Source organism: Acidithiobacillus marinus, assembly GCF_002847505.1.
Lineage (GTDB): Bacteria > Pseudomonadota > Gammaproteobacteria > Acidithiobacillales > Acidithiobacillaceae > Acidithiobacillus > Acidithiobacillus marinus.
Genome location: NZ_MXAV01000056.1, coordinates 57,672 through 103,620, shown reverse-complemented (window position 1 = coordinate 103,620; position 45,949 = coordinate 57,672). Strand labels below are relative to the sequence as shown.

Annotated in this window: 50 protein-coding genes (1 of these 50 running past the window's edge); 8 read left to right on the top strand and 42 right to left on the bottom strand. The window is 57.5% G+C overall.

Annotation, left to right across the window (positions count from 1 at the left end):
• Positions 1 to 53: 53 nt before the first annotated feature.
• Positions 54 to 1,268: an ISL3 family transposase gene (locus B1757_RS14685; protein WP_101536405.1), complete on the top strand. Its 1,215-nt coding sequence runs from the start codon at positions 54 to 56 to the stop codon at positions 1,266 to 1,268.
• 36 nt (positions 1,269 to 1,304) lie between these two features.
• On the opposite strand, the gene B1757_RS14680 is transcribed toward B1757_RS14685, so the two are convergent.
• Positions 1,305 to 1,649 (bottom strand): type II toxin-antitoxin system Phd/YefM family antitoxin, encoded by a 345-nt coding sequence (locus tag B1757_RS14680; RefSeq protein WP_101539029.1) that lies wholly within the window; start codon positions 1,647 to 1,649, stop codon positions 1,305 to 1,307.
• A gap of 163 nt (positions 1,650 to 1,812) precedes the next feature.
• On the opposite strand from B1757_RS14680, the gene B1757_RS14675 reads away from it, so the two are divergent.
• Positions 1,813 to 2,337 carry a methylated-DNA--[protein]-cysteine S-methyltransferase gene (locus B1757_RS14675; protein WP_101539028.1) on the top strand — a complete coding sequence of 175 codons (525 nt, stop codon included), beginning with the start codon at positions 1,813 to 1,815 and terminating at the stop codon, positions 2,335 to 2,337.
• A gap of 61 nt (positions 2,338 to 2,398) precedes the next feature.
• Here the strand turns inward: B1757_RS14675 and B1757_RS14670 are convergent, their stop codons facing one another.
• The 3 genes from B1757_RS14670 to B1757_RS14660 form a co-directional block, all read right to left on the bottom strand.
• Positions 2,399 to 3,787, bottom strand: a complete 1,389-nt coding sequence (locus B1757_RS14670; RefSeq protein WP_101539027.1) for an MBL fold metallo-hydrolase RNA specificity domain-containing protein — start codon at positions 3,785 to 3,787, stop codon at positions 2,399 to 2,401.
• A gap of 153 nt (positions 3,788 to 3,940) precedes the next feature.
• The gene (locus B1757_RS14665) at positions 3,941 to 4,414 is read right to left on the bottom strand and encodes a GNAT family N-acetyltransferase (RefSeq protein ID WP_101539026.1); all 474 of its coding nucleotides are present in this window, start codon (positions 4,412 to 4,414) and stop codon (positions 3,941 to 3,943) included.
• The gene (locus B1757_RS14660; protein ID WP_101539025.1) at positions 4,411 to 4,890 is read right to left on the bottom strand and encodes a carboxymuconolactone decarboxylase family protein; all 480 of its coding nucleotides are present in this window, start codon (positions 4,888 to 4,890) and stop codon (positions 4,411 to 4,413) included. The genes B1757_RS14665 and B1757_RS14660 overlap by 4 nt, the downstream gene beginning before the upstream one ends.
• Before the next feature lie 66 nt (positions 4,891 to 4,956).
• Between B1757_RS14660 and B1757_RS14655 the strand changes: the two genes are divergently transcribed.
• The gene (locus B1757_RS14655) at positions 4,957 to 5,424 is read left to right on the top strand and encodes a MarR family winged helix-turn-helix transcriptional regulator (protein ID WP_101539024.1); all 468 of its coding nucleotides are present in this window, start codon (positions 4,957 to 4,959) and stop codon (positions 5,422 to 5,424) included.
• Between the two features lie 15 nt (positions 5,425 to 5,439).
• Here the strand turns inward: B1757_RS14655 and B1757_RS14650 are convergent, their stop codons facing one another.
• On the bottom strand, positions 5,440 to 5,907 hold the full coding sequence (locus B1757_RS14650; RefSeq protein WP_101539023.1) for a nuclear transport factor 2 family protein: 468 nt from the start codon (positions 5,905 to 5,907) through the stop codon (positions 5,440 to 5,442).
• 96 nt (positions 5,908 to 6,003) lie between these two features.
• On the opposite strand from B1757_RS14650, the gene B1757_RS14645 reads away from it, so the two are divergent.
• The gene (locus B1757_RS14645; RefSeq protein ID WP_253253891.1) at positions 6,004 to 6,588 is read left to right on the top strand and encodes a TetR/AcrR family transcriptional regulator; all 585 of its coding nucleotides are present in this window, start codon (positions 6,004 to 6,006) and stop codon (positions 6,586 to 6,588) included.
• 45 nt (positions 6,589 to 6,633) lie between these two features.
• Here B1757_RS14645 and B1757_RS14640 read toward each other — a convergent pair whose 3' ends face one another.
• From B1757_RS14640 to moaB, 26 genes are all read right to left on the bottom strand, one after another.
• Entirely contained in the window at positions 6,634 to 7,077 is a 444-nt protein-coding gene (locus B1757_RS14640; RefSeq protein ID WP_253253890.1) for a GNAT family N-acetyltransferase, read from the bottom strand.
• Between the two features lie 99 nt (positions 7,078 to 7,176).
• The gene (locus B1757_RS14635; protein WP_253253889.1) at positions 7,177 to 7,554 is read right to left on the bottom strand and encodes a GNAT family N-acetyltransferase; all 378 of its coding nucleotides are present in this window, start codon (positions 7,552 to 7,554) and stop codon (positions 7,177 to 7,179) included.
• Between the two features lie 79 nt (positions 7,555 to 7,633).
• Complete coding sequence (locus B1757_RS14630) at positions 7,634 to 7,945, bottom strand: type II toxin-antitoxin system TacA family antitoxin (protein WP_101539020.1); 312 nt, start codon at positions 7,943 to 7,945, stop codon at positions 7,634 to 7,636.
• Between the two features lie 242 nt (positions 7,946 to 8,187).
• Entirely contained in the window at positions 8,188 to 8,400 is a 213-nt protein-coding gene (locus tag B1757_RS16155) for a chorismate mutase (RefSeq protein ID WP_216360888.1), read from the bottom strand.
• Entirely contained in the window at positions 8,358 to 8,882 is a 525-nt protein-coding gene (locus B1757_RS14620) for a DJ-1/PfpI family protein (protein ID WP_172437742.1), read from the bottom strand. The genes B1757_RS16155 and B1757_RS14620 overlap by 43 nt, the downstream gene beginning before the upstream one ends.
• Before the next feature lie 96 nt (positions 8,883 to 8,978).
• On the bottom strand, positions 8,979 to 9,722 hold the full coding sequence (locus B1757_RS14615) for an SDR family NAD(P)-dependent oxidoreductase (RefSeq protein ID WP_101539018.1): 744 nt from the start codon (positions 9,720 to 9,722) through the stop codon (positions 8,979 to 8,981).
• On the bottom strand, positions 9,719 to 10,114 hold the full coding sequence (locus tag B1757_RS14610) for a VOC family protein (protein ID WP_101539017.1): 396 nt from the start codon (positions 10,112 to 10,114) through the stop codon (positions 9,719 to 9,721). Before B1757_RS14610 ends, B1757_RS14615 begins: the two co-directional genes overlap by 4 nt.
• Positions 10,115 to 10,123: 9 nt before the next feature.
• Entirely contained in the window at positions 10,124 to 10,342 is a 219-nt protein-coding gene (locus B1757_RS14605) for a hypothetical protein (RefSeq protein WP_101539016.1), read from the bottom strand.
• Positions 10,343 to 10,468: 126 nt separating this feature from the next.
• On the bottom strand, positions 10,469 to 11,590 hold the full coding sequence (gene dinB / locus B1757_RS14600; RefSeq protein WP_438263631.1) for a DNA polymerase IV: 1,122 nt from the start codon (positions 11,588 to 11,590) through the stop codon (positions 10,469 to 10,471).
• A 309-nt stretch (positions 11,591 to 11,899) separates the two neighbouring features.
• Positions 11,900 to 13,747 carry a glutamine--fructose-6-phosphate transaminase (isomerizing) gene (gene glmS, locus B1757_RS14595; RefSeq protein ID WP_101539014.1) on the bottom strand — a complete coding sequence of 616 codons (1,848 nt, stop codon included), beginning with the start codon at positions 13,745 to 13,747 and terminating at the stop codon, positions 11,900 to 11,902.
• Between the two features lie 42 nt (positions 13,748 to 13,789).
• Positions 13,790 to 15,157 carry a bifunctional UDP-N-acetylglucosamine diphosphorylase/glucosamine-1-phosphate N-acetyltransferase GlmU gene (gene glmU / locus B1757_RS14590; protein ID WP_172437743.1) on the bottom strand — a complete coding sequence of 456 codons (1,368 nt, stop codon included), beginning with the start codon at positions 15,155 to 15,157 and terminating at the stop codon, positions 13,790 to 13,792.
• A gap of 102 nt (positions 15,158 to 15,259) precedes the next feature.
• The gene (locus tag B1757_RS14585; RefSeq protein ID WP_101539012.1) at positions 15,260 to 15,685 is read right to left on the bottom strand and encodes a F0F1 ATP synthase subunit epsilon; all 426 of its coding nucleotides are present in this window, start codon (positions 15,683 to 15,685) and stop codon (positions 15,260 to 15,262) included.
• 3 nt (positions 15,686 to 15,688) lie between these two features.
• A complete protein-coding gene (gene atpD, locus B1757_RS14580; RefSeq protein WP_101539011.1) occupies positions 15,689 to 17,098 on the bottom strand; it encodes a F0F1 ATP synthase subunit beta in 1,410 nt (469 codons plus the stop codon).
• Between the two features lie 41 nt (positions 17,099 to 17,139).
• Positions 17,140 to 18,006 (bottom strand): F0F1 ATP synthase subunit gamma, encoded by an 867-nt coding sequence (gene atpG, locus B1757_RS14575; RefSeq protein ID WP_101539010.1) that lies wholly within the window; start codon positions 18,004 to 18,006, stop codon positions 17,140 to 17,142.
• A gap of 9 nt (positions 18,007 to 18,015) precedes the next feature.
• Entirely contained in the window at positions 18,016 to 19,560 is a 1,545-nt protein-coding gene (gene atpA, locus B1757_RS14570; protein ID WP_101539009.1) for a F0F1 ATP synthase subunit alpha, read from the bottom strand.
• Between the two features lie 18 nt (positions 19,561 to 19,578).
• Entirely contained in the window at positions 19,579 to 20,118 is a 540-nt protein-coding gene (locus tag B1757_RS14565; RefSeq protein ID WP_101539008.1) for a F0F1 ATP synthase subunit delta, read from the bottom strand.
• A 9-nt stretch (positions 20,119 to 20,127) separates the two neighbouring features.
• Positions 20,128 to 20,607, bottom strand: coding sequence for a F0F1 ATP synthase subunit B (gene atpF / locus B1757_RS14560; RefSeq protein WP_101539007.1), 480 nt, complete (start codon positions 20,605 to 20,607; stop codon positions 20,128 to 20,130).
• 42 nt (positions 20,608 to 20,649) lie between these two features.
• Positions 20,650 to 20,904: a F0F1 ATP synthase subunit C gene (atpE, locus tag B1757_RS14555; protein WP_009561114.1), complete on the bottom strand. Its 255-nt coding sequence runs from the start codon at positions 20,902 to 20,904 to the stop codon at positions 20,650 to 20,652.
• A 44-nt stretch (positions 20,905 to 20,948) separates the two neighbouring features.
• Positions 20,949 to 21,698, bottom strand: a complete 750-nt coding sequence (gene atpB, locus B1757_RS14550) for a F0F1 ATP synthase subunit A (RefSeq protein ID WP_101539006.1) — start codon at positions 21,696 to 21,698, stop codon at positions 20,949 to 20,951.
• Positions 21,699 to 21,700: 2 nt separating this feature from the next.
• Entirely contained in the window at positions 21,701 to 22,099 is a 399-nt protein-coding gene (locus B1757_RS14545; RefSeq protein WP_253253888.1) for a hypothetical protein, read from the bottom strand.
• A 74-nt stretch (positions 22,100 to 22,173) separates the two neighbouring features.
• A complete protein-coding gene (locus B1757_RS14540) occupies positions 22,174 to 23,022 on the bottom strand; it encodes a ParB/RepB/Spo0J family partition protein (RefSeq protein ID WP_101539005.1) in 849 nt (282 codons plus the stop codon).
• On the bottom strand, positions 23,019 to 23,780 hold the full coding sequence (locus B1757_RS14535) for a ParA family protein (protein WP_101539004.1): 762 nt from the start codon (positions 23,778 to 23,780) through the stop codon (positions 23,019 to 23,021). The genes B1757_RS14540 and B1757_RS14535 overlap by 4 nt, the downstream gene beginning before the upstream one ends.
• Positions 23,781 to 23,845: 65 nt before the next feature.
• Complete coding sequence (gene rsmG / locus B1757_RS14530; protein WP_101539003.1) at positions 23,846 to 24,502, bottom strand: 16S rRNA (guanine(527)-N(7))-methyltransferase RsmG; 657 nt, start codon at positions 24,500 to 24,502, stop codon at positions 23,846 to 23,848.
• On the bottom strand, positions 24,502 to 26,376 hold the full coding sequence (gene mnmG / locus B1757_RS14525; protein WP_101539002.1) for a tRNA uridine-5-carboxymethylaminomethyl(34) synthesis enzyme MnmG: 1,875 nt from the start codon (positions 26,374 to 26,376) through the stop codon (positions 24,502 to 24,504). The genes rsmG and mnmG overlap by 1 nt, the downstream gene beginning before the upstream one ends.
• A gap of 50 nt (positions 26,377 to 26,426) precedes the next feature.
• Positions 26,427 to 26,987: a class I SAM-dependent methyltransferase gene (locus B1757_RS14520; protein ID WP_253253887.1), complete on the bottom strand. Its 561-nt coding sequence runs from the start codon at positions 26,985 to 26,987 to the stop codon at positions 26,427 to 26,429.
• A complete protein-coding gene (gene moaB / locus B1757_RS14515) occupies positions 26,987 to 27,529 on the bottom strand; it encodes a molybdenum cofactor biosynthesis protein B (RefSeq protein ID WP_101539001.1) in 543 nt (180 codons plus the stop codon). Before moaB ends, B1757_RS14520 begins: the two co-directional genes overlap by 1 nt.
• A 145-nt stretch (positions 27,530 to 27,674) precedes the next feature.
• On the opposite strand from moaB, the gene B1757_RS14510 reads away from it, so the two are divergent.
• From B1757_RS14510 to B1757_RS14495, 4 genes are read left to right on the top strand one after another with little or no spacing between them, the layout of a single operon-like run.
• On the top strand, positions 27,675 to 28,610 hold the full coding sequence (locus tag B1757_RS14510) for a magnesium transporter CorA family protein (protein ID WP_101539000.1): 936 nt from the start codon (positions 27,675 to 27,677) through the stop codon (positions 28,608 to 28,610).
• Positions 28,611 to 28,640: 30 nt separating this feature from the next.
• Positions 28,641 to 29,582 carry a magnesium transporter CorA family protein gene (locus tag B1757_RS14505; RefSeq protein ID WP_101538999.1) on the top strand — a complete coding sequence of 314 codons (942 nt, stop codon included), beginning with the start codon at positions 28,641 to 28,643 and terminating at the stop codon, positions 29,580 to 29,582.
• A 7-nt stretch (positions 29,583 to 29,589) separates the two neighbouring features.
• Complete coding sequence (locus B1757_RS14500) at positions 29,590 to 30,492, top strand: CorA family divalent cation transporter (RefSeq protein ID WP_101538998.1); 903 nt, start codon at positions 29,590 to 29,592, stop codon at positions 30,490 to 30,492.
• A gap of 13 nt (positions 30,493 to 30,505) precedes the next feature.
• Positions 30,506 to 31,420, top strand: a complete 915-nt coding sequence (locus B1757_RS14495; protein ID WP_101538997.1) for a CorA family divalent cation transporter — start codon at positions 30,506 to 30,508, stop codon at positions 31,418 to 31,420.
• 4 nt (positions 31,421 to 31,424) lie between these two features.
• On the opposite strand, the gene B1757_RS14490 is transcribed toward B1757_RS14495, so the two are convergent.
• The 11 genes from B1757_RS14490 to B1757_RS14445 all read right to left on the bottom strand — a co-directional run.
• The gene (locus B1757_RS14490; RefSeq protein WP_101538996.1) at positions 31,425 to 34,154 is read right to left on the bottom strand and encodes a DEAD/DEAH box helicase family protein; all 2,730 of its coding nucleotides are present in this window, start codon (positions 34,152 to 34,154) and stop codon (positions 31,425 to 31,427) included.
• On the bottom strand, positions 34,151 to 35,230 hold the full coding sequence (locus B1757_RS14485) for a PDDEXK nuclease domain-containing protein (RefSeq protein ID WP_101538995.1): 1,080 nt from the start codon (positions 35,228 to 35,230) through the stop codon (positions 34,151 to 34,153). The genes B1757_RS14490 and B1757_RS14485 overlap by 4 nt, the downstream gene beginning before the upstream one ends.
• Complete coding sequence (locus B1757_RS14480) at positions 35,223 to 36,920, bottom strand: site-specific DNA-methyltransferase (protein WP_101538994.1); 1,698 nt, start codon at positions 36,918 to 36,920, stop codon at positions 35,223 to 35,225. The genes B1757_RS14485 and B1757_RS14480 overlap by 8 nt, the downstream gene beginning before the upstream one ends.
• Entirely contained in the window at positions 36,917 to 39,004 is a 2,088-nt protein-coding gene (locus tag B1757_RS14475) for an ATP-binding protein (RefSeq protein WP_101538993.1), read from the bottom strand. Before B1757_RS14475 ends, B1757_RS14480 begins: the two co-directional genes overlap by 4 nt.
• Positions 39,001 to 40,380: an SIR2 family protein gene (locus B1757_RS14470; protein ID WP_253253886.1), complete on the bottom strand. Its 1,380-nt coding sequence runs from the start codon at positions 40,378 to 40,380 to the stop codon at positions 39,001 to 39,003. Before B1757_RS14470 ends, B1757_RS14475 begins: the two co-directional genes overlap by 4 nt.
• 11 nt (positions 40,381 to 40,391) lie before the next feature.
• Positions 40,392 to 40,487: a DUF1016 domain-containing protein gene (locus B1757_RS15875; protein ID WP_253253885.1), complete on the bottom strand. Its 96-nt coding sequence runs from the start codon at positions 40,485 to 40,487 to the stop codon at positions 40,392 to 40,394.
• A gap of 187 nt (positions 40,488 to 40,674) precedes the next feature.
• Positions 40,675 to 41,973 carry a glycolate oxidase subunit GlcF gene (gene glcF, locus B1757_RS14465; RefSeq protein WP_101538992.1) on the bottom strand — a complete coding sequence of 433 codons (1,299 nt, stop codon included), beginning with the start codon at positions 41,971 to 41,973 and terminating at the stop codon, positions 40,675 to 40,677.
• 8 nt (positions 41,974 to 41,981) lie between these two features.
• Positions 41,982 to 43,088, bottom strand: a complete 1,107-nt coding sequence (gene glcE / locus B1757_RS14460; RefSeq protein ID WP_101538991.1) for a glycolate oxidase subunit GlcE — start codon at positions 43,086 to 43,088, stop codon at positions 41,982 to 41,984.
• The gene (locus B1757_RS14455) at positions 43,042 to 44,514 is read right to left on the bottom strand and encodes an FAD-linked oxidase C-terminal domain-containing protein (RefSeq protein ID WP_101538990.1); all 1,473 of its coding nucleotides are present in this window, start codon (positions 44,512 to 44,514) and stop codon (positions 43,042 to 43,044) included. The genes glcE and B1757_RS14455 overlap by 47 nt, the downstream gene beginning before the upstream one ends.
• An 11-nt stretch (positions 44,515 to 44,525) precedes the next feature.
• Positions 44,526 to 45,866: a four-carbon acid sugar kinase family protein gene (locus tag B1757_RS14450; RefSeq protein ID WP_253253884.1), complete on the bottom strand. Its 1,341-nt coding sequence runs from the start codon at positions 45,864 to 45,866 to the stop codon at positions 44,526 to 44,528.
• Positions 45,856 to 45,949: the end of a phosphoketolase family protein gene (locus B1757_RS14445; RefSeq protein WP_101538988.1), read on the bottom strand. 2,126 nt of this gene lie beyond the right edge of the window; 94 of the gene's 2,220 nt are visible here — the last part of the coding sequence; its start codon lies off the right edge, out of view; the stop codon is at positions 45,856 to 45,858. The genes B1757_RS14450 and B1757_RS14445 overlap by 11 nt, the downstream gene beginning before the upstream one ends.

Below are 45,949 nucleotides of genomic sequence, written 5' to 3'. Positions count from 1 at the left end.
GGGTAGGGGGTAGAATGCTGTGGAGCGGTCGTGCCCTGAATTGGAGTTAGCTGATGGTCCCTGAAGAGCTGTTTTCTCTCGCGTTAGGATTGGTTCCGCCGTGGTTGGTGGATCATGTGACTTTCACGGTGGAGGAGAAACGCCTGGATCTGCACATCAACTTTCCCAAGGGTAGTCGCTTTGCTTGCTCCGTCTGTGGTGAGGAGTGTCCGGTACATGATACCCGTGACCATACTTGGCGGCACATGGATTTCTTCCAGCATGAAGCCTATCTCCATGCCCGCGTACCTCGTGTGAAGTGCCAGGAGCATGGAGTGCATCAGATATCTGTTCCCTGGGCACGGGAAGGCTCGCATTTCACCCTGCTCTTCGAAGCGCTGATCATGACCCTGGTGCGGGAGATGCCGGTATTGACCGTAGCCCGCCTAGTCGGCGAGACCGACACGCTCCTGTGGCGGGTGATTGACCACTATGTGCCAGAAGCCCGTACCAGAGTGGATATGGCCCATGTCCATGCCGTCGGCGTCGATGAAACCAGCAGTCGGCGCGGCCACGACTACATCACGCTCTTCGTGGATCTGGATGCCCGGCGACTCTTGTTCGCTACTCCCGGCAAGGATGCCAAGACCTTTGAGAGATTCTCCGCAGATCTACAGGCCCATGGTGGTAGCGCGGAAGCGATCACCGATGTGAGCATGGACCTCTCGCCGGCCTTCCAGAAAGGGGCTGCCGAGCACCTGCCCAATGCGGAGATCACTTTCGATCGTTTTCACCTCATGAAGCTCGTCAACGAGGCCGTGGACGACGTGCGCAAGGGGGAAGTCCTCACTCAGCCAAATCTCAAAAAGACCCGCTGGCTCTGGCTCAAGAACGATTGCAACCTCAAGGTGAAGCAGAAAGAAAAGCTGCAGGCATTACTCAAAGACCAGAACCTCAAGACGGCGCAGGCCTACCAGTTCCGCCTGACCTTTCAGGACATCTTCACGATCAAGAATCGCCATCAGGGGGCTACCCTCTTGAAAGCCTGGTTGGAAAACGCCAGAACCAGCGATCTGCCGCCTATCGTCAAGGTCGCCTACACCATCATGAATCACTGGGATGGCGTGCTCCGATGGTTCGAGAGCCAGATCACCAATGGAATTCTGGAAGGTTTCAACAGCCTCATTCAATCCGCCAAGGCCAAGGCTCGGGGTTACCGCACGCACAAGAACTTTATCAACATGGCCTACCTGATCCTGGGCAAGCTGGATCTCAGGCTACCCACTTGAAATGACGAGGAACCATCTAGTTATTGAAGGCAGAGATCATTTTCCGGGTAACATATTCTGAAAATCATATCCTGATATATCTATAAATTGATAATATACGCAGGGCTTTGCAAAGGGATTGGTAAGAGCCGGGCCATAGAGATCGTCTTCTTCCCCAGTTTCCGCCGCCCAGGGTTCGTGCGGCACATTGACAATGTCCCCTACGATTTTCCCTGTGCCTTTCATGTAACCGAACAGTCCGTGTGCTTCCTCCTCTTCGATGGGCACGACGCGCGCGACCGGCTTGCCGCGCTTGGTGATGACCAGCGATTCGCGGGTAGCAGCAACTTCATCCAGCATTTTTAGGCACTTGGCCTTGAACTCGGCGGCATTAACCTGCATGGCGAACTCCTCCTGACCTCTTGATATGGTCATATTAGGTCTCTACGGTTCGGGCGGCAAGCTACGGGTTCAACCGCTTAGCCGGACAGCGGATCCCTCCCGTATTTGCCGTTGGACGATGTCCTGAGTATGGTGAATCATCCAGCAAATCAGGAGCACAAACATGCCCCATCCTTGGCTCTGGCACATTGATCAGCTTCCCTCACCATTGGGAGAAATGCTGCTGGTGACCGATCAACAGGGCGTGTTGCGGGCGCTGGACTGGGAGGAGGGTCGGGGCAGCCTGCTTGCCGATCTCCGAAAACTGTACGGCAACGAGCAGATCAAGCTGACCCCCGGAGCCATCCCCAAACCCATGCGCGACAGCCTGGAGGCTTACTGGGCGGGAGACTTGCAGGCGCTGTCTGCCATTATTGTGGATACGACGGCGGGCACTCCCTTTCAGCGGGCAGCCTGGGACTGGTTACGCAGCATCCCCGCCGGGGAAACCCGCAGCTACAAGGAACAAGCCCTGGGCATGAACAGACCCTCAGCGGTACGCGCCGTGGGTCATGCCAACAGCCGAAACCCCATCGGCATTGTCGTTCCCTGCCATCGGGTCATTGGCGCCAACGGCACGCTTACCGGCTATGCCGGGGGGGTGGAACGCAAACGCTGGCTATTGGCGCATGAAGGCGTGGACCTCTGAGAAATGCCTTTCAGAAATGCCTTCATGGTCCGGCGGTAGCGGGCTTGTGCAGCCTTGACCATCAGAGCGTATAGTGATCGCCGATAACCGGGCAATCCACCTGTAATCCTCTGGCCCGCAGCACCTTGGCGATGCCCTCCCGACCATTGTCCTCACCATGGACAAGAATTGCCCGGGCTGGCTTCTGTTGGCCGAACCAGGCGAGAAGCTCGTCATGATCGGCATGAGCCGAGAACCCGCCGATGGTATAAATACGGGCAGCCACCCGGATTTCTTCGCCGAAGATACGTACTGTTTTGGCGCCGTCAATAATGCGCCGGGCCAGGGTGCCCTGGGCCGCATAGCCCACAAATATCACACTGCTGTCTTCCCGCCAGATATTATGGCGGAGATGGTGCACGACCCGCCCGCCGGTGGCCATTCCCGAACCCGCCATGATCAGGGCACCCCCCTTGATCAGATTGATGCCCATGGACTCGCTGCTTTCGCGGGTAAAATGCAGGTTGCGCAGGGCGAAAGGGTCGGTGCCATGCTGCAGGTTTTCGCGGGTATCAGGATTGAAGCATTCCGGATGCCGACGAAAAATCTCCGTCGCCGAAATGGCCATGGGCGAATCCAGAAAAACGGGCAGCGTGGCGGGAATCTGGTTGTCGCTCATCATCTCCCGCAGGTAGTACAACAAATCCTGGGCCCGCTCCAGAGCAAAGGTGGGGATGATGGCGTTGCCGCCGCGTTTGAGGGTGTCGAGAATGGCATCGCGCAACTCTTCTACAGATGGCCCGATCGCCTTATGCAAACGATCACCATAGGTGGTTTCCATGACGATGACATCCGCCTCGGGGGCGGGAGTCGGCGGGTTGATGATGGGCTTGCCCCGATTGCCCAAATCGCCGGAATAGACAATACGCTGCTGTTTCCCGGCCTCGCTGGCTTCGACCAGAATCCAGGCCGATCCGAGAATATGTCCGGCATCGCCGAAGGTCGCACTGACGCCCGGACAGACTTCCAGTTTCTGACCATATTCCGCCGTGCGGCCAAAGCGTTCCATGGTGTTGAGGACATCGGCAATATCATAAAGCGGGGCGGACTCCGTTTCGCCGTGGCGCTGGTGCCTGCGACTGGCGCGCCGCGCCTCTTCTTCCGCCAGCCCCGCCGAATCCACCATCACCAGCCGCGCCAGCTCGCGGGTGGCCGAGGTGGTAATAATCTCACCCCGAAAACCGCGTTTGACCAGCAAGGGAATCCGCCCGCAGTGATCGAGATGGGCATGGGTCAACAGCAGGTAGTCGATGTCTTTGGCAGCAAATCCAAATTCTTGGCGATTTTCTTCTTCCAGATCATGTCCACCCTGAAAAAGTCCACAATCTATGAGTAATTGTTTGTCGCCTACCCGCAGATAATGACAGGACCCGGTAACCCCTCCCGCAGCACCATAAAATTGCATTTCCATGATTATTCTCCCTTTTATTTGAAATAATGTTTTTAGTGGCAGGCTGTGCGCTTTTATTGGTTATAGCACAAATAGAGGATCTGATGTTTAAGGATAGATGTTATCCGTGGGGTAGGTACCGGTCTAAATGAACTGTCTATGAAATCTCCTTGCTCAGGGCAGCATCATACTGAAGTGCAAAGCTGTCGCCAGAAGTCCTTGGCGGTAATAGAAACGGTGTCCAAGTGCATTACCCATGGCGGCATCCAATAACAATTTGGAACAGCCCAAAGCTTTGGCTTCTGCTTTTAATGCATCCATCAGCATCCTTCCAAAACCCTGACTGCGGCAGGACGCATCAATCACCAGATCATCCACATAGACAAATCGGCCATGCACCAGATTGTCTTGCACGCGAAATCCGGCCAACCCCAGCGGCTGGGTGCCTTTCCACAGAGCCAACAGGCGGTAACCCTGGGTGCGCTGATGTTGCCAGCGCTGCACAAACGCCTGCGCAGAATCGAGCTGTGGTCGTAATTGCCGCATCAGCGTATAGGAGGCCAGAACATCATCTTCGTGATCGAGATAGCGTAAAGCCACAGTAGAAACCTGCCCACTGCAATGCTGTTCTCTTTCGGGGGGTATCATGGCTGACTCCTCGTGATGGCAGGAGGTGGGGCAAATCGCAGACCGACGCCCAACCGGTTCCAGGTGTTGATCAGGCCAATGGATACCGTAAGATACAGCACTTCCTTTTCCGAAAACTGGGCCTGCAGTGCTTCATAGAGAGCATCCGACGCTCCCTGGGTCGCCAGCGCCGTCAGGCTTTCCGCCCACGCCAAAGCGGCCTGCTCCCGGGCAGAAAACACGCCGGCATCCTTCCAGCCAGCCAATAAATCCAGCTTGAGCGCTTCCACACCCAGTTGGCGGGCGATATTCAGGTGATACTGGATGCAAAATGCACAGCCATTGATCTGCGATACGCGCACCTTCACCAGTTCGGTGAGTTTGGGGTCGAGACCGGCATCCTTGACCGCAGTCCCTATGGCCACAAGTCCGGCATATACGGAGGGTGCCATTTGGGTGAAGGCGGAGTAATCGATGCGGGTATGCGGCATGGACATGACTTGTTCCTCATGGAGTGATTGGATAATATCAGGACTCTAACAATATATAAGGGTTCTTACAATATGGACGGTGCCAAACCGAATCCGGCTATTCCCCCAATGGGGGAGGGCAAACGCGGAGAAAAAGGCTACTTGGGCTACCTGCTGCGCCAGGCCGCCGGCGCTTACAGGCTCCAGATGGAACGCGCACTGGTCGATCTGCATGTCACGCCGCCACAATTTTCCATACTGACCATGCTGAAAGCCTATCCGGGTATTTCCAATGCCGACCTGGCCCGATTGACACTGCTCACGCCCCAAACCGTCAGCACCATTATCAAGAACCTGGAGCGCGCGGAGGCCATCGTGCGCCGCCCACATCATTATCATGGTCGGGTTCAACAGATTGAGATCAGCGAAACCGGCAAGGCACTATTGGCGCGCTGCCGGGAGCGGGTGCAGGTCATCGAGAAAAAACTGGCCGAGGGGCTCTCGCAAGAAGAGGAATCCATTATTCGCAAATGGCTGGTGCGCGTTGCCACGGTTTCCTGAAGTAATTTTAATTATCTATAAACCCATATCGCTCAACCCTGGGTGATCATCAGGTCTTCGCCCCAATGGCCAATGATAAAGACGCTGTTGTTCCTGAATAGGGAGGTCATTGATACTTGCAAAACGCCGCTGCATCAATCCTTGACTATTAAACTCCCACAGTTCATTACCATAGCTGCGAAACCAATGGTCAGCATCGTCATGCCACTCATAGGCGAACCGCACGGCCATGCGGTTATTTCGGAATCCCCAGAGTTCTTTAATCAAGCGATAATCCAACTCTCTCGCCCACTTACGTACCAGAAAGGCGTGGATAGCTTCACGACCTACGGGGAATTCTGCTCGATTGCGCCAGACCGTATCTAACGTATAGGCATTGACGACCTGATCCGGGTCACGGGTATTCCAGAGATCTTCAGCCATGCGTACTTTTTTGACCGCAGATTCTTCTGTAAAAGGCGGGGCCAAAGCTACTTCTGACATGGTGTATGTCCTCCAGTAAGCACAGAGTTAACTAGGTAGACAGGCCTGTCTACAACAGCCATTCTAGACAATGTAGAATGGTCTGTCTACCATAGTATGATGAATGTCACCGCCGAATCTTCACTTTTATCCCCGCTGAAACCCTCAGCCCGAGTACGCATTCTCAGCACGGCGCACTTATTGTTTTATCGTGAGGGCATCCGTGCGACCGGCATCGACCGCATCATCGCCGAGGCAGGCGTGACCAAGGTGACTTTTTATCGACATTTTCCGAGCAAAAACGATCTGATTCTGGCTTTTCTGGATTACCGTCATCTCCTTTGGATGACATGGTTTCAGAATGCTCTGCAAAAGTACGGCAATAATGTTCAATCTATCGCACCGGCTTTGCAGGAATGGTTTGCTGACCCGGCGTTTAGAGGATGCGCTTTTATCAATACACTCGGCGAAATGGGTGATTCTCTGCCTTTCGTTGCACAAAAAACCTGGCATCATAAATCTGAGCTAGGCAAAGTCATTGCGAATTTATTACCGGAAAATAGTGATAGGGAAAATGTTGCGCGTGCCATCGTTATAGCCATGGACGGCGCTATCATTCGAGCTGCCTGGGGAGAACCGAGGGAAGCCTTACAGGGATTCAATTTTTTGATTCAAGGGATTTTTCCTTATAGGCCGGAATAACACATGATCCATATATGCCCATTCCAGATTCTCTAACGCTCAGAATTACAATTTTTTTACAAAGTGATGCCCCACAATCTGGTAAGCATTTCGTTCATAAAACCGGCGCGCCGCCTGATTGGTGACGTAGGCATCCAGCACCATAATTTCACAGCGCTGCTGGCGGGCGTAATTTTCCACCCAGTTCATCAGCTGTTGTCCGATACCATGGTCCCGATACGCAGGGTCCACGACCACATTATCCACATCAAGATAGCGGCCACACCAAAATCGTGTTCCCAGCCAAATGCCCGCCACACCCACACAGTTATCTGCCATAAAAGCAGCGGCGCATTCATAACCTTGCCCCATCATCTCCTGAAGTCTTTGCGCAAGCTGTGCTGGTGACACGGTAGGATTGAGTAGCTGTACCAATGGCAGAATGATGGGCAGGTCCTGTTGCTCCAGTAACCGGATCAGCACGTCGGCAGGTAATTTTCCGCTTTCCAATATGTACTCCTCGCTTGGGGGCGCATCATGGCCTTGGAAAACCCCTTTTTGATTAGGCCAATAGCTTCTCTCCGGTCAGGTAAGACGATTCGGTCAGCATCAGAGCATTGAGAATCCCATAATCGGCAGAAACAGCAGCAGTGGATTGCCGGGTGCGGCCTCGAAACCGAAATGTCGATAGTACCCAGCCGCCTCCTCATCCAGTGCATCGACAAACAACCCGACCCCTCCGGCATCGGCATGGATGCGTTGCGCTCGCGTCATGGCATCAACCAATAACAAATCGCCCAGCCCTTTTCCCTGGTATTGTCGATCTACAGCCAACCGACCCAGCCGAACACCGGGAATCCGGCGCGGTAGCTGCTTTCGCCAGGGTTCGGGCAGATGTCGATTATCGAGTTCGGCCAAGGTCAATGCGTAGTACCCGCAAATCCGGGTCGGTTCGCTCCCGTGGATGGCAACAAAGGTTCTCGACAATCCCTTTTCCTGATGCTGACGTGCGACCTGTTGTAACCAAACGTTCAGTGACTCACGTCCACAATCGAAGATCTGCCGATCAAGGCTCCCAGCGAAAGGTGTTATCTTCATCCGCATTTTTGACTTTTTGGTAGTGTTCCATGGCGGCCAGCAATCGGGCATTGGGTTTGAATGGTTTTTCCATCAACTCCAGGAGCCACTGCCAGTCACGCGGGCTCAAGCGGATCACTTCCTCGCGCTCAATGACCTGTTGCGCCTCTTTGAGCGCGGCTTGCACCAAAAACTGATTGACCGTCGCACCGCTCAGTTGGGCGGCACGGCACAGCGTTTCGTAAACATCATGCGGCACTCTCGCGCCAATGCGATCCTGCTTGGTAACGGCTGTATTCACCACAAAGCCTCCCAGCGACTGAAAGCATTATTATAGTGTAGTCGCCATTTTGGCGCCATGATTCTGGCCGCATCCATAACTACTTCCACCCGGAGGAGCATGTAGGCAACAATATTTGCTGGCGTTTACTGATAATACTATTACCCTGGTGTCTCGCGGGTGATCTGTCGCTCAATGCTCAGAACCAGACTCATCCAACAAAACGATTCGGATCGTGGCTTCGAACGATCTCCCCTTATTCGTTAGGGCTTGGCATTAGCGTGGCTGATTGCTGCGTGTTCGGCCAATTCCTCATTAATAAAACCCGAAATCATTGCACGGTAAACCTGTTCTGTAACGGACGGGTTTGCACCTAATTCTCGCGATAGCGACATGACTTTGGCAATGACTTGCTCGACGCGCTGAGGCGCCTTCACGTCGTCCGTAGTTTTCTTGAAACGAGCCGCTTGCTGCACATAGCTTCCGCGTTCCGCCAGAAGGCCAGGGCAAGCTGAATTTCTTCTGCTGCAGCTTGGCCGCGCAGTGCGGCAACCAGCGTGAGGCCAAAATCTATCCCGGCAGTAACCCCGCCGCCGGTGATCAGATTCTCGTCCCGAACCACGCGCTCCTTGACGGGTATGGCGCCCAATTCGGGGAGGAGATCATGATAACGCCAATGCGTCGTCGCGCGCCGTCCCGTGAGTAACCCTGCTGTGCCGAGCAGCAAGGCGCCTGTGCAGACAGAGGAAACAAACTGCGCCGATGCTGCCTGGCGCTGCACCCAGGTTTGTACCTCCTGATCCAGAAGCAGGGCGTTGATGCCCGCTCCACCGGGTATGCACAGCACATCTACCTGCGGCCCGTCCGCGAGAGTAGCCGTTGGCTCCAGACGCAGCCCCGCAGAACAGGCCACCGGCTCGCGGGTTTTCCAGAATAGATGGACCTTGCAATCCGGCAAGGCGGAAAAATCTCATAAGGTCCCGCCAGATCCAGTAATTGTAATCCAGGGAATACCAGAAAGCCGATAGATATTTGCATTGATTGCACTCCCGACTCATAGCAAGTTCATCCCACCATCCACCATGATTACCTCTCCGGTCAGATAAGTCGACTCGGTCAGCATCAGCGCAACATCGGCAATATCCTGCGGGCTGGCGCTGCGGCTCATGGGCGCTTCACGCACCCACTGCTGACGAATCTCGACCCAGTCCTCCGTCAACGGCGTATCTACCAGGCCCGGAGCAATGGCATTGACGCGGATAGCGGGACCCAGGCTTTTGGCCAGCAACCGGGTGACATGAATCAATGCGGCCTTGCTGGCCGCGTAAGGTATGGAAGCCCCTTTGGGGCGGACCCCGGCATGGGAGCTGATATTCAGCACCGACGCCGGTTTTTCTGCACTTGAGGCCGCGCGCAGATAGGGTTCACTCAGGGCAATGAGCTGCCAGGGTGCGACTACATGGAGCTCGTAGAAGCGATGCCAGATCTCTGGCGTCGCTGCCCGAAGATCCTGATGAGGAATGACGCTGGACGCCCCCGCATTGTTGACCAGCACATCCAACCGACCGTAGTGGGCGATCACCTCGTCGATGAGCACTTGCCGCGCTGCTTCATCCAGCAGATCGGCCTGAAAATACCGGGCGCCAGACAGAGTGGCTGCTGCTTGCAGACCGGCCGCAGCGGAAGCGCGGGAATGCAGGGCCACCCGATAGCCGACCTGCGTCAATCGTTGCGCAATGGCCAGACCAATGCCGGAGGTGGCACCAGTCACCAGTGCGACGCGGGCGTTATCGGTCATGGCATTTCCTGGGAATCATAGGTAGATACCTCCAGAAGATTCCCGTCGGGATCTCGGAAGTAGACGGAAGTGATTGGCCCTGTAGCTCCGGTGCGGGACACGGGTCCCGCTTCGAGGGCTACCCCGCAGTTTTGCAGATGAACGAGCACTTCCTGAATCTCATCCGTAACGATAAAGCACAAATCCGCCGATCCGCAAACAGGATGGGCGGCATGGGGTGCGATGGGCCGCGCTGCGGGGTGCAGGTTGATTTTTTGCTGTCCGAAAACCAGGGCCTTGCGGCCCTCAGCAAAGGTGATTTCCTGCATGCCCAATACCTGTGAATAAAAGGCAGTGCTGACAGATATATCCTGTACCGTCAGCACCAGATGATCCAGTCGGTCGATATGCATGCCTTGTCCTCAATTCCTTGTGCATTGCCGATTTACCATGCCCAGCACATCCTCCATGGTAATGACTGGCAAGTCGTGCAGGGCGGCAAAACGCGCGATATCCGCGCCACGCGCCATGCTGCCATCGGGGTTCATGGGGAATTTCACCCCGCCCTGAAGATGAGTGAAAAACCTAACACAAAATCCGCTGCGAACCCACCAGACAAAAACCAGAAGATCAATGGCCATGACTGGACTTGAGTTCTACGTAGAATCCTGCTGCAACGTCATCTACCTAAAAAACGCGACACAAGATGCAGTCCACGTGACTTTTCGACCGGTCAGATTTCGGATAAGCATGCGCCAAGAATCTGCCTAAGCCTCAGAGGCCAGCAAGTTCATCTGCCCCGCATTGCTGAGTGATTCCTCCCCCTTATTCAAGCTGCTCACGGTCACTCCCAGCAAACGGATGGAAGGAGGGGATCCAGAGGACAGAGCTTTGTCCAGCAACCCGGGTAAGCAGGCATGGATGGTCTCCGGGCGCCAGATTGACTGTGAGTAGCTATATGCGCGGGTGACCGTTGTAAAATCAGCAAAACGGACCTTGATGCCTACCGTCCGCCCGGCCAACCCCTGCGCCTGCAGATGGGCCGAAACCTGTCCCGCCATTTCCTGCAAAATGCTCAACATGCGGTGTCGGTCTTCCAGATTCTGAGGAAATGTCCGTTCGACGCCCACCGATTTCCTGGCTCGACTCGGTTGCACCGGGCGATGGTCCCTGCCCCGGGCAATCTCGGCAAACCAGGCACCGGCCTTGCCGAATTGGGCAATCAAGGTTTCCCGTGGGGTATTGCGTAGGTCCAACACCGTATGGATCCCCATGGCGGAGAGTTTTTTCACGGTGGCCGGCCCAACCCCATGGAGTTTGCCCACGGAAAGCGGAGACAGAAAGGCCAGACCCTTTTCGGGGGGAATCACAAAGAGCCCGTCCGGCTTGCGCCAATCGGACGCCAGCTTGGCCAGCAATTTGTTGTAAGACACACCCGCCGAAATGGTCAGGCCCGTTTCCTGGCGTACCGAGGCCCTGATCTCCCGGGCAATCTGGACGGCCAGAATGCCATTGGCGGTGGCCGCCGTGACATCCAGAAACGCTTCGTCCAGCGACAGGGGTTCTATAAGGGAGGTATACCGGTGCAGGATGGTCATGATCTGACGGGAACTGTCCCGGTAAGCCTCCATGCGGGGCCGCAGAAAAATGGCCTGGGGGCAGAGCGAGCGGGCACGGGCTGCGGTCATGGCCGAGTGGATACCATAGTGGCGGGCTTCATAACTGCAGGTCGCCACGACCCCCCGCCCCGCAGGATCGCCACCGACGATGACGGGTTTGCCTCGAAGTTCGGGATAGTCGCGCTGCTCCACGGCAGCAAAGAATGCATCCAAGTCTACATGGATGATCTTGCGCAGATCGGCCATGACGCTGTCAGCAGACTCGACCAAAAGCGGTCTTTTCCATGCCAGATAGTGTATCAAAGTCCGACCGGAAGGGGCATCGAGGTCGACGATGCCCTGGAGAGGAAACAGGCAGGATTACCAACCCGTGAGGACTTCATCCAGTGGATAGAGACATCATCATCTAGGGATGCTCCACCACGCTCAGATGTAACGGCACAAGCTTTGCCACTGAAACGGGGCCGCAGACCAGTGCCAGATCAACTTACTTCAGAGCCGAAAACTCAGGATGAAACTATTTTGTCGCGGATGATACTTTTTTGTCCGTTAACAACTCACGATAATCCTTGCTTATCCTTATTCAACCGTCACCGCTTTGGCTAAATTCCGAGGACGATCCACATCCGTGCCTTTGACCAGGGCAGCGTGGTAGGCCAGCAGTTGTACCGGAATAACATGCACCACCGGGGAGAGCAGACCGGTATGGCGGGGCAGGCGCAGCACATGGATGCCTTCGCTGGCGCTGAAATGGCTGTCGGCGTCGGTGAACACGTATAACTCCCCGCCTCGGGCGTGCACTTCCTGCATGTTCGCGGCAACTTTTTCCAGCAGGCGGTCGTTGGGCGCAATGACCACCACCGGCATGTTGCTGTCCACCAGAGCCAGTGGGCCATGCTTGAGCTCTCCGGCGGGGTAGGCTTCAGCGTGAATGTAAGAGATTTCCTTGAGCTTGAGGGCGCCTTCCAGAGCGATGGGATAATGCAGGCCACGCCCCAGAAAAAGGGCATGCTCCTTGCCCGCGAAACGCGCCGCCCAGCCCTGGATTTGCGGCTCCAGATTCAGGGCATGCTGGACGCTACCCGGAAGTTGACGGAGCGCGTCCAGGTGTCCGGCCTGGGCGTCGGCATCCAGTCGTCCCTGCGCCTTGGCGAGTGAAATAGCCAATAAATACAAGGCGGCCAGTTGGGTGGTGAAGGCCTTGGTAGAAGCCACCCCGATTTCGGGTCCGGCCCGGGTCAGAAAACGCAGGGCCGAGGCTCGGGGGATGGCACTTTCGGCCACGTTGCAAATGGACAGGGTGTACTCATGACCCAGTTCCTTGGCGCGCTTCAGGGCCTCAAAAGTATCCAGCGTTTCCCCCGACTGGGACAGGGTCACAATGAGCTGGCGCGGGTTGGGAATGGAATCCCGGTAACGATACTCATGGCCCAACTCTGTCTGCGCCGGGATTCCTGCAATACTTTCCAGCCATTGCCGGCCTACCAGGGTCGCATAATGGCTGGTGCCTGATGCCAGAAAAAGCACGCTGTCCACATCCTTGAAAATTTCTGGGGCCTGCGTACCCCACAAATCCGTCAGATTCAGTTGGCTATTCAGTGCTCCTTCCAGAGTATCTGCCAGAGCACGGGGCTGCTCGTGGATTTCCTTCTGCATGAAATGCCGATATGGACCCAGATCGACTGCAGCCGCGCTGAGCTCACTCCAATGTTCAGCACGGTGTTGCGGTAGTCCGGCCTGATCGGTGATGACGAGGCTATCCCGCTCCAACAAGGCCACATCGCCATCTTCCAGATACAGCACACGCCGGGTCACTGGCAGCAGGGCCGCCACATCCGAGGCGAAATAATGCCCATCGTCGGCAATGCCCAGCAACAAGGGACAACCCATCCGCGCCACACAAAGCTGCTCCGGGTCAGTGCGGGACAAAACCGCAATCGCATAGGCACCCTGCAATTCCGCCACTGTCTGACGCACGGCCGTCAACAAATCGGGGGCACTCTGCCGGTAGAAATGGACCAGATGGGCGATGACTTCCGTATCGGTTTCGGAGGTGAACACATAACCCGCCTGCTCCAGACGCTGACGCAAGGCATGGAAGTTTTCGATAATACCGTTATGCACCACGGCAATGTGTTCCTGGGAAATCATGGGATGGGCATTACATTCCGCCACCCCGCCATGGGTCGCCCAGCGAGTGTGACCGATACCCAGCAAACCCTGAATGGCCCGCGCTTCTGCGGCTGCCGTCAATTCCGCCACCCGGCCAACGCTGCGCACCCGTTCCAAAGTAGGGAGCTGTCCCGGCAGCGCCTGCAGCATGGCCAAGCCTGCCGAATCGTAGCCGCGATATTCCAGGCGCCGCAATCCCTCCAGAATCATGGGAACCAGATCAGTCTGACTGACACCACCGACAATACCGCACATAATTTTTCCCCCCTGAAACAGGAACAGCCACAAGTCTCGATTTTATTTAGGTTGCCGCTTGGGGCGCTGCCAATCGGGAACGGAACGCTGGGGGCTGCGGCTTAGCGTCAAACCACCGGCCGCCACATCCTTGGTGATGGTACTGCCCGCACCAATGGTGGCGCCATCCCCCACCTTTACCGGAGCGACCAGCTGCGTCGCCGAGCCCACAAATACATCATTGCCGATCAGGGTCTTGTGTTTGTTGACCCCATCATAATTACAGGTGATGGTTCCCGCACCCACATTCACCCCGGTGCCGATTTCCGAATCACCAATGTAGGTCAGGTGATTGGCCTTGGAACCAGCACCAATGCGCGATGCTTTGACCTCGACATAATTGCCGATATGCGCTGCGACGCCAATATCACTGCCGGGACGAATCCTCGCGAACGGCCCAATACGTGCCCCCGCACCAATATGCGCGCCTTCGAGCACGCTGTAGGGCAGGACTTCCACATCATCGGCAATGTCCACATCCTGAAGAACAACGCCCATACCGATACGCACCCGATCCCCCAGGCGTACCTTGCCGATACAAAGAACATTGGGATCCAGCCAGCAATCCTGGCCACAGTGCAGGGAGCCACGAATATCCAATCGCTCCGGATCTGCCAGACGCAGCCCCTGCCGCTGCAACTGCATGACCTGACGGCGCTGATAAATTCTTTCCAGTGCCGCCAGCTGGATCGGATCATTGACGCCCAGTGCCTCACTGGCATCCTGGAAGGTAAAAGGCCAGACGGAGTGCTGACGGTCATGGGCAGTGGCCACCACATCGGTCAGGTAAAACTCACCTTGGGCATTATTGGCAGACAAGTCTGCCAACCAGTCGTGCAAGGGGGCCACCGGCAATACCATCATGCCCAGATTGACCTCAGCAATAGTCTGTTCTTGCGCATTGCAGTCTTTCTGCTCACGGATGGCCAGCACCTGGCCCTGCGCATTACGGACAATACGTCCGTAACCCTGGGGTTGTTCGAGCATCGCGGTACTAAGCCCTACTGCGTCTTTGGGCGTTTCTGCCAGAAAGGCCTGCAAGGTGTCTGAAGTCAGCAACGGGACATCTCCGTAGAGGACCAACACCCGGTCTGCGCCATTCAGGCCCGGCAATGCTGCCCTGAGCGCATCTCCCGTCCCTTGTTGCTTGTGCTGATGCCACCACTGCACGGACCAATCAGAACCCTGTTTTTTCACCAGCTCCGCGCCATTGCCGATGACCACATGCAACTGGCGTGGCTGCAAGTTCTGCGCCGTTTCCAGAACATGCTCCAGCAGGGGTTTGCCACCCAGGGGATGCAACACCTTGGGTTGCGCAGAGCGCATACGGGTACCCTGTCCGGCGGCAAGAATCACAATATCGGTGGTTATCGACTCCATGGCTCTATCCTCAAAATGCACAAACCCCAGTCACCAAAAGCGACCGGGGTCCGTGAAACCTGTCCAGAGACAGGACGCCTCCATAGCTGGCAATTAACGCAGCAGGCCTTGTTCGCGCAAGCGCTGCACCGCTTTCAGGCGGGCGATTTGCGCCAGCAGTTCACCCTGGGCTGCCGCATAATCCATCTGATCCAGATTGCCAGCCAAGCGGGCTTCGGCAGCCTGCTTGGCGGCCAGCGCCTTGGCTTCGTCTATATCCGTGGCCCTTTCTGCCGAATCGGCCAGAACCGTCACCACATCTGGCTGGATTTCCAGCATCCCGCCGTTGACGAACAGATACTCGGTATTTTCACCGTGAATAATCCGCAGCTCGCCGGGACGTAATCCGGTCAACAAAGGCGCGTGGCGGGGCAAAATTCCCAGCTCACCCATCTCACCGGGAGCAACCACCATGGTCGCTACCCCTTCGTAGATGCTGCCTTCTGCACTGACGACCCGCACATCAATGGTCATGGTCATCCCTTATCCCTGCTGCAGCTTTTGCGCCTTGGCAATCGCTTCGTCAATAGTACCCACCATGTAAAAAGCCTGTTCCGGCAGATGATCATATTCACCGGCGACAATGGCCTTGAACCCGCGAATGGTGTCTTTCAGTGATGCATAAGTACCGGGACTACCCGTAAATACTTCGGCGACGAAGAAAGGCTGGGACAAAAAGCGCTGAATTTTACGCGCCCGGGAAACTAGCAGCTTGTCATCTTCCGAAAGTTCATCCATGCCCAGAATGGCGATGATGTCCTGCAATTCCTTGTAGCGCTGCAGGGTCTTCTGACAGGCACGGGCCACATCATAGTGCTCCTGACCGACAATGGCAGGATCCAGCTGACGACTGAAGGAATCCAGAGGATCCAGAGCGGGGTAAATACCCAGTTCAGCAATCTGCCGGGACAACACCACCGTGGCATCCAAGTGGGCGAAGGTCGTGGCCGGGGAAGGATCGGTGAGGTCATCGGCAGGTACATAAACCGCCTGCACAGAGGTGATGGAACCCACTTTGGTAGAGGTAATCCGTTCCTGGAGCTTACCCATTTCTTCGGCCAGAGTCGGCTGATAACCCACTGCGGAAGGCATACGCCCGAGCAGTGCGGACACTTCAGTTCCGGCCAGGGTGTAACGGAAGATGTTATCAATAAACATCAGAATATCGCGGCCTTCATCGCGGAAATGCTCCGCCATGGTCAGGCCGGTCAACCCGACGCGCAGACGGTTGCCGGGGGGCTCATTCATCTGGCCGTAGCACAATGCTACTTTGTCGATCACTCCAGAGTCGGTCATTTCGTGGTAGAAGTCATTGCCCTCACGGGTTCTTTCACCGACACCGGCAAACACGGAATAACCGGTGTGCTCAATGGCAATATTACGAATCAGTTCCATCATCAACACGGTCTTGCCCACGCCGGCGCCGCCGAAGAGGCCGACCTTGCCACCCTTGGCGAAAGGACAGACCAGATCAATGACCTTGATGCCGGTTTCCAGCACTTCGGTGCTGGCGGCCAGTTCGTCGAAATTGGGAGCAGGACGGTGGATGGCCTTGCGCTCTTCAGTCTGCACCGGACCCTTGCCATCCACGGGATCCCCGAGGACGTCCATGATGCGGCCCAAGGTACCGTTGCCCACTGGAACGCTGATGGGCGCACCGGTGCGGGCAACGGCCAGACCGCGCTTCAAGCCTTCGCTGGGCCCCATGGCAATGCCCCGGGCCACGCCGTCACCCAACTGTGCCTGTATTTCGATGGTGAGATTTTTTTCCGTGATGACCACGGCTTCCATGATCTCCGGGACCTCTCCGCGAGGAAAGGCGACATCGATCACTGGCCCGATCACCTGGACAATGTGGCCGACGGCATGTTCTTTAGCTACCGCTTCGCTCATGATTTAACCCTCAAAAATTCCAAAAATGCTGTACATGATCCTTAAACCGCCGCTGCACCTGCGCTGATTTCGGCGATTTCCTGAGTAATGGCTGCCTGACGCGCCTTGTTGTAGGCCAACTGCAGATCGCCCACCATCCGCTTAGCGTTATCCGAGGCATTTTTCATGGCCACCATACGCGCGCTCTGTTCGCAGGCCAGATGTTCGATCACCGCCTGATACACGACCGATTCCACATAACGATGCATCAGCTTGTCGAGTACCGGACGCGCCTCCGGTTCGTAAATATAATCCCACATCTCCGCCGGTTTTTCGGCGGGCACTTCGGGTTTTTCCACAGGCAACAACTGCTCCAGAGTGGCGCGTTGCAGCATGGTATTCACAAAACGGGACGAAACCAGATAAACCACATCCACTTCGCCCTTGGCATAAGCATCCGCCATGGCCCGGATCGGTCCGATCATGTCGGCCAGATTGGGTTTGTCACCCAGCCCGTTCAGCTCGGCCACCAGATGCGCGCCATGCCGCCGCAAAAATCCCAGCCCCTTGTTACCCATGACCGCGAGATCCGAACTGACTCCCTGATCATGCAGATCATGCATTTTATGCACGACCTGACGCAGCACGTTGACGTTCAACGCACCGCAGAGGCCACGGTCCGTGGTGATCACCAGAAACCCGGCCTTTTTGACGGGTCGGACCTGCATCAATGGATGTTCGTACTCCGGGTGCGCCAGCGCCAGATGACCCAGGACCTCACGGATTTTCTCCGCATAAGGCCGGGCGGCACGCATCCGTTCCTGCGCGCGCCGCATCTTGCTTGCAGCCACCATTTCCATGGCGCGGGTGATCTTGCGCGTGTTTTTTACGCTCTTGATCTGACCGCGAATTTCCTTGGCATTGGCCATGCTGCTCTCCTAGTACGTCGAACTGGACTTGAACTGCTTGACTGCTGCGTCGAGCTGCTTTTTGAAGTCGTCGGTGAGCTCTTTTTTCTCTTCGAGCCCGGCCATCAAGTCCTTGTTGTTGCTGTGCAGGTAAGCCAGCAGAGCTTTCTCGAAAGGCCGCACCTTGGCCACTTCCACATCATCCAGGGCACCGCTGCTGGCTGCAAACAGGGATACCGCCTGTTCGGCTACCGACATGGGCGCAAACTGGTCCTGCTTCAGCAATTCGGTGACCCGCTTGCCGCGTTCAATCTGCTTACGGGTGATTTCATCCAGATCCGAAGCAAACTGGGCGAAAGCCGCCAGTTCACGATACTGCGCCAGATCCAGACGAATACCACCACCCAGCTTCTTGATGATTTTGGTCTGGGCGGCACCACCCACACGGGATACCGAGAGACCGGCGTTGATGGCAGGCCGAATACCCGAGTTGAACAAATCGGTTTCCAGATAAATCTGGCCGTCGGTGATGGAAATCACGTTGGTGGGCACGAAGGCGGAAACGTCACCCGCCTGGGTTTCAATGATCGGCAGAGCGGTCAAGGAACCGGTCTTGCCTTTCACTGCGCCGTTAGTGAATTTTTCGACGAAATCAGCGTTGACCCGCGCGGCGCGCTCCAGCAAACGGGAGTGCAGGTAGAACACGTCGCCCGGATAGGCTTCGCGGCCTGGAGGACGGCGCAGCAACAGGGAAATCTGCCGGTAGGCCCAGGCCTGCTTGGTCAGATCGTCATACACAATCAGGGCGTCCATACCGCGATCCCGGAAGAATTCGCCCATGGTGCAACCGGAATAGGGTGCCAGGTACTGCATGGCCGCTGACTCAGAAGCGTTGGCAGCGATAACCGTGGTGTATTCCATGGCGCCATACTCTTCCAGCTTGCGGACTACACCCGCTACGGTGGAGGCCTTCTGGCCGACCGCGACATAGATACAGTAAACACCCTTGCCTTTCTGGTTGATGATGGCATCCACCGCGACCGCCGTCTTGCCGGTCTGGCGGTCACCGATGATCAGCTCGCGCTGACCACGACCCACCGGCACCATGGCATCAATGGACTTGACGCCGGTCTGCATGGGTTCGTCCACACTCTGACGATCGACGACGCCAGGCGCGATTTTTTCGAGGACGTCAAATTCCTTGGCATCGACCGGGCCTTTGCCGTCAATGGGTTGACCCAGGGCATTGACGACCCGGCCAAGCAATTCCTTACCGATGGGAATCTGCATGACCTTACCGGTGCATTTGACGATACCGCCCTCTTCGAGGCCGGAGAACTCTCCCAGCACTACGGCGCCGACATTGTCCTGTTCCAGATTCATGGCCAGCGCATAGCGGCCGCCGGGGAGTTCGAGCATCTCGCCGTACATGACGTCTTCCAGACCGTGAATGCGTAGGATGCCGTCGCTCAGGCTGATGATGGTGCCCTGTGAGCGCGTTTCAACGCGGCCTTCAAAGCCAGCGATGCGTGCGCGGATCAGGTCACTGATTTCCGATGGATTCAGTTGTTGCATACTATGTTCCTCAAGACTTTAGCTGCGAAGGGTTCGGGCAAGCTGCTGCACTTGTCCACGCACGGAAGCATCTATGGTGAGATCACCCGTATGAATTACGAGACCGCCAATCAGGGAAGCATCTACCGACTCACGAAAAGCGACTTGGCGACCGCTGAAACGCTGCTCAAGAGCAGCCTGGACAGCGCCTTTCTGCTGCGCATCCATCGCCACCGCACTGGTGACCAGTACGTCCACAATCCCTTCGTCATGGCGCACGGCTTCGTCAAAAAGCTGGGCAATTTCTGCTGCTGCAGCCCAGCGATCGTTGTGTGTCAGAAGCCCAAGAAAAGACTGCCACGCGCTCTGCTCAACCGTCACCGGAGCAGCGGCCAGCAAGGCAACCTTGTCAGCCTCCGGCCGTTCAGGGTCATTCAGGAAGGCCTGGGCCTGCTTATCCGCAACCATGGCCGTCAGTACTTGCAGCGATTCTGCCCAGGCCTGCTGTTGGCCGGATTGCTTGGCCAGACCGTAAAGTGCTTCCGCGTAAGGCCGCGCCACCGTGATCAGATCTGCCATTTCAGATCCTCACAATTGACCGACCATACGGTCGATAATGTCGCGATGGGCATTCTGGTCAATTTCCCGATGCAATATGCGCTGGGTGCCATCAACCACCAGCTCAACCACCTGGCCACGCAGAACCTCACGCGCCCGATTGGTTTCCACATCGATTTCCGCCCGGGCTCCGGCAATAATCCGGTCCGCTTCTTCACGGGCCTTGCTCTGGGCTTCTTCACGCAGTTCCACACCACGGCGCTCGGCATTGGCGATGATTTCTGCCGCCTTGTCCTTGGCTTCCCGCAACATTTCTGCTGCGCGCTTTTGGGCCAGGACCATTTCTTCTTTACCACGCTCGGCAGCAGCAAGTCCGTCGGCAATTTTCGCACGACGCGCGTCCATGACCTTGCGCAGGGGACCATACATATACTTGTACAACAACGCCACGAGAATGACGAAGGTGATCAGCTGTATGATCAGTGTTCCATTGATACCTACTGGATTCATGACTACCTCACTTGCAAGTGGGCCGGATCAACCGGACCCGCATCAGCCCAGGAACGGGTTGGCGAAGAGGAACCAGAAACCGAAGGCCAGAATGATGAAAGGGAAGGATTCCATCAAGCCAGCAAAAATAAAGGTGTTCACCAGCAGCTGCGGGCGCATTTCGGGCTGACGGGTGATACCTTCGATGGTCTTGGAAGTGATCAGACCCCAGCCAATGGCGGAACCCAGTCCAGCGGCGCCAAAAATGATACCGACAGCAATGGCTGTGGCAGCTACGATAATGGTATGTGCGTCCATGATAACTCCTTACAAGTGTCGCAAAAGTGAAATAATGTAAACTTTTAATGATCCTGCATATTCGCCATGCCGAGATAAACCACCGTCAGCACAGTGAAAATAAACGCCTGCAGGATGATGATCAAACTTTCAAACAGGGACCAGACCGTACCCATCACCAGCTCGCCCCACCAGGGCAACAGCGCCAGGAGGAGAAATACCAGCTCTCCGGCGAACATGTTCCCAAACAGTCGCAAACCCAGGCTCAGGGGCTTGGTAATTTCTTCAATCACCGACATGATGATATTCATCGGGAACAGCCAGATACCGAAGGGGTGGGTCAGGTAGGTTTTGAAGTAGCTGAAGCCCTTCACCCGCAGATTGGTGGCAATCATCACCAGAAATACGGTGATGGAAACACCCAGCGTGGTATTCAGATTGACCGTAGGTGTCACCCGAAATTCAGGGATGCCAAACCAGTGGGCAATAATGCCCGGCAGATAAGCTGGGATCACGTCCATGCTGTTCATCAGCAGGATCCACAAAAAAACCGTAATGGCCATGGGTGCGATCAGCGGATCTTTGACCGGGAAGCTTCCCTGGACCAGATCGTCAATGAAATCGACGACGCCTTCCAACCAGTTTTGCATGCCACTGGGGGTGCTCGTCTGCAGTTTTGCGCCAACCACCATCCCGGTAATGACCAGAATGGCAGCCATGATCCAACCCATGACAATGGTGTCCAGATCAAACGTCCAGAAACCGGAACCCACGGTCCAGTTGACAAGGTGATGGGCGATATCGCCTGATGCCACGCTTAACTCCTTTGCCTGATACGTTCCCGCATCAGAAATGCCAAAAATACGAAATGGGCCAGCAAAAATCCGGCAACCAACCCGATAACGGGCAGGTGCAGCCAGAAAATTGCCAATATGAGACCCAGTATGGTGATGATCCAGCGCTGCAACACCGCTCCACCCAGCCGCCGAGCGGCAAGATGCGTAGAAGCGGGGAGCGCGATCAGGCGACCACCCAGGATGAGCATGTTGATAACGCTCAAAAATGCCGCAAACAGCAGTGCGTAAGCTTCTTGTCGTCCCCAGCGCCATGCCGTCACGGCTGCCAGAAACAGGGCCAACGTCAACACCGTCGCAGTGACTCGCCCGACATAAGACGAGAAGTTCACCATGCCCACTTGTTTTTCTTGCTCTTTCAATGGGCAAAACTCAAATACAGGCGGAGTCTAAACACGCAGATGCTCAGCGTCAAGAGCATTCCCGCCGCCTTCCATCAGATTTCATTGTCATTCAAGTTCACGCCCAGGCGTTGCAGGAGCATGGCTTCCTGTTCGTGATTTTCCCAACGGATCCGCAGCTCCCCGCCCTGACCATGGGGACGCAGATCAATGCTGAGGCCCAGGCTGGATTGGATGAGCGCCGCCAATGCCGCACTGTTAGGATCAGTTTGCGCGTGCTGCGGGGGGGGATTCTGCACTTTCTGGACCAGTTTTTCGGTGGCCCGGACACTGAGACTCTGCCGCACTACCTGCTCCGCCAGAACCTGCTGTTGCGGCTCGTTCAGGGTCAGCAAAGCGCGGGCATGACCGGCACTCAAGGCGCCATTTTCCACATAGGGGTGCAGCGCAGCGGAAAGGCGCAGCAGACGTAACTGGTTACTGATAGCCGCCCGGGAGCGGCCGAGGGTGGCTGCCAGGGCTTCATGGCTGAGGCCAAACTCATCGAGCAGCCGCTGTAATGCCTGGGCTTCTTCGAGGGGGTTCAGGTCCTGGCGCTGAATGTTCTCGATGATGCCGATGGCCAGTGCCTGTTCGTCACCACAATCGCGGACCACCGCCGGAATCTGGGTCAGCCCCGCGATTTGTGCCGCCCGCCAGCGCCGCTCGCCAGCGATAATTTCATAGCGACCACCACCCACAGTGCGCACCACAATCGGTTGAACGACCCCCTGATGACGAATGGAGTCGGTCAACTCTTGCAAGGTAGATTCGGAAATTACGCCACGCGGCTGATAACGCCCTCTTTGCAGTAAGTCCACGGGAATTTCGCGCATCGTCCCGGTAGCAGCACTTTCATTGGCAAACAGTGCATCCAGACCCCGGCCCAAGCCTACCCGTTTCATGGATTTTTCTCCCGCTGCAGAAATTCTTTGGCCAGTCCCTGATACGCGATGGCGCCAGCACAGGAAGGATCATATTCCAGAGCAACCCGACCAAAACTGGGGGCCTCGGCCAGGCGAATATTACGGGGAATGACCATCTGGTAGAGCTTGTCGGGAAAATGCCGCTCCAGCTCTTGCCCGACCTCCGAAGACAGACGATTGCGATTATCGAACATGGTCCGCAACAGGCCGTCCACCTGCAGGCGCGGATTGAGCTGGGCACGTACACGCCGGACCGTATTCAGCAACTGGGTGAGGCCCTCCAGGGCATAATATTCACATTGCATGGGAATCAGCACGCTATCCGCCGCGACCAGCGCATTGATAGTCAACATATTCAGAGCGGGCGGGCAATCAATCAGCACGTAATCAAAATCTGCGGCTTCAGTCAAAGCCCTCTTCAGGTGCTGCTCCCGATCCGGGCGCGGATAGATTTCCACTTCAGCACCTGCGAGATCCGGGCTGGAAGGGGCCAGGAACAGTCCGGCAGGAGACACTGTCTGCAGGACCGCAGCAAGGGGCAGCTCCCCGAGTAGAACATGATAAATACTGGCCGCCGCATTACCCACCTGGCCAAGGCCGGTACTGGCATTCGCCTGGGGATCGAGGTCCACCAGCAACACCCGCTTGCCATTCTGGGCAAGTCCGGCGGCCAGATTGACGGCAGTCGTGGTTTTTCCCACGCCACCTTTTTGATTGGCAACGGCAACTGTACGCATTTTTTGGGGATGATTTCCGGTGCAGCCTGCAATTTCCCAAGAATACCCTGTCCACTCGCGGGGGGCTAGGGCATTTGCACCGGACTTCTCCAAATCAAAAGCTTACGGGAGGGCTGATCGGGAATGTGCAGATCATGACAGCGAATGTCCAGGGAAGCGGCGCGCGGCCAGTCGGCCAGCTCCTCTTCAACCCCAGGGCCTTTCAAGGCCAATACCTGGTTATGCGGCCCCTGAAGATGGCTGGTCATCTGGTCCAGGCGCGCCAGAGGGGCGGTAGCGCGGCTGATAATCCGGTCGGGCAAAATCTCTGGCTGATAATGCTCACTGGTCAGCGGCGCAATCTGCACATTGGTCAGACCAAGCTCGGCGACGACGCTGCGCAAAAAGGCCACCCTCTTGGCCGCTGGCTCCACCAGCGTAAAATCCTGTGCCGGTCGGCAGATAGCCAGTGGAATGCCCGGCAAACCGGCACCACTACCAATGTCCACCACCAAACCCGGTTCCAGAAAAGGTAAAACAGCCAGACTGTCGAGAATATGGCGAGGAATCATGTCCCGGGGATCGCGCACCGCCGTCAGATTGTGGGTCGCATTCCAGCGCTGCAGGAGGAGCAAATAATTCAGCAGCAACACACGCTGCTCGGGCGTAATCCCTTCCAGCGACATACCTGCTAGCCCCGCAGCGAGGATTTGCGCGAGCAGAGCCGCAGAAACCGGCGGCATCAGCCCGCCTGCAAGAGGCTGCGACGTTTCACGTGAATCAGCAACAGGGATATGGCGGCGGGGGTCACCCCCGGTATGCGGCTGGCGAGGCCGATGGTCTGGGGGCGTTGCCGACTCAGGCGCTGCATCACTTCGGTGGACAAACCACGCACGGCGCTGTAATCCATATCCTCGGGAATGCACATTCCCTCCCAGCGGGCCGCACGCTCAATTTCATCCTGCTGTCGAGCGATATAGCCCGAATATTTGCATTCAATCTCCAACTGCTCACTCACTCGCGAATCCGCACAACCCGACAAGGCCAGAACTGCTGTCAGGCTGGCATAATCCCAGTCGGGTCGGCGCAGCAGTTCCAGAGCGGTCACATCCCGAGTCAGGGGCTGGCCCAGATGCGCGGCAATGCGCACTGCCAATGGGTCTTCGGGACGAATACGCAGACTGCGGAAACGCTCGCGTTCACTTTCCAGGTCTTCCTGCTTGCGGCTGAAGGCCGTCCAGCGGGCCTCGTCCACCAATCCCAGTTTCCGACCTTGGGGGGTCAGACGCAAATCCGCATTGTCTTCACGCAACTGCAGGCGATACTCGGCCCGACTGGTAAACATGCGATAGGGCTCATCCAGCCCCCGGGTAACCAGATCATCTACCATCACACCCAGGTAAGCTTCATGGCGTCCCGGCACCCAGGCGGATTGAGAACGGGCCCGCCGCGCCGCATTCAGACCGGCCAGCAGACCCTGGGCCGCCGCCTCTTCGTAGCCAGTTGTGCCATTGATCTGGCCGGCACAAAACAGTCCCGGTAGACGTTGGCTTTCAAGGCTGGGGTACAAATCACGCGGGTCGAGAAAATCATATTCGATGGCATAACCGGGGCGCAGCAGAACCGCATTTTCCAACCCGCGCATGCTGCGCACCAGATCCACCTGCACCGGGAAGGGCAGGCTTGTGGAAATGCCGTTGGGATAGACCTCGTGGGTATCCAGCCCTTCCGGCTCCAGGAAAATCTGGTGGGAGGTCTTTTCGGCAAAACGCACCACCTTGTCTTCAATGGACGGGCAGTAGCGCGGCCCCACGGACTGGATATGCCCGCCATACATGGCTGACTGGTGCAAATTGGCAGCAATGATTTCATGGGTACGGGCATTGGTGTGGGTGATGTGGCAGGCAAGCTGAGGGATATTCACCTGCCGGGTCATAAAGGAAAAGGCCGGGATGGGGTCATCACCGGGCTGCGCTTCGAGCACTGAATAGTCGATACTGCGTCCATCAATACGCGGCGGGGTGCCGGTTTTCAGACGGGCTACGGGAAAGGCCATTTCCCGCAGACGCTGGGACAGGGCATTGGAAGGGGGGTCACCGGCTCGGCCTGCCGCATAATTCTGGTCGCCCATGTGTACCCGCCCGCCCAGAAAGGTGCCGGTAGTCAGAATCACTTGCCCGGCACGCAATTCCAGACCGGTTTCCGTCCGCACCCCGACAAGGCGGTCCTGTTCCATCAGCAAATCTCCGGCCATGCCCTGAAACAGATGCAGGTTGGGGATGTTTTCGAGCAGACGCCGCACCGCACGCTTGTAGAGACTGCGGTCGGCCTGGGCCCGGGTGGCGCGCACTGCCGGGCCCTTGCTGGCATTCAGGGTGCGAAACTGGATACCCGCCTGATCGATGGCCAGCGCCATGACACCCCCCAGAGCGTCGATTTCCTTGACCAGATGCCCTTTACCGATACCGCCAATGGCCGGATTGCAGGACATCTGGCCAATGGTATCCAAATTCTGGGTGAGAAGTAGAGTGCGCACCCCCAAGCGAGCTGCGGCAGCGGCAGCCTCGGTGCCGGCATGCCCACCACCGACCACAATGACATCAAATTCGTTTTGCATCCGTTAATTATCCACGCCAAGCGACAGGTTTTGCAATATCCCCCGCTTTTTTAGGCCTTCCAAACGCCACCGGCACGATCCTCAGCTTCCTGATAAGCCAGGAGCTGCAAATCTGCAAAAGCCTTTTCCAACTCTCCCGGCAGCAGTCGAAAGTCCGGGTTTTGAGGACCGCGCCCGGCATAAGCGCCAGCCCAGGTCTCGTAAAACAATAATCCCTCGGGCTTCAATGCTCGTGCCAAGATGGGAAAAAGCGGGCGATGCAGAAAATGTGCGACGACGATCACGTCAAAAGAGGCCGCTGGCGGTGGCTGGGTCAGTACATCTCGATATTCCGGGTGCAGCCTGGGCTGAATCACAGCCTGCTGCTGAAGCCCCAGGATGGCCGCTTCGGCATAATCCCAGGCCCAGGTTTCCAGACCCTGTTTCGCCAGAAAAAGGGCATTCCCGCCCAGCCCGCAGGCCATATCCAGAGCCGACCCGGTCTTTGGCAACAAGGCCGCCTGCGCCCTGAGCAAGGGCAAAGGCGGCGGGGCTGCATCCCGCGCACTTTCCGCATAACAGGCACTCCAGCGCTGCTGGCGTTGCGCTTCGTCTTCAGGCATGACAGCCATCAGTGTTCATGACGAATGCGCGGCAATAACTCGCTCAAATTGCAGGGCCGATGGCGGTTATCCAGCTGGGGAATGATGATGGCCTCCATCCCCAGACGGACACCTCCCGTAGAACCCGGCAGTAAAAAGACGATGGTGCCCGCACAAATGGCCGCTTCGGCCCGGGACTGCATGGTGCTGGTACCGATTTCTTCGTAGGACAACATGCGGAATAATTCCCCAAAGCCGGGGATCGGCTTGCTGATGAGGGGCGCGATGGCCTCAGGGGTTACGTCGCGACCGGTGACCCCGGTGCCGCCGGTCGCGACAATGACATCGATGGCCGGGTCGGTTATCCAGCTTTGCATCTGCTGGCGCAGTGTTTCAATCGTGTCGGGCAGGATGCAACGCGCCGCTATATGGTGCCCTGCAGCCTGAGCCAGCTCCGCAATTTTGTCGCCGGATTTGTCGGTTTCCGGGGTCCGGGTATCGGACACGGTAAGGATAGCGAGGGCGAGGGGGATAAAGGCTTTACTATCAGATGCAGAGTGCACGGAGCTCACAGCGGAATTTCCTTTACAGGCGACAAGGAAGTCCAGTATAAAAGCCTCCGTCCTGCGCTCCAAATTGTACCGGCCGAAGTCCCCGTATCGGGCAGCTGCCGGGCACTGGTGCCTCTCACGCCCGACTCTGAACTGGAGAGCATCCATGGATGTGTTTCCCCCAGCAGAAACCGACAGCACCGCACAAGCGGCAGCGGCGCGCGCCCCGGAGCGCGTAAAAAGCTGGCAACATCTGACCGCACCCCGACCGGCAGACTGGGTAGCGGCGGGACAGCTCGCCGATGACTGGGATTTTGCCCAGGACATTCTCGATCCCGATGAACGCTCCTGGCTGCGCAGAGAGCAGGGAAGGGTCTTCCTGACCTTGCAGTTTCCAGTCAGCGGTCCGGGGGAAGATGTCTGGACCTTGCGTCCTTTGGGCGTGGTTCTGCACCAGCAAAATCTGACTACGGTGCTGGCGGAAGAACTACCCACCCTCTCGCCTTTTTTTGCGCAGATGGAGCATCTTTCCAGCCCTCCGGAAAGTATCGAGATACTGGCCGCCATCCTGAAAATTCTGGCGCGGAGTTATGAAGAAGCACTACAGCAGCTCAACCAGGCCATTCATGACAATGAACAACAACTGGACTGGACCCAGAGTAATGGCGACTTTTTCACCCTGCTGGAAATCAGTAAAAGTCTGACCCGCTTTGAAGTAGCCCTGGTCGGCAATATTGCCACCGCCTTCAAGATTTCACGGCTGGCGGAAATTCGCGATGACCTGCCCGCCACCCGGCAGGTGGATACCGCACTCCTGGAATTGCAGGTGGCCCATGAGCGCGCCCGGGTGTATGCCGGTACCAGCACCTCGATGATGGACGCTTATGCCGGGATGGTGCAGAACAACATCAACCATGGTCTGAAAGTGGTCACTGTGCTGGCCATGGTGTTTTATGTGCCCAGCATGTTCGCCACCCTGTACGGCGTGAATACCACCCTGCCTTTTCAGAAAACCCACTGGATTTTCTGGGTGATATTATTACTGGGTTTAAGCATTGCCGGGGGTTTGGCGGCATTTTTCAAGCGCAAGGGGTGGATATGAACGGGTGGGAATTTACCAAGGAGCGACAGGATGCTGCACTGGTTTGATGACAAAACCGATGCCCAACTGGAAATCACCAGTGATTTTCAATGGCCCCCACGCGCCACCTGGATTCAGGTCGTCGCGCCCAGCCACGCCGAACTGGAATTTGTCGCCAAGCATCTGCAGGTGCCGGATTATCTATTCCAGGACGTGTCCGATGAAGACGAACGCCCGCGTCTGGAGCGGGACGGCGAAGTCGCCCTGATTATTCTCAAAGTGCCCGCGCCCATGCAGGAAGATGCCGAATTACGCTTTCGCACCCTGCCGGTAGGCCTCTGGCTACTACCCCAGCAAATGGTCACCGCAAGTGCCCACCCCCTGGCACTATGGGATGAATTACGCAGTCAGCGGCAACGTGGCAAGATTCTCGGTGTCCAGGGTTTGCTGGCGGAAATTTTCCAGGCTATCGCCCGGGACTTTTTACGGGCGCTGCGCATCATCAACAACGAAATTGCGGCTACGGAAAAAATTCTCCGTCACTCCCAGAACAACAACGAATTTTTCCGCCTTCTGGCCCTGAACAAAAGCCTGATCCTGTTTTCTGCCGCGCTGAAGGGCAATATCTCGGTGGCCCAACAAACCCTGCGCCTGCCCATGTTGGGGCAGGATGCCGACGATCTCGAAGACATTGCCGATGCGTTGATTGACCTGCAGCAGGCCCGGGACATGACCGAAATTTACGCGTCCACCATTACCAACATGATGGATGCTTATGTCGGGGTGCTGCAAAACAATATCAGCAATACCCTGAAGATCATTACAGCATGGACGGTGGTGGTCGCCTCTCCAGCCACGGTGGCCAGTATTTATGGCATGAACGTTCCGCTCCCTCTGCAGGACTGGACGTATGCCTGGCCGGTTCTGATGGGCGGCGGCTTTCTCATTTCCGGATTGCTCTTCGTTTTTTTCCGCAAAAAAGACTGGATCTGATGCGCTCATGACCGCCCAGTACTACAATCCCCAGACCGGAACCTGGACTGCCTGCGACAGCTGCAGCGGGTCCGGACTGTTTTTGCTGAATCCTGAACAGGCCTTGTCCTGCAACAACCTGGGCAGCTGGCTGCGCCAGAGTGAAGATCAGCGGCTTTATTGCGAAGGTGAAGAAATCTCCCTGCGTCTGCCCGTGGCCATGCTGGAAGAAGACGCCCGCTTCGGCACGGTGGCTCGTATCAGCACCCTGACCCTGCATCATGAACACCCCGATCACCTGATTCTGCTCGGCGAAGAAACTTTACTGTCCATGCTCAAACAGGATTGGCTCAGCACCCTCCAGCAGAGTCAGGGCCATGATCTCCTGCAAAGAGCTCTGCTCAACAGCATCTACAGCCATGAACGGGTCGCCCGCGTGTTGGTAGACCGCCTGCAGGAGCTGCGCCTGGCTCTGAAAACGGCCATGGGCAATCGCGAGCTCAGGGAAATTGTGGTCCTCAACCGGGATCTGGGTGAACTGGTCATTGCCCTTCGTGAAACCGGGCTGATTTTGCGTGATGCGCTGCGCGCCACCCCCGGAGACGCCCCCGCTTATGCCGTGATGGAAATCGCTCTACGCGAGCAAAGACGTATGGAAGAAATCGTGAATCTGGTTTACGAGCGTTATCTGACCGTCACCAATGCCTACAACGGCATCATCCAGAATAATGCCCACACCGTCATGAAGGTCATGACGGTGTGGCTGGCCCTGCTGATGATGCCCATTGCTTTCATCATGCCTTTTCACATGATGACCATTCTTCCGCTGGAACACTGGCATTACCTGTGGTTCGGCCTGCTGGCCTATGTTTTTGGCGCCACCCTGCTGTTTGCTGTCTGGGCTCGAAAACACGGGTTTTTTGCCATGTAGGGAGGGCCGACAGATGCTACGCATTACTCGCGACTGCCTGCTTTCCGGCAACGCCAACCGGCGCAGCTGGATGGCGCTGGTCAATCCTACGGCGCTGGAATTGAGCCAGGCCGCCATGACCCTCGACATTCCGGAAAGCTTTTTGCGCAAGCGCCTGGAAGGCGAGGCCTCACGCCCGCTGATCAAGGAAGAGCGCCTGATTTCCCTGCAATTTCAGGTACCCATCCCGGAAGACGGGCGCATCGGGCAGTTTTCCCTGGTGCCCCTCAGCGTGTATTTTGCGCCGGGCTATTTCGTGACCCTGGCCGACCAGGAAATTCCCTTTCTCAATCAGCTGATTGATCCAGATAAACCGCGCAAGCGCTGGGAGCTCGTACTGCGCATCATTGCCGAAGTCACCCGCCTGTATCTGCCCACCGCCCGCGCCGTCGCCCGGGAAATGGCGATGGTGGAGCGGGATCTCCGTCAGGCCCAGCGCCATGATGTGGTGTATCGGGGTTTGGATATTCACGACCGGCTGCTGGCGCTGGATCTGGGTTTGCTGCAACTGGAATATGTGGTCAGCGAAATCGCGCTGTTACTTCCCAAAGAAGACCTTGATCTGCTGGAAATTCATGAAGACACCCGCATTGAGCTGTCCCAGGTCCGGGATCAGGTGGATAGCGATCAGGAAACCATCAATGAACTGCTGGAATCCTACGCCTATGTGGTGCATAACAACGTGAATCACTTGTTCAAGTTCATGGCGGCCCTGATTATTCTGGTCACCATCCCGCTGTTTATTCCCGGCGCAGCAGCCATGAACGTCCCCCTGGGTCCACTCCCCCACTGGCGCTACGGTTTTGTTGCCGTCACCGGAGGACTGATTCTGGTGGAAGCGCTCATCGCCTGGATTTTCTACCGCAAGGGATGGTTGCGGCTGGATTAAGGGATTAGCCAGTAATTTCAAAACGCGAGAAGTCGGCGAGCTGCTTTGATTCTGTGACTTCGTCATGGGGTACCAGCAAGTACTTCCAGGGCTTGCCGCCGACGCGCTTCGCATAGCCTGAGGCGTGTCGGCACCACTGCAAGGCGGCAGCGGCCTTGGCCTTCACTTCATCGGTTTTCAGGTCGTTCCGCGCCTTGGTTTCCACCATGAAAATCACCGCGTCGGTTTCGGCCACGAAGTCGGGGATGTATTCCGGCTGCTCAGTGCCTAGTTTGTAGTAGACCTGGAATTGCCCCTTCGCGGGCTTGAACCACTTCAGGGCGTCGCGCTCCAGGATGACAGCGAAGCGCCGTTCGGTATCCGAGTCGAACTTCTGCAGCGGGTACAGGCAGCGTGTGAATCCGCCGAAGAGCATCTGCTTGATGCGGCCTACTTCCTCCACCGTTTCGCGGAAGTGACGCGGGGCTTGCCCTGCTGTCGCTGTGTAGTTACAGGGTTTGAGCTCCGTGAAACCGCGACTGATCTGCACCTCGTACTCAGTCGCCTTCTCGAAGAAGTGGGCTATCATCTGCGCGTGGATTTCCCTGGCGATGGTTTTGCGTTGGCCGTCCAGTACGTTGAGTGCATCGGCTTCGGACAGGTAGCTTTGCAGGTGCTTCACCATCTGACCAGCGAGGTCGTAGAGCAGATCAGCGTGGGTGAAGTAGTCGATATCGTCGAAATCCACAAGGGTGTGGACGAGGTAGTCCTCCGGACGCTGTTCCTTCAGGCCGATTTCCGCCGCCAGGGTGAACTGCTCATTGCTGCGCAGCATCTGGCCGACGATCTCGCGGCTCCCCGGCTGAAGATGGAGCTGGCTCACGTCCAGCGTGAAGGGTTGGAAACCCGTCGTGACCTCGCCCTTGGGCACCACCGCGATGCGCGGGATGTCGATGCTCTGCTGCACCACGATCTCGGTAGTCTTCGCCACCACGGCGGACAAGTCCAGCGCGGGAGCGGATTCATCCACGCCCGCCAGCAATTGGCCCTGCAGCGGCCTCATCCGCTCGGTCACTTCCGCGAGGAGCGCCGATTGCAGTTCGGGTTTGAGCAGCGCACTGCGCGTGGGTGCCAAAGCGCATCGTATTTCATACTGGTCGATGACTTCCATGACCATACGCGCGGCCTGCTTTTCCGCATCGGTGGTGAAGACCGGGGCTAGCGTTGGCGTGACAGCACCGCCATTGGCGGCTGCCGATGCCGCCGGATTGAGCGCAGGCGCGTCATCCGTCAGCCCGAGGCGGTATGCTGCGTCCGAATCGACCTGTACGCTGACCTTGTTGTCGGAGGCAGTGGGCGCATCGAGGATGACCTGCTGCAGCCGAATCGGCGAGTCGCCACGGTTGGCCTCGTCGATGATCTCCTGAAATTTGTCGTGGGCGACGATGTTCAGGCGATCCACCGCTGCGACACCCGTGCGCTTGCCGTAAGGCAGACGCAGGCCGCGCCCGATGGACTGCTCGATCAACGTGCGGGCATTGGCGGCGCGCAACGGCACGATGGTGTAGAGATTGGTCACGTCCCAGCCTTCCTTGAGCATATTGACGTGAATCACGATTTCCGTGGGCTCTTCCAGACTCTCCACGGCCAGCAGGCGCGTGATCATGGCTTCTTCTTCCGCACCTCTGCGACTGGAATCCACCTGGATCACCTTGCCGGCATAGCGCCCTTCGTAAAACGCTGGTGATTCCAGAAGGGCCAAAAGTTGCCCGGCATGGCTGGTATCGCGGGCAATGACCAGCATAAATGGCTTCACCTGCTGAACCCCATTCTCGCGAGCATAGGTCATTAGCTCCACCTTGGTGCTTTCATGCAGGCGTACGCCATCTTCCAGCTTGATCTTCTCGACTTCCTCCAGCGTGTGGTCGCTGGCCTTGAAGTTTCTTTGTGTCACCACCGCCGGCTCCTTGACGAAGCCATCCTCCATCGCCCGCGCCAACGGGTAATCCATCACCACGTTCCTGAACGGCACCGGCCCACGACTGGATTCCACGAAGGGCGTCGCCGTCAGCTCCAGTCCGAACAGCGGCTTGAGTTCGTTGATGGCGCGCACGCCCGCGCTGGCGCGATAACGGTGCGATTCATCCATCAGCAGCACTAGGTCGGGCAGGTTGGCGAGATAGTTGAAGTAACTATCCCCCAACACCTCACGCATGCGCTTGATGCGCGGCTCCTTGCCGCCGCGCACCTCGGAATTGACCTTGGAGATGTTGAAGATGTTGATGCGAACTTCACTGAACAACTCCCCGGTAGACGGGGTTTGCTGATCGTAGTTATCGCCAGTAATCACACGGGGAGAGTTGATGGCGAACTCGCCAATGCCCTTGAATACATACTTCGACGTATTGGGCGTGAAATCCGTGATGAGCTTGTTGTAAATGGTCAGGTTCGGCGCCAGCACGAAAAAATTGTTGATGCCATGCGCTAGATGCAGGTAGGCGACAAAGGCGCCCATCAGCCGCGTCTTGCCCACACCGGTGGCCAAGGCAAAGCACAGCGAGGGGAAGTCGCGCTCGAAATCTTCAAGTGTCGGAAACTCGGCCTTCAGCGTGGCGAGCACCGTCGCCACGTCCTTGCCGTGCTCCAGCAGTTTCGGCGCGGCATCCAGCGCCTGCTTCAGCTTTGCCAGCGATTCCGCCTGCGGCGGGCGCAGCGACAGGCGGCCCGTGATATGGTTCTGCACGCGGGCGCTCATGCTTCGCTCTCCTGATCATCCACGCCAGTTGTTCGAAAATCCTGGACAATGGGCTCTTCAGCCAACTCACTCTCCAGTTCCTCCACCGTGGGCAGACTGGTTGCCAGCGGTTCCGGCAAGGCGCGCACCAGTTCGTATTCCGCTACCCCGATGGGTTTGTCAATGCCCGAGAGCGCATATTCGGCCACCAGCCGGTCTTGTGTCTTGCACAGCAGCAGACCGATGGTGGGTTTGTCGTCGGGTGCTTTCACCTGCCGGTCCACTGCGGTCAGGTAGAAATTCAGTTGCCCCGCTTGTTCCGGTTTTAACTCTGTGGCCTTCAGCTCCACCACCACATAGCACTTGAGCCGCGTGTGATAGAACAACAAGTCGATGAAGAACTCCTTGTCGCTGACCTCCAAGCGATATTGCTGCCCGACAAAAGCGAAGCCGCTGCCGAGTTCCAGCAGGAAGCGGGTGATGTGCCGCACCAGCGCGTTTTCGATGTCGCGTTCCTGCGCTTCGTCGCCCAGCCCCAGAAAGTCGAACAGGTAGGGATCTTTCAGCGTTTCATGCGCCAGTTGCGAATGCGGTGCTGGCAGGCGGGTTTCAAAATTGGTCACCGCGTTGCCCTGACGCTCGTGCAGACGGTTACGGATATTCAGTTCCAGCGTCACGCGCGACCAACCCTCGGTGACGGCTCTCCGGGCATACCATTCACGGGTGGGATCGTCTTTCAGGCGGGTCATCAGCACGACGATGTGGAACCAGGGCAATTGTCCAGCAAGCTGCTGGACAAATTGCTCGTCCGGCCAAGCCTCGGCAAAGGCCCGCATATAGAGCAGGTTGGCGCGGGAAAACCCCTTCATCTCCGGGAAGGCCGCACGCAAATCGCGCGCCAGACGCTCGATCACCTTGCTGCCCCAACCCTGCGCCACCTGCCGCTGCAGAATGTCGCGGCCGATCTGCCAATACAGCCGGATCAGCTCCGCATTGGCCGCCAGTGCCGCCCGCTGGCGGGCGGCCGCCACGCGCGTCTTGATGTCAGCCAACCAGTCGGCATAGCCGGGTGGGATGGCAGTGATCTTCTTACTCATGGTCGTCCTCCCCATCGCCAAACAGGTCGGCCGTGCCGCCCGCCTTTCTCCCTCTCCCTCCGGGAGAGGGCCGGGGTGAGGGTGCTTCCGGCCGCGCTATCGGCTCCTCGAACATGGGAAGCGACGCCACATTCAGGCTGTAGTCGTCGTGCCCCCACTCGCAGCGGGCCAGCACCATTTTCGGAATCTTCTTCAGCGTCAGGTTAGGCCAGCGCTCTGTCGCTCTGGACGCCGTGACTCCGTGGAAAGCGGCGCAGCACACCAGCAGGCTGCTTTCGCTGCCTACCTCATCGGCCAGCGCCTGCAATTGCTCGGCAGACAGGTTCTGCGTGGTGACATAGAGGAAATCGTGCTCGCTGGAGTGGCCGTGCTGCCACCAGTGGGTTTCCGACGGCGCGTAGTGGAACCCCTCCAGCTTGGCTAACGCCTCGGCCAACATCGCCGCGTTGTATTCGGGGTTGATAACCGCGTTGCCCCAGCGGTCGTTGACGATCAGCGTCGGCGCGAGCCGGTAATAGCGAAAACCGCCGCCGCCCTGCCAGTTCACCGCCTTGGAAATACCGCCGGGATCTTCGCCGTCGATGACCTTTTTCAGGCGCGGAATGATGTGGGTATGGCAGTGCTCGCCCAGTTCCACCATGATCCAGCGCCGGCCCATCTTGTGCGCCACCGCGCCGGTGGTGCCGGAACCGGCGAAGGAATCGAGGACGAGGTCGTTGGGGTTGGTGGCGATTTCGAGGATGCGCTTTAGGAGTCTTTCAGGCTTGGGGGTACTAAACGCATCTTCAGCACCAAATAACTGAATGACCTCCTTTTTGGCTTCTTGGTTATGACCGACCTCAGAGTTTGACCACCAAGTCCAAGCACTTACACCCTCTGCAGCACAGAGATAGTTTTTAACTCTCGGTCGTGCCGTGCCGTCTTTGCCAAACCACATTCGACCGGCGGCAAGCAATTTCTTGTACTCTGACTCGATGTTAGACCAGCAGCGGCCAGGAGGAGGCTCAAACTCAACCCCAGCCGGTGACATTAATTTGTACATTTGATTTGGGCGCCAGCCCTGAGCGGTGAAGTCCGTAGACGCCCAAGGGCCTTTAGGATCGTTATCTGGGTTTTTGAAATTTTTTGCTTGATCTTCAGTCAGTGCCAGCTTGTTGAATTGCAGTTTTTGAACGGATGGCCCGTAGACAAGAATATGGTCGTGTGCCGCGCCAAGCTGCAACCTTGCCTCCGGCGAAGTACGCTTTTGCCAAAGTACATTTGCGACAAAGCTCGCCCGCCCAAACACTTCATCGCACAACACCTTCAAATAATGCGCCTCGTTGTCATCGATGGTGATCCACAGCGACCCATCCTCCGCCAGTAGCCGCCGGATGATCACCAGCCGGTCGCGCATCAGCCCCAGCCAGATCGAGTGCTCCAGCCCGTCGTCGTAATGCGTGAACGCGCTGCCGGTGTTGTACGGTGGGTCGATGAACACGCACTTCACCTTGCCGGTGAATTCCTGCTCCAAGGCTTTCAACGCCAACAGGTTGTCGCCAAAGATCAGTCGGTTGTCGAAAATATCGTTGTCCGACACGCGATGCCTGGCGTGATACGACATCGAAGGGTCTTCGAGCATAATGCGCGGCTCCAGCTTGGGACGCTTCTCCTTGCCGATCCAGGTGAGTTCGAGTTTTTGTTTGCTCATTCCTGATCTTCTGCCTCATCGTTCGTTTGCGGCTGGACAGCACCGTATTGCTGCCAGTCGTCGGCAATGGCTTTCCAGTCCACTGCTCTTTCGACTTCTCCCGACCAGACTTTCCAATAGCCCGGGTCATGCGATTTGGGTTGCTGCTGCTCTGGCAATGCGTTCATCTGCACCAGCACAGGCAATTCGGAAGCCCAGCCAAGCAGGATGGCCTGACGCGCGGGCAGTGAGGGCAGGTCACGCAGCAGGCCGCGCAGGTTGTCGGGCACGAGCTTGTGCACCAGTTCCTGATCGCGGTCGTTGCTGATGCGATGGAGCAGGAAGCTGTTGCACTGTGACAGCACGGTGGGCGAAAGCTCGCTCGGGCGCTGCGAGGAAAGCACCAGCCCCAGCCCGAACTTTCGCCCCTCGCGAGCAATTTTCTCGAACACTTGGCAACAGATTGCAGCCGCGTTTTGGTTCTCGGCGTCTTCGCTGTAGCGCTTGATGAAGGTGTGCGCCTCTTCCATGACCAGCACGGTGGGCAGCACTTGGCCCTGATGCAGCTTGCGGTAGCGTTGCAGCGCTTCCAGCGTCATGCGGGCAATAACCGCAGTGATGATGTGCACTACTTCGGCAGGCACCAGTGACAAGTCGATAATGGTGATGGAGCCGTTCGATGCCTGGTCATCGCCGATGTAGTTCCGCAGCCAATCATCGAGCGAGCAGGCTTCGCCCGTGCCGGAAACAATCTTCATACGGCTGTCCGACAACAGAGTGCGGATGCGCATCAGCATGGTTTCGACATACTCGGAAACCCCAACGAGTTCTGCCGTTGCCTCAACGCTGCGCAAGAGTTGATTGCCTTCGAATGGCCTTGGCACATCGGCATCAATGGGCAACACTTCCGTGTCGCTGCCGCCGAAGATTGTATGTGCCTGACTAACCTGGGTTAACAGATCGTTGATTTCCTGTAGGGTAAATACTTGTGGCCAATCTCCCTGATGTCCTGCAAGTAACTGCGTGAAGTGCTGGCGCAGCTCATTGAGTGCAGTCGCTTCCAGATTGCTGAATGAATCGCTATTTTCTAAACCTTCTTTCCAACTAATCAGCCGATCACGAAATCCTTTTGCTTGACCAGAGCCCTTCCATGGGTTGCCGGAACTGCGTTCCACTTGAATGGCTGATACAAGGGTGCGTAGATACCTACGCATGTCATGGCTAGGCGTAGCAGCATTTAGCGCACCATCACGGACCGACCGCAGTGCCTGTACGAGTGTCGGCCGTTGAGTTTTGGCACTCGCCTGTGTAAATGCCGCCCACTCCGCGCTGTTCCAGAACCATAGCGGAACTTGCAACTGTGCCATGCCCTCGTCCGGATCGACTGCATACACCCGCACTTTGCCCATGTCGCGGAAGGTATGGGCATATTCTCCATTGGGGTCGAGCACGATGAAGCGAGCATTCGGGTCCGAGCTCTTCGACTTGCGCGCGGCTTCCAGCGACCAGCGAATCAATCCCGCTACCGAGCAGGATTTGCCGCTGCCCGTATTGCCCAGCACTGCCAGATGCCGCCCGAACAGCCGGTCGGGGTCGATCATGACTTTCGCATTGGCGGCCAGCGGGCTGGTGCCGATCGGCACGCGCCGGTTGTCGCCGGACTCGACGATGGCGCGCAGTTGGGATTCGGTGGGCAGCAGCACCGGGTCGCCGACGCTGGGATAGCTGCCTACGCCACGGCGAAAGCTGAATGACTCCTGCCCTTGCGCATTCTTACCGCCGTATCCAAGCACACCCAGAGGGTTGAGGCTCATTTTGCGCAGCGGGTAAGGCAAGTCCACAAGGCCGAAGTCCTGCATTCCTTTGCGTTTGGGGTATTGCGAACGCTCGATGGTGATCCATTCCACCTGAGCGACCAAGTGCCCCTCGTCGCTGGGGATCAGCACATAGCCATTGATGCGCGGAAACGAGCGAGGCGTACCGGTATTGAGCGCCACCCCATCGGGCGCTTCGATGTCCAGCAGCACCTTGATTTCATCCGGAGAGACGAAGTCGATGGTGCCAATGCGTAGGGAGTCGGCATATGCCAGTGGTGACATGCTCATGCCAGATCACTCCCATCGAAGGCGTTAGCCTCCGCGGCGGGATGCCTGGCAGGCGGTAGCTCTGTCCCCATTCGTTGCTTGAGCAGTTCGCTCATGCGCGAGGTGGCCTTATCTATGGCGGCTTTGGGCAGGAAATTCTCGGTGAGCTCGGTTAGGTCGGAAAGATCGGGGCCGACAAGCAGACTCACCTGCGAGCTGCGCTCCTCGACCAACGGCAGAATCCGCCCATAGGTATCGCTGCGCGAGATGATGACCAAGTGGGTGGATGGGATGGTGAGCATGTCGCGGATCACGCGGTTAATGTGCTCATCTCCGAAGCCATAGCCGTAGGTCACCAATGTGCTGTTCGGACGGCAAACGGCGGCAGCCAGGTCGCGGAACAGCTCGACATAGGGATAGTCGGCGGTTTCCCTGTCCTTGGCGGCGTTGGGGTAGATCATGAGTTCATGCGGCGTTGCGCCCTGTAAACCGGGTGCTTGCAGATAAGGCTGCACGTCTGTGGCGCCAAACGGCAGGCCGATACGCCGAATGTCGGTACCAGCCTGCACCCAGTCCACTGAGCCATGCAGTTTGGTGAACCGCGCCACACCTTCGAGATAACGCGGTTCACCGCGAATGCCAGGCGGGTTGTAGTGCATGTCCAGATCGAGCCGGGATGACCGAAAGATGGGCATCAGGTTGCCGAGAAAGCGATCCAGCAGATGCAGGCCAGCCAGCTCCGCCCCGGCCTCGATCAGCCGGTCGTAGTTGGTGGTGAAAATATTTAGGCGATCGCGCATCCCGGTGCGGCTGGCAAAGCTCATCAAGAAGGTGACAAGAGCACTGAACGCCTTGTCTCGGTTTTCCTGTCCGGCCGTGACAATACTGGTTTCACTTTCCAGAATCTTCTGGGCAAAGGATTCCATGCACTTGGAAAGCTCCTTCGCAAGAGAGTTGGCTTTGTCTTGCTCGCCGAGGATTTCCAACCCACGCAATAATTCGTTGGCAACACGCAGTTGATCTTCCAGATTGCCCTTATTGCGCCCGGCCGCTTTCGCTGCTTTCTCTGCGGCTTGATCGATTTCGGCCCGGTGATTGCTCAGAGTCAGGGCGCTCATGCCAGCGGCGCCTTTCCCGCAGGCAAGGTAATGCACCGCATGGGTCAGCCCGGAGCCGGCCAGTAGCGAAAGGTGCTCAGACTGGAACAGTGCGGTGAGCCAAGGCTCGATCCGACCGCGCAGTTCCTTCGGACCAAATTCTTTATCTGCCCACGAGCACTCGATACCATCGCAAATCTTGAACCTGCCGTCTTCGCCCTCTTTTTCAAAACGCACTGGCTGATGGTCATCACGAACCTTCAATATGTTGGCGGGCATTTTCTCGGCCTTGTCTGACATTATTTCAACTCCTATTCCACGGTAAACAGGGTGCGCTCCTCGACCTGCTGCTGGCCGGCGACGAAGGCAAAGCCCAATTCCAGCAGGAAGCTTTGCAGATAGTCCATGATAGCCTGCTCCAGATCACCTTCCAGGAAGCGGCTGGCGTTCAGATTCAGAAGATCCTACACATAGGGATCGTGCAGAAAGTCTTTCGCTGTTTCGGCCCGGGGGGGCGGTTTGCTCCCTTGCTTCGGCTTCGACGACGGCCTTTATCCTTGCTGGCGAGCAGGCGCTTATATTTCGTTACAACCTTCAAGTCTTCTCAGGCAACAACGCCTCCGCCAGCAATTCCAGCCAATGCCGCACCGGTAAATCGGTGCCGCCTTGCAAATGGAGCTGGCAGCCAATATTGGCAGTGGCAATGGAGCAGGGTTGTCCCTGTTGGAGGGCATCCAGTTTTTGTTGACGCAGTTGCCGGGATAATTCCGGCTGTAAAATAGAATAAGTACCCGCCGAGCCGCAGCAGAGGTGCCCATCGGCCACTGCGGTCAATGTATACCCCGCCCGTTGCAAGAGTTTTTCGACACTGCCCTGCACGCGCTGGGCATGCTGGAGTGAACAAGGGGCATGAAAGGCCAGGGTTCCGCGCTCTTGATGCTCCAGGGGCAACTGCTGCAGATGCTCCAGCAACCATTCGCTGGGATCCCGTGCCAGTGCTGCTACCTGCCGGGCCTTTTCGGCATAATCAGGGTCCTCTTGCAGGGCCTCTCCATATTCCTTGACCATGCTGCCGCAGCCGCTGGCACTGACCAGAATGGCCTCGGCGCCGGCCGCAATATAGGGCCACCAGGCATCAATATTGCGGCGCATGTAATCATGGGCCTCGGTACGGGCGTTGAGGTGCAGGCTCAGGGCTCCACAGCAGCCCGCTTCCGGGGGCGTGGTCATGACATAACCCAGCCGGTCGAGAATCTGCTCCAGCGCGACTCCGGTTTGCGGCGTCAGCACACTTTGTACGCAACCAGCAAGGGCAATTACGCTGGGCTGCCGTACCGGCGCAGCCGTGAGAGATTCTGTGGCCGCGAACGCTTCTGCCGGAACCGTCGCTGCCGAAACCGCTGCCGGGGCAGAAACCGGTGCTATACGGGGCAAGTCCGGGACCTTACGGGCCAGCGCTTCGGGCAGAAAGGGTTTGAACAGGTTGCCCAACTGCAAGGCCAGCCGAAAGCGCTCTGGATGGGGAATGACGGCACGCAGTACGGAACGCTGCAGTTGCTCCAAGGCCGGACGCGAAATATCTTTTTCCAGTTGTTCGCGGCCAATTTCCGCCAGCCGGGCGTAGCGTACGCCCGAGGGACAGGTACTCTCACAGGCGCGGCAGGTCAGACAGCGATCCAGATGCTTCAGGCTTTCATGGCTGGCCGGAGCCCCGCCCAAAAACTCCTTGATGAGGTAAATACGGCCACGCGGACCATCCAGCTCGTCACCCAGTAGCTGATAGGTCGGACATGTGGCCGTACAAAACCCGCAATGCACGCAACTGCGGAGAATGGCGTCGGCTTCAGCCATTTCGGCAGTATTCTCAAAACGCGGAGCGATACGGGTTTGCATGGGCGTCTCTACAGGGCAGCGTACAGGCGGCCGGGATTCAAAATGCCGCGTGGATCAAAGGCCTTTTTCAGGCGTTGCTGCAGCGCCAGCAAGTGCGGGGACAGGGGATGGAAGACTTCACCGCTGCCATCCCCACCACGAAACAGGGTGGCGTGTCCGCCGTGTTTTGCCGCCAGCGCTTGCAAGGCTTCGGCATCCTGATGGCCGCGCAGCCAGCGTTGCCCGCCGCCCCATTCAATGAGAGTGGCTTCCGGCAGGGGCAGCGGTGGGCTGGCCGGAGCTACCGCCAGACGCCAGAGGGGAGCATCGCCCTGAAAAAATTCATGCCGATGCTCCCGCAAATCCGTCCAGAATGCGTCTGCGCCGGTGAGTATTTCTCCACCGATTTTGCGACCTGCGGCCTCCACCGCCTTGGTCGCTCCCGAAAGGCGTAAATATAAGTAGTTGTCATACCAGGCACTGGCCGACACCGGCAGGGGCTGAGCAGCCCATTGATTCATCTGGTCAATAGCCGCAGCCATGGGAAGCTCCTGCACCAGGGTCAGCTCCTGTTCCGGACGCGGCAGAACTTTGAGGGTGACCTCCAGAAGAACGCCCAGGGTCCCCAAGGAACCTACCAGTAGGCGGGAAACATCATAGCCCGCCACATTTTTCATGACCTGTCCGCCAAAACGCAGGATTTCACCCTGTCCATTCAGCAGCTGCACTCCCAGCACATAATCCCGGGCGGAACCGGCGTAAGGTCGGCGTGGCCCGGAGAAACCGCAGGCCAGGGTCCCGCCAATGGTGGCCTCTGTTCCGAAAAAAGGCGGCTCAAAAGGCAACATCTGTCCGGCTTCAGCTAACTGTTCCTGGAGGTTTTGCAGGGTGGTGCCGGCACGCAGGGTGATAAATAATTCACTGGGCTCGTAATCCACTACCCCCTGATGTGCTCGCATCCGCAGAGGCTCGCCGTGACGAACGCTGCGGCCGTAAAAATGCTTGCTGCCAGATCCTTGAATATGGAGGGCACGCGACTGGGCGTAGGCCTCGCGGACCTGTTCCTGCAAGATCACGCTCTGGTCCATATCAAAAGCGCTCCAGCTCGGGAAAGGGCAACTGGCCGTGGTGGACATGCATGGCCCCCAGTTCTGCGCAGCGATGCAGGCTGGGGACGGCCTTGCCCGGATTCAGCCGTCCTTCGGGATCAAAAGCCGCCTTGATGCGATGCAACTGGGCCAGCTCGGCTGGCGTAAACTGGGCACACATGCTGTCCAGTTTTTCGACGCCGACGCCGTGTTCTCCGGTAATGCTGCCCCCCACTGCCACACAAAGTTCCAGAATACCCTGGCCGAAGGCTTCTGCCGCCTGTAACTGACTCTCGATATTGGCGTCATAGAGAATCAGGGGATGCAGGTTGCCATCTCCGGCATGAAACACATTGGCCACCTGTAACCCATATTCCGCAGACCAGGCGGCGATTTGTTCCAGCACCTCCGCCAGACGTTTGCGCGGGATGGTCCCATCCATGCAGTAATAATCCGGCGCCAGGCGCCCCACTGCCGGAAAAGCAGCCTTGCGGCCCTTCCAGAGCAGCAACCGGGTTTCAGCATCTCTGGCGATGCGGATACTGCCGGCCCCATGCTGCTCTAGCAGATTTTCGACAGCGTGGAGTCGCACCTGCAGTTCCGCCTCGCTCCCATCCAGTTCGCAGAGCAAAATGGCAGCCGCATCGCGGGGATAACCGGCATGGACAAAATCCTCGGCCGCCGCAATGGCCAACTGATCCATCATTTCCAGGCCCGCAGGGATAATCCCTGCCGCAATAATGGCACTCACCGCATCTGCCGCAGCCCCCACACTGGGAAAAGCCGCCAGGATCACCAGGGTATTTTCCGGAATTGGCAACAAGCGCAGCGTGCATTCGGTGACCACGCCCAGCAAACCCTCCGAGCCCATCATCAGTGCCAGCAGATCGTAGCCGGGACTGTCCGGGGCTTGGCTGCCGATGTGCAGCAGCTCGCCGGAGGCATCCAGGACTTCCAGAGCCAACACGTTGTGGACCGTCAAGCCGTATTTCAGACAATGCACTCCCCCGGAGTTTTCCGCCACATTACCACCAATGGTACAGGCGATCTGGGAGGAAGGGTCCGGGGCATAGTACAAACCCAGGGGGCGCACCGCCTCACTGATGGCCAGATTGCGCATTCCCGGCTGCACCTGAGCAGTACGATTGCGGGTATCCACCGCGAGCATCTGCTTGAGTCGCGCCAGGGACAGGACGATGGCTCCGGCATTGGGACGCGCGCCACCGGAGAGGCCGGTCCCTGCCCCCCGGGGCACCACCCCTATCCCGAATTGCTCACAGACTTTCAGCACCGCCTGCACTTGTTCGCGGTTGTGGGGCAAAGCCACCGCCAGAGGCAACGCCTTGAGGACAGAAAGACCATCGCACTCGTAGGGATGCAGATCTTCTTCGTGAATGAGGAGGGCATCGTCGGGCAGTGCGGCGCGCAGGGCATCGAGAAATGCGTCCTGCCCTGAACCGCCATCGCCCGCCATAGCCGGTGCCTTCAATGACCGCGCAGGCGTTGCCGGGCCACCGCCAGACTTTCGACATCGCCCACATTGCCGGGGAAAATGACCACGGGCAGATCCGGATAGCGGGGATGATCTGGAGGGCAGCACACCACCGAACAACCGGGCAGAATCTGCCCCATCACCCGCGCCTTGCGCAAAGCCAATCCACTACTCAATACATCATTGGAGGTGATGCCCCCCTTGCTGATGAGAAAGCCGATGTCTTCGGGCAGTCCCTGCAATACCTTCATGAGAAAGGCCGACACGCTCTCACCAAAAGCCAGACGCGCCGCCTGATCGGAAAACTGGCGTTCGCTGCGACTGGTAAATATCACCAGATCCCGGCCTTGGTCGTGGATTTTGGCGGCCTGCTCCAGCAAGCGCGATAGCTGCCTGATGCCGGCCTCGCCACTACAGGCATCCACGTCCACCTCCAGCCCTTCCAGACCCGGTTCCTCCAGCAAGCGTTTGAGCTGCTCGGTACTTTTACGCACATGGGAACCTACCAGGATAGCTCCCGCCTTGTCCCCGCGTCGCAGTTGCACCATGTTTTCGGCAGACACCGGCTGGGGTGGCAAATCGGCCAGGGCCGTCAACAAACTGGCGGCACTGCGGAATAGAAACCGCTTGCCCTGCCCGGCAGCCGCCCGTAAATCCCGGGCAAAAGCCTGCAAATCCGCAGGCTCGACGGCGTCCACGACCACACAGGCATTATTTTCCAGAGCCAACAGGCGCGGCAGACAACCGGCACGCAGATCTTCCAGGGTAAAACGCTGCACTTGTTCAGCCGGGATGCGACCGTGGGTTTTCTCGGCCACATAATCAGGCAGATAACTGTGTTGAAAGGCAAATACCGAATCCCGGGCAAATTCCGTCTCATGGGCCGGGACTTCCACGCCGTTCTGTATCACGTAATGGGTGCTGTCCCGAGTAATGCGGCCCCCTTCAAAAAATGCCGGGACCAGAAAATGGGCATCAAAAGGGCCTAGCTCCTCAGCAATCACATCGGTTTCCACCGGATAGTGACCACGCAGGGTCGAATCGGAACGACTCACCAGCAAGGGTTGCACCTCCTGTCCGGTAAGGGCCAGTCGCTCCAGGGCACTATGCAGATTCCGGCAGATTTCCCGGGTGACCTGTTCGGCACGCGCCGCCGTCATGCCCCGGGTATTGCTCAGTACAAAGAAGAGCGGTGCCGCATCCTCCAGAGCCTCGCGCAGGGTATCGGGATCCCAGCGGGTCAGCAGCAGGCAGGAGTGGACAGTCTGCGAGCCGGTGGGATCATCGTCAATGACGATGATTTTGCCGGGCCGGGCTGCTGGATTAATGCCCACTAAAACCCCGAACCTTGTGGAGAATGGCCTCGGCCGTGATGCCATTGAAAGCCATCAGTTCACCAGCAGTGGCTGTGGTTTCA

Excerpts from the sequence above, each read along its gene's own strand:
- B1757_RS14685 (WP_101536405.1), top strand. The coding sequence starts at position 54 with ATGGTCCCTGAAGAGCTGTTTTCTCTCGCGTTAGGATTGGTTCCGCCG.
- B1757_RS14680 (WP_101539029.1), bottom strand. The coding sequence starts at position 1,649 with ATGCAGGTTAATGCCGCCGAGTTCAAGGCCAAGTGCCTAAAAATGCTG.
- B1757_RS14675 (WP_101539028.1), top strand. The coding sequence starts at position 1,813 with ATGCCCCATCCTTGGCTCTGGCACATTGATCAGCTTCCCTCACCATTG.
- B1757_RS14670 (WP_101539027.1), bottom strand. The coding sequence starts at position 3,787 with ATGGAAATGCAATTTTATGGTGCTGCGGGAGGGGTTACCGGGTCCTGT.
- B1757_RS14665 (WP_101539026.1), bottom strand. The coding sequence starts at position 4,414 with ATGATACCCCCCGAAAGAGAACAGCATTGCAGTGGGCAGGTTTCTACT.
- B1757_RS14660 (WP_101539025.1), bottom strand. The coding sequence starts at position 4,890 with ATGTCCATGCCGCATACCCGCATCGATTACTCCGCCTTCACCCAAATG.
- B1757_RS14655 (WP_101539024.1), top strand. The coding sequence starts at position 4,957 with ATGGACGGTGCCAAACCGAATCCGGCTATTCCCCCAATGGGGGAGGGC.
- B1757_RS14650 (WP_101539023.1), bottom strand. The coding sequence starts at position 5,907 with ATGTCAGAAGTAGCTTTGGCCCCGCCTTTTACAGAAGAATCTGCGGTC.
- B1757_RS14645 (WP_253253891.1), top strand. The coding sequence starts at position 6,004 with ATGATGAATGTCACCGCCGAATCTTCACTTTTATCCCCGCTGAAACCC.
- B1757_RS14615 (WP_101539018.1), bottom strand. The coding sequence starts at position 9,722 with ATGACCGATAACGCCCGCGTCGCACTGGTGACTGGTGCCACCTCCGGC.
- B1757_RS14610 (WP_101539017.1), bottom strand. The coding sequence starts at position 10,114 with ATGCATATCGACCGACTGGATCATCTGGTGCTGACGGTACAGGATATA.
- B1757_RS14605 (WP_101539016.1), bottom strand. The coding sequence starts at position 10,342 with ATGGCCATTGATCTTCTGGTTTTTGTCTGGTGGGTTCGCAGCGGATTT.
- glmS (WP_101539014.1), bottom strand. The coding sequence starts at position 13,747 with ATGTGCGGTATTGTCGGTGGTGTCAGTCAGACTGATCTGGTTCCCATG.
- B1757_RS14585 (WP_101539012.1), bottom strand. The coding sequence starts at position 15,685 with ATGACCATGACCATTGATGTGCGGGTCGTCAGTGCAGAAGGCAGCATC.
- atpD (WP_101539011.1), bottom strand. The coding sequence starts at position 17,098 with ATGAGCGAAGCGGTAGCTAAAGAACATGCCGTCGGCCACATTGTCCAG.
- atpG (WP_101539010.1), bottom strand. The coding sequence starts at position 18,006 with ATGGCCAATGCCAAGGAAATTCGCGGTCAGATCAAGAGCGTAAAAAAC.
- atpA (WP_101539009.1), bottom strand. The coding sequence starts at position 19,560 with ATGCAACAACTGAATCCATCGGAAATCAGTGACCTGATCCGCGCACGC.
- B1757_RS14565 (WP_101539008.1), bottom strand. The coding sequence starts at position 20,118 with ATGGCAGATCTGATCACGGTGGCGCGGCCTTACGCGGAAGCACTTTAC.
- atpF (WP_101539007.1), bottom strand. The coding sequence starts at position 20,607 with ATGAATCCAGTAGGTATCAATGGAACACTGATCATACAGCTGATCACC.
- atpE (WP_009561114.1), bottom strand. The coding sequence starts at position 20,904 with ATGGACGCACATACCATTATCGTAGCTGCCACAGCCATTGCTGTCGGT.
- B1757_RS14540 (WP_101539005.1), bottom strand. The coding sequence starts at position 23,022 with ATGAAACGGGTAGGCTTGGGCCGGGGTCTGGATGCACTGTTTGCCAAT.
- B1757_RS14535 (WP_101539004.1), bottom strand. The coding sequence starts at position 23,780 with ATGCGTACAGTTGCCGTTGCCAATCAAAAAGGTGGCGTGGGAAAAACC.
- rsmG (WP_101539003.1), bottom strand. The coding sequence starts at position 24,502 with ATGCCGCCGGTTTCTGCGGCTCTGCTCGCGCAAATCCTCGCTGCGGGG.
- mnmG (WP_101539002.1), bottom strand. The coding sequence starts at position 26,376 with ATGCAAAACGAATTTGATGTCATTGTGGTCGGTGGTGGGCATGCCGGC.
- B1757_RS14520 (WP_253253887.1), bottom strand. The coding sequence starts at position 26,987 with ATGGCTGTCATGCCTGAAGACGAAGCGCAACGCCAGCAGCGCTGGAGT.
- B1757_RS14510 (WP_101539000.1), top strand. The coding sequence starts at position 27,675 with ATGGATGTGTTTCCCCCAGCAGAAACCGACAGCACCGCACAAGCGGCA.
- B1757_RS14505 (WP_101538999.1), top strand. The coding sequence starts at position 28,641 with ATGCTGCACTGGTTTGATGACAAAACCGATGCCCAACTGGAAATCACC.
- B1757_RS14500 (WP_101538998.1), top strand. The coding sequence starts at position 29,590 with ATGACCGCCCAGTACTACAATCCCCAGACCGGAACCTGGACTGCCTGC.
- B1757_RS14495 (WP_101538997.1), top strand. The coding sequence starts at position 30,506 with ATGCTACGCATTACTCGCGACTGCCTGCTTTCCGGCAACGCCAACCGG.
- B1757_RS14490 (WP_101538996.1), bottom strand. The coding sequence starts at position 34,154 with ATGAGCGCCCGCGTGCAGAACCATATCACGGGCCGCCTGTCGCTGCGC.
- B1757_RS14485 (WP_101538995.1), bottom strand. The coding sequence starts at position 35,230 with ATGAGTAAGAAGATCACTGCCATCCCACCCGGCTATGCCGACTGGTTG.
- B1757_RS14480 (WP_101538994.1), bottom strand. The coding sequence starts at position 36,920 with ATGAGCAAACAAAAACTCGAACTCACCTGGATCGGCAAGGAGAAGCGT.
- B1757_RS14475 (WP_101538993.1), bottom strand. The coding sequence starts at position 39,004 with ATGAGCATGTCACCACTGGCATATGCCGACTCCCTACGCATTGGCACC.
- B1757_RS14470 (WP_253253886.1), bottom strand. The coding sequence starts at position 40,380 with ATGTCAGACAAGGCCGAGAAAATGCCCGCCAACATATTGAAGGTTCGT.
- B1757_RS15875 (WP_253253885.1), bottom strand. The coding sequence starts at position 40,487 with ATGGACTATCTGCAAAGCTTCCTGCTGGAATTGGGCTTTGCCTTCGTC.
- glcF (WP_101538992.1), bottom strand. The coding sequence starts at position 41,973 with ATGCAAACCCGTATCGCTCCGCGTTTTGAGAATACTGCCGAAATGGCT.
- glcE (WP_101538991.1), bottom strand. The coding sequence starts at position 43,088 with ATGTCCACCACGGCCAGTTGCCCTTTCCCGAGCTGGAGCGCTTTTGAT.
- B1757_RS14455 (WP_101538990.1), bottom strand. The coding sequence starts at position 44,514 with ATGGCGGGCGATGGCGGTTCAGGGCAGGACGCATTTCTCGATGCCCTG.